The 57,671-nt window shown below is 60.5% G+C and carries 51 protein-coding genes and 1 pseudogene (1 of these 52 running past the window's edge); 13 read left to right on the forward strand and 39 right to left on the reverse strand.

The window, feature by feature from the left end:
* Positions 1-324 precede the first annotated feature (324 nt).
* On the forward strand, positions 325-717 hold the full coding sequence (locus B7E11_RS28635) for a hypothetical protein (RefSeq protein ID WP_139787018.1): 393 nt from the start codon (positions 325-327) through the stop codon (positions 715-717).
* 483 nt (positions 718-1,200) lie between these two features.
* A complete protein-coding gene (locus B7E11_RS00440) occupies positions 1,201-1,458 on the forward strand; it encodes a zinc-binding dehydrogenase (RefSeq protein WP_080831688.1) in 258 nt (85 codons plus the stop codon).
* Between the two features lie 179 nt (positions 1,459-1,637).
* Here B7E11_RS00440 and B7E11_RS00445 read toward each other — a convergent pair whose 3' ends face one another.
* Positions 1,638-2,414, reverse strand: a complete 777-nt coding sequence (locus B7E11_RS00445; protein ID WP_080831689.1) for a hypothetical protein — start codon at positions 2,412-2,414, stop codon at positions 1,638-1,640.
* Positions 2,401-2,931, reverse strand: coding sequence for an RNA polymerase sigma factor (locus tag B7E11_RS00450; RefSeq protein ID WP_245809586.1), 531 nt, complete (start codon positions 2,929-2,931; stop codon positions 2,401-2,403). Before B7E11_RS00450 ends, B7E11_RS00445 begins: the two co-directional genes overlap by 14 nt.
* A 205-nt stretch (positions 2,932-3,136) precedes the next feature.
* On the opposite strand from B7E11_RS00450, the gene B7E11_RS00455 reads away from it, so the two are divergent.
* From B7E11_RS00455 to B7E11_RS00470, 4 genes are all read left to right on the forward strand, one after another.
* On the forward strand, positions 3,137-3,829 hold the full coding sequence (locus tag B7E11_RS00455; RefSeq protein WP_080831691.1) for a response regulator transcription factor: 693 nt from the start codon (positions 3,137-3,139) through the stop codon (positions 3,827-3,829).
* Positions 3,826-4,830 carry a sensor histidine kinase gene (locus B7E11_RS00460; protein ID WP_080831692.1) on the forward strand — a complete coding sequence of 335 codons (1,005 nt, stop codon included), beginning with the start codon at positions 3,826-3,828 and terminating at the stop codon, positions 4,828-4,830. Before B7E11_RS00455 ends, B7E11_RS00460 begins: the two co-directional genes overlap by 4 nt.
* A 99-nt stretch (positions 4,831-4,929) precedes the next feature.
* Positions 4,930-5,688, forward strand: a complete 759-nt coding sequence (locus tag B7E11_RS00465) for an ABC transporter ATP-binding protein (protein WP_080831693.1) — start codon at positions 4,930-4,932, stop codon at positions 5,686-5,688.
* Positions 5,685-7,625 carry an ABC transporter permease gene (locus tag B7E11_RS00470; RefSeq protein WP_080831694.1) on the forward strand — a complete coding sequence of 647 codons (1,941 nt, stop codon included), beginning with the start codon at positions 5,685-5,687 and terminating at the stop codon, positions 7,623-7,625. The genes B7E11_RS00465 and B7E11_RS00470 overlap by 4 nt, the downstream gene beginning before the upstream one ends.
* Positions 7,626-7,869: 244 nt before the next feature.
* On the opposite strand, the gene B7E11_RS00475 is transcribed toward B7E11_RS00470, so the two are convergent.
* Positions 7,870-9,438, reverse strand: a complete 1,569-nt coding sequence (locus tag B7E11_RS00475; RefSeq protein ID WP_080831695.1) for an IS1182 family transposase — start codon at positions 9,436-9,438, stop codon at positions 7,870-7,872.
* Between the two features lie 149 nt (positions 9,439-9,587).
* Between B7E11_RS00475 and B7E11_RS00480 the strand changes: the two genes are divergently transcribed.
* The 3 genes from B7E11_RS00480 to B7E11_RS00490 all read left to right on the forward strand — a co-directional run bounded on the left by B7E11_RS00480 (position 9,588) and on the right by B7E11_RS00490 (position 12,610).
* A complete protein-coding gene (locus tag B7E11_RS00480; protein WP_080831696.1) occupies positions 9,588-9,878 on the forward strand; it encodes a transposase in 291 nt (96 codons plus the stop codon).
* 23 nt (positions 9,879-9,901) lie between these two features.
* A complete protein-coding gene (locus B7E11_RS00485; protein ID WP_139787019.1) occupies positions 9,902-10,762 on the forward strand; it encodes an IS3 family transposase in 861 nt (286 codons plus the stop codon).
* A gap of 684 nt (positions 10,763-11,446) precedes the next feature.
* Positions 11,447-12,610 (forward strand): glycerate kinase, encoded by a 1,164-nt coding sequence (locus B7E11_RS00490; RefSeq protein WP_080831698.1) that lies wholly within the window; start codon positions 11,447-11,449, stop codon positions 12,608-12,610.
* A gap of 80 nt (positions 12,611-12,690) precedes the next feature.
* Here B7E11_RS00490 and B7E11_RS00495 read toward each other — a convergent pair whose 3' ends face one another.
* The 15 genes from B7E11_RS00495 to hutH all read right to left on the reverse strand — a co-directional run bounded on the left by B7E11_RS00495 (position 12,691) and on the right by hutH (position 31,206).
* Complete coding sequence (locus B7E11_RS00495) at positions 12,691-12,966, reverse strand: hypothetical protein (protein ID WP_139787020.1); 276 nt, start codon at positions 12,964-12,966, stop codon at positions 12,691-12,693.
* A 174-nt stretch (positions 12,967-13,140) separates the two neighbouring features.
* Positions 13,141-14,118 (reverse strand): C-terminal binding protein, encoded by a 978-nt coding sequence (locus tag B7E11_RS00500; protein WP_080831700.1) that lies wholly within the window; start codon positions 14,116-14,118, stop codon positions 13,141-13,143.
* A 28-nt stretch (positions 14,119-14,146) separates the two neighbouring features.
* Positions 14,147-14,746 carry an imidazoleglycerol-phosphate dehydratase HisB gene (gene hisB / locus B7E11_RS00505; protein ID WP_080831701.1) on the reverse strand — a complete coding sequence of 200 codons (600 nt, stop codon included), beginning with the start codon at positions 14,744-14,746 and terminating at the stop codon, positions 14,147-14,149.
* Between the two features lie 153 nt (positions 14,747-14,899).
* Positions 14,900-16,096: a M20 family metallopeptidase gene (locus B7E11_RS00510; RefSeq protein ID WP_080831702.1), complete on the reverse strand. Its 1,197-nt coding sequence runs from the start codon at positions 16,094-16,096 to the stop codon at positions 14,900-14,902.
* Complete coding sequence (gene hisJ / locus B7E11_RS00515; RefSeq protein WP_080831703.1) at positions 16,083-16,925, reverse strand: histidinol-phosphatase HisJ; 843 nt, start codon at positions 16,923-16,925, stop codon at positions 16,083-16,085. The genes B7E11_RS00510 and hisJ overlap by 14 nt, the downstream gene beginning before the upstream one ends.
* Before the next feature lies 1 nt (position 16,926).
* Positions 16,927-18,492, reverse strand: a complete 1,566-nt coding sequence (locus B7E11_RS00520) for a hypothetical protein (RefSeq protein WP_080831704.1) — start codon at positions 18,490-18,492, stop codon at positions 16,927-16,929.
* A gap of 96 nt (positions 18,493-18,588) precedes the next feature.
* Positions 18,589-19,701, reverse strand: coding sequence for a 2-hydroxyacid dehydrogenase (locus B7E11_RS00525; protein WP_080831705.1), 1,113 nt, complete (start codon positions 19,699-19,701; stop codon positions 18,589-18,591).
* 40 nt (positions 19,702-19,741) lie between these two features.
* The gene (locus B7E11_RS00530; protein WP_176220553.1) at positions 19,742-21,283 is read right to left on the reverse strand and encodes a xylulokinase; all 1,542 of its coding nucleotides are present in this window, start codon (positions 21,281-21,283) and stop codon (positions 19,742-19,744) included.
* Positions 21,284-21,321: 38 nt separating this feature from the next.
* Positions 21,322-22,470, reverse strand: a complete 1,149-nt coding sequence (locus tag B7E11_RS00535; RefSeq protein ID WP_080831707.1) for a glycerol dehydrogenase — start codon at positions 22,468-22,470, stop codon at positions 21,322-21,324.
* A 35-nt stretch (positions 22,471-22,505) separates the two neighbouring features.
* Positions 22,506-23,603 (reverse strand): histidinol-phosphate transaminase, encoded by a 1,098-nt coding sequence (hisC, locus tag B7E11_RS00540; protein ID WP_080831708.1) that lies wholly within the window; start codon positions 23,601-23,603, stop codon positions 22,506-22,508.
* A 104-nt stretch (positions 23,604-23,707) separates the two neighbouring features.
* Complete coding sequence (locus tag B7E11_RS00545; protein ID WP_080831709.1) at positions 23,708-25,036, reverse strand: amidohydrolase family protein; 1,329 nt, start codon at positions 25,034-25,036, stop codon at positions 23,708-23,710.
* Between the two features lie 13 nt (positions 25,037-25,049).
* Positions 25,050-26,306, reverse strand: a complete 1,257-nt coding sequence (locus B7E11_RS00550; protein ID WP_080831710.1) for a Zn-dependent hydrolase — start codon at positions 26,304-26,306, stop codon at positions 25,050-25,052.
* A gap of 76 nt (positions 26,307-26,382) precedes the next feature.
* Positions 26,383-27,654: an imidazolonepropionase gene (gene hutI, locus B7E11_RS00555; protein WP_080831711.1), complete on the reverse strand. Its 1,272-nt coding sequence runs from the start codon at positions 27,652-27,654 to the stop codon at positions 26,383-26,385.
* Positions 27,655-27,674: 20 nt separating this feature from the next.
* Positions 27,675-29,339: a urocanate hydratase gene (gene hutU, locus B7E11_RS00560; protein ID WP_080831712.1), complete on the reverse strand. Its 1,665-nt coding sequence runs from the start codon at positions 29,337-29,339 to the stop codon at positions 27,675-27,677.
* Positions 29,340-29,646: 307 nt separating this feature from the next.
* Positions 29,647-31,206 (reverse strand): histidine ammonia-lyase, encoded by a 1,560-nt coding sequence (gene hutH, locus B7E11_RS00565; RefSeq protein WP_080831713.1) that lies wholly within the window; start codon positions 31,204-31,206, stop codon positions 29,647-29,649.
* A gap of 190 nt (positions 31,207-31,396) precedes the next feature.
* On the opposite strand from hutH, the gene B7E11_RS00570 reads away from it, so the two are divergent.
* Positions 31,397-32,917 carry a transposase gene (locus B7E11_RS00570; protein WP_080831714.1) on the forward strand — a complete coding sequence of 507 codons (1,521 nt, stop codon included), beginning with the start codon at positions 31,397-31,399 and terminating at the stop codon, positions 32,915-32,917.
* A gap of 482 nt (positions 32,918-33,399) precedes the next feature.
* On the opposite strand, the gene hisD is transcribed toward B7E11_RS00570, so the two are convergent.
* The 6 genes from hisD to B7E11_RS00600 form a co-directional block, all read right to left on the reverse strand.
* On the reverse strand, positions 33,400-34,680 hold the full coding sequence (gene hisD / locus B7E11_RS00575) for a histidinol dehydrogenase (RefSeq protein ID WP_080831715.1): 1,281 nt from the start codon (positions 34,678-34,680) through the stop codon (positions 33,400-33,402).
* A gap of 8 nt (positions 34,681-34,688) precedes the next feature.
* A complete protein-coding gene (locus tag B7E11_RS00580; RefSeq protein WP_080831716.1) occupies positions 34,689-35,528 on the reverse strand; it encodes an ABC transporter ATP-binding protein in 840 nt (279 codons plus the stop codon).
* Positions 35,529-35,534: 6 nt separating this feature from the next.
* On the reverse strand, positions 35,535-36,299 hold the full coding sequence (locus B7E11_RS00585) for an ABC transporter permease (RefSeq protein WP_245809587.1): 765 nt from the start codon (positions 36,297-36,299) through the stop codon (positions 35,535-35,537).
* Positions 36,300-36,317: 18 nt separating this feature from the next.
* Positions 36,318-36,776 (reverse strand): histidine utilization transcription antiterminator HutP, encoded by a 459-nt coding sequence (gene hutP / locus B7E11_RS00590; RefSeq protein ID WP_080831718.1) that lies wholly within the window; start codon positions 36,774-36,776, stop codon positions 36,318-36,320.
* A gap of 64 nt (positions 36,777-36,840) precedes the next feature.
* Entirely contained in the window at positions 36,841-37,857 is a 1,017-nt protein-coding gene (locus B7E11_RS00595) for an ABC transporter substrate-binding protein (RefSeq protein ID WP_080831719.1), read from the reverse strand.
* Positions 37,858-38,333: 476 nt separating this feature from the next.
* Positions 38,334-39,158, reverse strand: a complete 825-nt coding sequence (locus tag B7E11_RS00600) for a hypothetical protein (protein WP_080831720.1) — start codon at positions 39,156-39,158, stop codon at positions 38,334-38,336.
* Between the two features lie 175 nt (positions 39,159-39,333).
* Between B7E11_RS00600 and B7E11_RS00605 the strand changes: the two genes are divergently transcribed.
* On the forward strand, positions 39,334-40,149 hold the full coding sequence (locus tag B7E11_RS00605; RefSeq protein WP_176220554.1) for a TetR/AcrR family transcriptional regulator: 816 nt from the start codon (positions 39,334-39,336) through the stop codon (positions 40,147-40,149).
* Between the two features lie 150 nt (positions 40,150-40,299).
* On the forward strand, positions 40,300-41,235 hold the full coding sequence (locus B7E11_RS00610) for an alpha/beta fold hydrolase (RefSeq protein ID WP_080831722.1): 936 nt from the start codon (positions 40,300-40,302) through the stop codon (positions 41,233-41,235).
* Positions 41,236-42,039: 804 nt separating this feature from the next.
* On the opposite strand, the gene B7E11_RS00615 is transcribed toward B7E11_RS00610, so the two are convergent.
* The 9 genes and pseudogenes from B7E11_RS00615 to B7E11_RS00655 all read right to left on the reverse strand — a co-directional run bounded on the left by B7E11_RS00615 (position 42,040) and on the right by B7E11_RS00655 (position 49,943).
* Positions 42,040-43,305 (reverse strand): ammonium transporter, encoded by a 1,266-nt coding sequence (locus B7E11_RS00615; RefSeq protein WP_080831723.1) that lies wholly within the window; start codon positions 43,303-43,305, stop codon positions 42,040-42,042.
* A 45-nt stretch (positions 43,306-43,350) separates the two neighbouring features.
* A complete protein-coding gene (locus B7E11_RS00620) occupies positions 43,351-44,040 on the reverse strand; it encodes a type 1 glutamine amidotransferase (RefSeq protein ID WP_080831724.1) in 690 nt (229 codons plus the stop codon).
* Positions 44,041-44,203: 163 nt separating this feature from the next.
* Positions 44,204-45,502, reverse strand: coding sequence for a hypothetical protein (locus B7E11_RS00625; protein ID WP_080831725.1), 1,299 nt, complete (start codon positions 45,500-45,502; stop codon positions 44,204-44,206).
* Between the two features lie 72 nt (positions 45,503-45,574).
* Positions 45,575-46,081 carry an MgtC/SapB family protein gene (locus B7E11_RS00630; protein ID WP_080831726.1) on the reverse strand — a complete coding sequence of 169 codons (507 nt, stop codon included), beginning with the start codon at positions 46,079-46,081 and terminating at the stop codon, positions 45,575-45,577.
* A 233-nt stretch (positions 46,082-46,314) separates the two neighbouring features.
* Positions 46,315-46,527 carry a cold-shock protein gene (locus tag B7E11_RS00635; protein WP_080831727.1) on the reverse strand — a complete coding sequence of 71 codons (213 nt, stop codon included), beginning with the start codon at positions 46,525-46,527 and terminating at the stop codon, positions 46,315-46,317.
* A gap of 91 nt (positions 46,528-46,618) precedes the next feature.
* Positions 46,619-46,819 carry a cold-shock protein gene (locus tag B7E11_RS00640; protein ID WP_080831728.1) on the reverse strand — a complete coding sequence of 67 codons (201 nt, stop codon included), beginning with the start codon at positions 46,817-46,819 and terminating at the stop codon, positions 46,619-46,621.
* 322 nt (positions 46,820-47,141) lie between these two features.
* Positions 47,142-48,488 carry an ISLre2-like element ISTco1 family transposase gene (locus B7E11_RS00645; RefSeq protein WP_080831729.1) on the reverse strand — a complete coding sequence of 449 codons (1,347 nt, stop codon included), beginning with the start codon at positions 48,486-48,488 and terminating at the stop codon, positions 47,142-47,144.
* 184 nt (positions 48,489-48,672) lie between these two features.
* Positions 48,673-48,890, reverse strand: a pseudogene (locus B7E11_RS28645) (helix-turn-helix transcriptional regulator); the annotation flags it as partial.
* A 9-nt stretch (positions 48,891-48,899) separates the two neighbouring features.
* Positions 48,900-49,943: a LacI family DNA-binding transcriptional regulator gene (locus B7E11_RS00655; protein WP_080831730.1), complete on the reverse strand. Its 1,044-nt coding sequence runs from the start codon at positions 49,941-49,943 to the stop codon at positions 48,900-48,902.
* A gap of 132 nt (positions 49,944-50,075) precedes the next feature.
* Between B7E11_RS00655 and B7E11_RS00660 the strand changes: the two genes are divergently transcribed.
* On the forward strand, positions 50,076-51,326 hold the full coding sequence (locus B7E11_RS00660; protein WP_080831731.1) for an FAD-dependent oxidoreductase: 1,251 nt from the start codon (positions 50,076-50,078) through the stop codon (positions 51,324-51,326).
* Positions 51,327-51,410: 84 nt separating this feature from the next.
* On the opposite strand, the gene B7E11_RS00665 is transcribed toward B7E11_RS00660, so the two are convergent.
* The 6 genes in view from B7E11_RS00665 to purB are tightly spaced (at most 49 nt apart) and all read right to left on the reverse strand, a layout consistent with a single transcriptional unit that may run on beyond the window.
* The gene (locus B7E11_RS00665; RefSeq protein ID WP_080831732.1) at positions 51,411-52,838 is read right to left on the reverse strand and encodes an NAD-dependent succinate-semialdehyde dehydrogenase; all 1,428 of its coding nucleotides are present in this window, start codon (positions 52,836-52,838) and stop codon (positions 51,411-51,413) included.
* 16 nt (positions 52,839-52,854) lie between these two features.
* Positions 52,855-54,522 (reverse strand): thiamine pyrophosphate-binding protein, encoded by a 1,668-nt coding sequence (locus B7E11_RS00670; protein WP_080831733.1) that lies wholly within the window; start codon positions 54,520-54,522, stop codon positions 52,855-52,857.
* A gap of 49 nt (positions 54,523-54,571) precedes the next feature.
* The gene (locus B7E11_RS00675; protein WP_080831734.1) at positions 54,572-55,402 is read right to left on the reverse strand and encodes an NADPH-dependent oxidoreductase; all 831 of its coding nucleotides are present in this window, start codon (positions 55,400-55,402) and stop codon (positions 54,572-54,574) included.
* A 1-nt stretch (position 55,403) separates the two neighbouring features.
* Entirely contained in the window at positions 55,404-55,916 is a 513-nt protein-coding gene (locus B7E11_RS00680) for a GNAT family N-acetyltransferase (RefSeq protein ID WP_080831735.1), read from the reverse strand.
* A complete protein-coding gene (locus tag B7E11_RS00685; protein WP_080831736.1) occupies positions 55,909-56,952 on the reverse strand; it encodes a M14 family metallopeptidase in 1,044 nt (347 codons plus the stop codon). Before B7E11_RS00685 ends, B7E11_RS00680 begins: the two co-directional genes overlap by 8 nt.
* Positions 56,949-57,671 carry the 3' portion of an adenylosuccinate lyase gene (gene purB, locus B7E11_RS00690; RefSeq protein ID WP_080831737.1) on the reverse strand. Its footprint extends 657 nt past the window's final position, so 723 of the gene's 1,380 nt are visible here — the last part of the coding sequence; its start codon lies off the right edge, out of view; its stop codon occupies positions 56,949-56,951. Before purB ends, B7E11_RS00685 begins: the two co-directional genes overlap by 4 nt.

Raw genomic sequence — 57,671 nt, forward strand, 5'->3', positions numbered from 1 at the left:
CAAGCGTGTCATCCAGGGAGAATTATCGTGATTCTCCCTTTTCCTTAAACATCAGGGGACAGATTGACCATCACCAGCAGGACAACTTACACCGTCAACTGGCGGGCATTATGCGTTGGCAGTAACAATAACACCATCGAAAGATCATTGAATTTTAATAGTGTTACGATAAAAACCAAAATTAGACATATCACAACAATGTCAGACATAAAAAACGAAAAATAAGTAAAATTTACTTATGGAAATTAGATACTTTTTATTATTTTTTTGGAAAAAATTTAACTAAAATTGTTTGTATTACACATGGGAGGAGTTGTGAGACTTATGAGAAAAATGGTTTTAGGAGTCTTTGCATTACTTCTGTTTGCCTCCGCTACGTTTGCTATTGTATCTCCAAAGAAGGTTACTGCATCAATTATTCCAGTTATCATGCTGTACGAAAAAGCCAAAAATGATGGGGATCCTTCACCTCTCGGGCATAGCGAAGAAACAGAAGAAAGCAGCCTTCCGATTCAAGGAGAAGGTAATTTTACTTCGAAGGACTTAGTGAAAGACGGGAAAGTTATTCAACGAAGATATTATGGTGCAGGAGGCAAAGCCGAAGTGGATATTGATTATACCGATCATGGCAATCCTAAAGAACATCCCAAAGTTCCCCATCGTCATAATTGGAACTGGCCAGAAGGTGGCTCTCCGTATCGGGGACCGGCTTATTAGGAGCCATAAGCACCTTTCCTTTTATGGAAAGGTGCTTATAATTGGTAATTAAAAGTAAAGGTAGGGATCAGACTATGAGCTATACAATCCAGGATCTTGAAAGAGATCTTGTACAAGGGAGAGAAATTGAGTTTATATATAATAATTGTCAATACTCTATTACCCGAATAAAAAAAGGGTGGTCACTATCAAAATTCTATGATGAATCGAGCATCCAAAATTTTAGTACACATGTCGATCTGCTTAGTCATGCCCGCATTGAAGAACAATTGTTGGTGACTATCCTCAATAAAATCGAGATATCGGCCATCTTTTGATAGGTGGCTACAGCCTTCGTATCTAGGCAATATCGACTCCAACTCGAAGCAACGTTCGCTTTCGTCAATGTTCGGCCCGGCATATGTTTAGTCCGGCATCCACAGGTCGACTTATGCTTGTAACCGTTTAGACATTAGTAGAGTTCCTCTGGGCAGCGCCGGGCTTATGGCCGCGGCGGAGCTGGTCAAGGACAAGAACCGCATCGGCACGATTTACGCTTTCGAATCCTATCGGGAGCTTGGCATCCGCTGGATGACCAGCCAGCGCTCCGCCGCCCGGCTCGCCGAGCTCGTCGATCTCTATGCAAAGGGCAAGCTTCGCCTTCACGTCCGGAAGACGCTTCCGCTCGCGCAGGCGGCCAGCGCCCATCGCGAGGTCGAATCCCGCCGCGGCCCCGGCAAGGTCGTGCTGCTCGTGCCCTAGCGTCGGAGCCGGCCGGCGCCTGAGGCTCGCGGCGCTAAAATCCAGCATAGGCTTCCCAACGCGCCGGTTCCCGGGCATGCCCGGGAACTTCCCCCAAAAAAAGAACCTTCAGGAATGAATTTCCGACCTGACGGCTCTTTTGCGTTTCGCGAACTTTGCACGCAAGCCTGCTCATCGCTTCACTCGAACTCCGCCGCGTCGGCGACGACCTCGCTCCGGTCGTTCAGCCCCTCGAGCCTGTACCCCTGGCGCGAATACGGAACGAACACGGACCAGTATCGGTTGCCGTCCGCTCCTGCCGCAATCTCCGCGTCATGTACGGCGCCCGTTTCCCATTCGACCGCACGCACCCTCGAGATTTGGGGATCGAACAGCATGCCGACGGATACGAGCTGGCCCCCCTTGCCAAAGTTCCCCGAAAAAATCCGTTCTTCGGGCGCCTCTCCGTTCTCGAACAAGACGGAGAAGGCAACGCTCCCTTGGGGCTTGTCGGCATCCGTTTCTTTTTCTCCACCCTCGTAGAAGTCCGCGACCAGCCGGACCGATCGATGCTCCTTGTAAGCGTACGTTTCCCTTTTGAAAACGATGGCTTTTTCCTCCGTGCGAACGGTGCGAAGAACCTCGACGACAGGGGGGCCGAGCTCGTCCGGCATCCCCGTTTGAACGCTCGGATGATCGACCGAAGACTCCGCCGGGGACAGCAGCGTTTCGCGATCCGCCCGATCGCTTATCCAACGGTCATTCGCCAGCAAGGCGACCGCGATCAGCACGACTCCCGCCATCGCTGCAAGAACCGCTCCCCCCGACGCAAACTTACGTTTCGATTCGAGGCTCCCCTTCGCGCGGATCCGATGCGCATCTTCCCGAATCCGCCCGGCGATCCGCTCGGTGAACATGCCGGTTCTGAACGGCTCCTTCTTCAGATCTTCGTACCACTCCGGATCAGACCGGTTCATAAACCGATTCCTCCTTGAGCATCTTGGATAGTTTTTTTCTTGCCGAGAAAAGCCGGGATTTGACCGTCCCTTCCGGAATGCCGAGGACATGGGCGATTTCGTGCAGCGGCATCTGGTGCTTGACGTGCAGCAGAAGCGCTTCGCGATGCTTGTCGGGCAGTTTGAACAAACATGCCCAAACGGCATTCACGACTTCGCGCTCCATAAACGTCTGCTCCGCCGAACGCTCGCTCCCTTTCCGGGCGATCAAGTCCACCAGCAGCACTTTGCGGATAAAGGCGGCATTGCGGTGATTCAGGCTGATGTTTCGCGTAATTTTCAGCAACCAGGTTTTCACGGACGATTCTCCCCGGAACTCGTGCACTTGACGGTATGCGCGAAGAAACGTTTCCTGCGCGACATCGTCCGCCATCGCCCTGTTTTTCGTAATCAGGAATGCGAAATTCCATACGTCTTGTCCGTAGGCGGCCATCGTTTCCTCCAGCCACTCCGCGTTAGCTTGCTTCAGGTATTTCACGTAATCGTCGCCTATGTCGCCCACCCCCCTTACCATTATAGACAATCGTAAAGCGCCCCGGGTTCACGCCGTCCCGGAATTTCCGCGCCTCGTCCGATCCCCCGGGCAATGTTCCTCAGCCTTCTTGCTTTTTCGGCTTCTGGCGCGGGCCGGACTTTTCCGATACACTGAACATGCCAAAAACCATCATGCGGGGTGACCCCCTTTGTTCAAAATCATGCTGATCGAAGACGACCTGACGCTGTTCCGGGAAGTGAAGGAGCGGCTTACGCAATGGTCCTACGACGTTTTCGGCGTCGAGGATTTCGGCAAGGTGCTGCAGGAGTTTACCGCAATCCAGCCCCATCTGGTCATTATCGATATCCAGCTGCCGAAATTCGACGGCTTCCATTGGTGCCGGATGATCCGCTCCCATTCCAACGTGCCGATCATCTTCCTGTCCTCGCGGGATCACCCGACCGACATGGTGATGTCCATGCAGCTCGGCGCGGACGACTTCGTGCAGAAGCCGTTCCATTTCGACGTGCTGATCGCCAAAATCCAGGCCACGCTGCGGCGCGTTTACGATTACGGCACCGATCGGGTCGAGCTTCGAACCTGGCGGGGCGCCGCGGTCGAGTACGTCCGCAATACCGTAACGAACGGCGAGGGCGCGGTCGAGCTGACGAAAAACGAAATGCTCATTTTAAAAACGCTCGTCGAACGCAAAAACAAGATCGTCGACCGGGAAGAACTGATGAGGAGCTTGTGGGACAACGAGCAATTCGTCAGCGACAATACGCTGACCGTCAACGTCAACCGGCTGCGCAAAAAGCTCGAGGCGATCGGCCTGGCCGCTCACATCGAAACGAAAGTCGGCCAGGGCTACATGGCCACGGAAGAGGCGGACGCCCCATGATCGGGATATTTATCCGGGAGCGCCGCAGTTGGATCGCCATGTTCGTTGCGCTCCAGCTGCTTGTTCTGTTCGTCGCGGTTCTCGACCCCTCGGTCCCGATCGCGTCGCTGCTCTACGTCATCCTGCTGTCATCCCTTCTGTTCGCGGGATTTCTGTTCGCGCGTTATCACAGGGAGACGCGGTTTTACAAAAGTCTGGACGCCTGGGACGACACGTGCGATCCGGGCGACCTGGCGGAACCCGCCGGCCCGTTCGAGCGCATGACGCTGGACAAGCTGATGGAACAGAGCGAGCGATACAAGCGCGACTCGTCGATGCGTCAAATCGAGCATGAAGAGGAAAAGGACGACCTGCTGTCCTGGATCCACGAAGTGAAAACGCCGCTAACCGCGATGCAGCTGATCGTCGACCGTCTCGACGACGAAAAGGCGAAGTCCCGGCTCATGTACGAATGGCTCCGCATCCATTTGCTGCTGGACCAGCAGCTTCACCGGGAGCGGATTCCGTTCATGGAAAACGATTTGTTTATCGAACGGACCGAACTTGCCCCGGTCGTCCATCAGGAAATCCGGATGCTGAAATCCTGGTGCATGCAAAAAGGAATCGGCTTCGACGTGTCCCTGCCGGCTGCCGAAGCGCTCACGGATGCCAAATGGCTGGGCTTCATCCTCCGGCAGCTTCTGACGAACGCCGTCAAGTACAGCGAAGCGTCCGACATTATCGTCGAAAGCGAACGGGAGGACGGCCGCGTCCGCCTTCGCGTCCGCGATTTCGGGCGCGGCATCGACGCGAAGGATATGCCCCGCATTTTCGACAAAGGGTTTACGTCGACGTCTCTGCACCAGGACGCCGCCTCGACCGGGATGGGGCTCTATCTGGCCCGCAAGGCCGCCGACGCCCTGCAGATCCGCATCGAGGCGGAGTCGGCGCCCGGCGCGGGAACGACGTTCACGCTGACGTTCCCGCGCCAGAACGATTTCGCAAGGGTAACGGGCATGTGACGATAATGTCACATGCTTTCGTTATTTGTTCGGCGATTCGAAGGAAACGGGGAGGAGATCCGGTTATGATAAAGGCATAACAGACAGGAGTGATCTTTTGTGAACGCCATATTGGAAGCAAGCAAAATTTATAAAAGCTACGGCAACAAATTCAACCGCCAGGAGGTGCTGAAGGGCATCGACCTGCAGGTGGACAAAGGCGAATTCGTCGGCATCATGGGCCCGTCCGGCTCGGGCAAGACGACGCTGCTGAACGTGCTGTCCTCCATCGACAAGGTCAGTCTCGGCAGCATCAAGATCGAAGGCAAAACGTTTACGGAAATGAAAGAGAAGGAGCTTGCCGAGTTCCGGAAACGGCACTTGGGCTTTATTTTTCAGGATTACAATCTGCTCGACACGCTCACGGTCAAAGAAAACGTGCTGCTGCCGCTGTCGATCCAGAACGTTCCGAAAAAAGAAGCCGACGCCAAATTCCAGCGGATCGCGACGGATCTCGGCATCTTCGAGCTGAAGGACAAATATCCGAACGAAATATCCGGCGGCCAGAAGCAGCGCACGTCGGCCGCCCGCGCCTTCATTCACGACCCCGGCATCATTTTCGCGGACGAGCCGACGGGGGCGCTCGATTCGAAATCGGCTTCCGACCTGTTGAACAAATTGAGCGAGCTGAACCGGAAAATTCAGTCGACCATCGTCATGGTCACGCACGATCCCGTAGCCGCCAGCTTTTGCAGCAGGGTCGTTTTCATAAAAGACGGACAAATCTACACGCAGCTGATCAAAGGAGAGGAAACCCGGCAGGACTTCTTTAACGGCATTATGAGGACGCAAGGCGTGTTGGGCGGTGTGCAGGAATGAGCCTCTACGGATTGATCTGGCGCAATTTGAAAAAAAATCTGAAAAATTATTATTTGTACGTCTTCGCCCTGATCTTCAGCGTCATGCTGTATTTCTCGTTCGTTACCCTTCTGTTCGATCCGGCGCTGGACCCGTACGAGGGATCGGTCAAAGGAGGCGCGGCCCTTCGGGCGGCCTCGGTGCTGCTCGTGGCGATCGTCACCGTCTTCGTGCTTTACGCCAACAATATTTTCATCAAGCGGCGCAGCAAGGAAATCGGCTTGTTCCAATTGATCGGGCTGACGAAAGGGAAAATTTTCCGGATTTTAAGCAGCGAAAACGGGATCATCTATTACGGCTCCCTGCTGCTCGGCATTTTGTTCGGCTTTTCCATTTCGCGTCTCATCCTGATGATCCTGTTCAAAATCGTCGGCGCGGAGGCCGAGGCCAAGCTGAACTTCTCGACCGACGCGCTCATTCAGACCGTCGCCGTGTTTACGGCCATCTATGTTTTGATCATGGTCATGAATTTCATGTTTATCGCGCGGCAAAGCATTCTGTCGCTCTTCCGCGTCGTTTCGACCGCCCAGACCCGGGTGAAAAAGCTGTCCTTCTTCGAGATTCTGATCGGCCTGCTCGGCATCGGGGCGATCGGGGCGGGATACTACGTATCGACCAAGCTGTTCGGCGGCGATTTCGTCACGTTGACCGAGCTGTATTTGGCCATGGTCTCCATTCTGGGGTCGGTCATCGTCGGCACGTATTTGCTGTATAAAGGCTCGGTCAGCTTCGTTTTCAACCTGATCCGCAAAAGCAAAGGCGGGTACCTATCCGTCAAAGGCGTGCTGTCGCTGTCGTCGATCATGTTCCGGATGAAATCCAACGCGCTGCTGCTTACCGTCATTACGACGGTATCGGCGCTCGCGATCGGGCTGCTCTCGCTCAGCTATATCTCGTATTATTCGGCGGAAAAATCGGCCCGGCAAAGCGTTCCGAACCACTTCGCCATCCTGGATGAAGCCGGGTTCGCCGAATTTGCCGCGGCTCTGGCGGAAGCCGGCATCGAATATGAGGAAGTTCGCCGGGACGCGGTCATCGCCGAAACGAACGCGGCCGACCTGATCGGCTCGAGCTTCCTGACGGGGCAGCAGGACGAAACGGCCGTGTTCCCGGTCGTCAGCGAACGTTCCTTGCCGGGACTCGACGTCGAGCCGGACAAGGTGCTGCTCGCGGGCTACAACGACGCCATGATGCAGTTCTTGTCGTTAAAAAGCTCCGGAACGATTGGCATACAAGGGAATTCGGAGACGTTCGAGCTGGACATCGACGGATTGCGAAAAGACCCCGTCCTGTCGATATATTTTACGGCCAGCATGCCGACGGCGGTCGTCGATCATGCGGTTTACGAGCGTCTGGCGGCCGATCCGAAACCGGAGCTGCAATTGCAATACTCGACGTATCTCGGTATCGACATCGTCGACTCTGCCGAGCTGGGCAGGGCCAACGAGGCGTTCCACCGTCTGGACGGTTCCGGCGATTCTTACCGGGAATCGCAGCCGGATCTGGCCGCGAACCAGAAAAGCAGCATGGGCCTCATGATGTTTATCGTCGGCTTCCTCGGATTGACGTTCCTGATAACGTCCGGCTGCATCCTGTACTTCAAGCAAATGGACGAAAGCGAAGAGGAGCGTCCGAGCTATACGATCTTGCGCAAGCTCGGCTTTACCCGGCAAGATCTGCTGGGCGGCATCCGGATCAAGCAGCTGTTCAACTTCGGCATTCCGCTCGCGGTCGGCTTGGCCCACAGCTATTTCGCCGTCAAATCCGGCTGGTTCTTCTTCGGTACCGAGCTGTGGGCGCCGATGGTTCTGGTCATGCTCTTGTATACGGCGCTCTACTCCGTGTTCGGGCTGTTGTCCGTTCTCTATTCGAAACGGGTGATCAAGGAGTCGCTGTGATTGAAAGACGGGAGAAACCGATGCGTTCGCGCGAAGGGCGAGACAGCCGAATATCTCCGGGTGCGGGGGATGCGGGCTTGGCGAACGATACCGACGGCGGACGGCGGACGGCGAACCCCTTCCATTAGCGCCGTCTTGCCCGGCTTCGTTCGATTTAGCGGCGCGCAATAGAGGCTGTCCCAAAAGTAAACTCTGGGACACCTTTAGTAGCAAAATAGGATGGCATTCGGAATAAACGAAGGAGCTAAGCGGCCTGTTGTCGCTTAGCTCCTTCGTTTTTGGCGTCCACCGCTGCTTTCTTGAGCAGATTGTGGGCAAGCGAAAGCCACCCGACCTCCAGACTTACTTTGGGTAAGCCTCGAAGCAGGAACCTTTTAAAGCCTCGGTTGTTTTTCATATCGCCAAACACAGGTTCCGGCTCGATCATGCGCCTTACGGCCAGGGCATACCCTTCTTCACTGCGGAGCTTTTCCCTGGCCTGTTTCTTTAGCCGCCAATACTTCATGCTCACTCTGATCTCGCGATCACCTTGGGCTTTTGTACACTGCGGCTTTAGCGGACAGTCCTCACAGCCAGCGCTTCGGTAATGTCGATATTCGATTTCATACCCACTTTCCGTTTTCTCCTGGCTCACTCGGCGGAAATGGAGCGTTTGTCCGGCCGCACATGTCCATGTATCTTGTTCGCTGTTATAAGTCCAGTTGTCGATCTTGCTGATGTCCTTTTGCCATGCCTTGCTCTTTTCGCGGTGATATGTGCTGTACTTCACAATGGCTTCGACTTCATTTTGCTCCAAGTAGTCGTAATTTTCTTCACCGCCATAGCCCGCATCGGCGATAACGGTGCTTGGCAGCTTGCCGAGCTGCGATTTTATCTTCTCCAGATGCGGGATGAGACAGCGCGTATCGGTCGGCCGCTGGTGCAGACTGTAACCGACAATGAATTGATTTTCAGTGCCGATCTGAACATTGTAGCCTGGCTTCAGTTGGCCGTTTCGCATGTGGTCTTCTTTCATCCGCATAAACGTGGCGTCAGGGTCTGTTTTGCTGTAGCTGTTTCTCGTGCCTAAAATCGCTTCCTGCGTCTCATACTTTTGAAGGCGAGGAAGCAAGTCCTTGCGGAGCGTGCGCACTGCCTTCTTCAGCGGCTTGTCCTTTGGTTTCTCCTGCAGACGCTCCTCCAATTGTTTGACAGCTTGCTCCAGCTTTTCGCCGGTGATGGAAGAGGACTCGCCCAGCTCGAGAAGATCCTTGCCGTCGTGCGTTCCTTCATCTTGCTTCTCGGCTTCCTCTATAGCGGCAAATAAGGTCTGCACTTTCTCTTGGAGCTTGGCTTTATGCTTCACGACCGCTTTTCCCCAAACAAAGGTGTACCGGTTGGCATTCGCTTCGATCTTCGTGCCGTCCACAAAGTAATGCTCGAGCTGCACGTAGTTCTCCTCAGCCAGAAACTGAAGAACGGCGGTAAACACCGTCTCCAGAACCGTTTTCATCCGCTCCGAACGAAACCGGTTGATGGTGCGAAAGTCCGGCCGTTGTCTGCCTGCGATCCACATGAACATGATGTTTTCGCGGACAGCTTTGGCGATTTGACGAGAGGAGTAGATGCGCTGCGTGTAGGCGTAAATGATGACTTTAGTGAGCATTTTAGGATGGTAGCTGTCTCGTCCGCCTCCGGGGTAAGCCGCGTCGAAGATGGCGTCGTCGAGACGATTGACGGCGGCGTTGACCACGCGAACGAGGTGATTGGCGGGAATGTCCTCTTCTAAATCCATTGGTAAACAGAGTTGATCCATGGTATATTGAATGTACAAAGAAACCGTCTCCTTTTGGTTTATGGTTGGGTGGTACCTCCATTTTACCAGAGAGTGGTTTCTTTTTGTTTGGAGTGCTACGATAAAAATGCAGTCGAAAAACACCCTCGTATGAAATAAAATGAAAGCTGACGAGGGGACGAGGGACAATGAATCGGTACGACAAAGCATTCAAAGAAGAAGCAGTAAGGCTGAGCGATGAGATCGGAACAAAGAACGCCGCCGAGCAATTAGGGGTTGCCTACTATACCTTGCAGGGGTGGAGAAAGCAAAGAACCTTGCACGGCGACGGAGCGCATATCGGGAGCGGACGGGCTTATGCATCTGCCGATAAAACTGCGCGTGAAATCGAATTAGAAAGAGAAATAGGCGAGTTGCGCCGCGCGAATGAAATTCTCAAGGACGCACTCGGTTTTTTCGCAAAAGACCGGAAGCGGTAAAGGCATGCCAGCTCTATGCTTACATCCGCGAACGACGGGATCGATGGACCGTCAAGAAGATGTGCGATGTACTTGCTATCAGCGAATCGGGCTTTTATCGTAGCCTGAAGCCCACTCCCAAACAGGAGCGGCAGCAACGCCTTCTGGTCAATATCAAAGAAATCATCGGAGAACATGAAGACAACAGCAATTACGGTGTCCAGCGTATTCTACTGGCGCTGTCACAAATAGATATCAAGACCAGCTACAGCACCGTCTATCGAATCATGAAGAAACACGGCCTGCTGAAGAAAGCCAAGCGTCATCCAAATGGCATTACACGCGAGGATGCCGCAGCTCAAAAGAGCGAGAACCTGATCCAGGGAGACTTCAGAGCCTCAGCCCCCAACCAAAAGTGGTTATCGGATATCACCGAAGTCCCTTGTTCAGACGGCAAGCTCTATCTGTCCGCTGTACTGGATTGTTTCAACGGAGAGATTGTGGGTCTCGCCATGGACGACAACATGCGCAAAGAGCTCTGCATCCAAGCCTTTGAGAACGCCTGTAAAACAAGAAATGCTCGCGGAATGATTTATCACAGCGATCGTGGCAGCCAATTCACAAGCCATGCTTTCCGGGAGAGTTTGGCTAGACGTGGCGCCATTCAAAGCATGAGCGGCACGGGGCGTTGCTATGATAACGCAAGGATGGAAAGCTTTTTTGCTACGCTAAAGAAAGAGAAGCTATACAAGATCAACACGGAGCGCTATCCGATGGCCTATATTAAATCAATCATCTTCAGATATATCATGGTTTACTACAACAGACGGCGGATCTACACCTCTAATCCAGGGGGCTGGCCTCCATCTATTTATCGCGAAAGAATGCTGTCACAAGCAGCTTAGTAACGGGAGTTCTGTATGAGGGTGTTTTCAAACTGCACTTTTTTTGACAACTCCAGTTTGACGATTATAAAAAAGAGGGTCGCCCCTCAGTCATTTAGGATGACTTCTGGGACACCCTCATTCTCCGGCTATCGTCAGGTTCTCTCTCAAGTAGTGCACGGGGTGCACTACTTTTGCGTCTTTGCCGCCGGATTTCCTCCATGTAGTGCACAGGGTACACCACTTTGGCGTCTCTGCCGCCGGATTTCCTCCATGTAGTGCACGGGGTACACCACTTTGGCGTCTTTGCCGCCGGATTTCCTCCATGTAGTGCACGGGGTACACCACTTTGGCGTCTTTGCCGCCGGATTTCCTCCATGTAGCGCACGGGGTGCACCACTTTGGCGTCTTTGCCGCCGGATTTCCTCCATGTAGCGCACGGGGTACACCACTTTGGCGTCTTTGCCGCCGGATTTCCTCCATGTGGTACACGGGGTACACCACTTTGGCGTCTTTGCCGCCGGATTTCCTCCATGTGGTGCACGGGGTACATCACTTGCGCGTCTCTGCCGCGAGCATCCACCTTAAGCGCCTTTAAAATTACGCCCGCTATATGAAGACGCGCCAAAGAGGATATCTTACTACAGGGCGAAGAATGGTAATATAACGGTAACGATACATCCGAACACGAGGTGGAAAATCGCCATGAAAATTGTCGTCGCTCCGGATTCTTACAAAGGCAGCCTGTCGTCGGAGGAGATTTGCCGGATCGTCGCCAGGGCGGTCGCGGACGAATTTCCCGGGGCGGAGGTCGTAAGCGTTCCCATGGCCGATGGCGGCGAGGGCACGGTCGCCGCCATCGCTTCCGCCACCGGCGGGCGCCTGGTTCCCGCAACCGTGACGGGACCTTTGGGCGAACGGGCGGAAGCGTTGTGGGCGATCGCCGGAGACGGCCGGACGGCCGTCTTGGAGACGGCGAATACCGCCGGGCTCACGATGGTGCCGGAGCGGCGGCGGGATCCGCTTCGCGCCACGTCCGCCGGGCTCGGCGAAGCGCTGCTCGCCGCGCTGGATGCCGGCATGCGGCGGATCGTGATCGGGCTCGGCGGGAGCGCGGTCAACGACGGCGGGATGGGCTTTTTGGGGGCGCTTGGCGCAACCTTTCGCGACGCAGAAGGAAAGGCGCTTCGGGGGTGCGGCGGCGAGCTTAAGAACGTCCGAAGCGCGGATTTCGCCGGGCTGGATCCGCGGCTTGCCGAGTGCGAGCTGATAGCCGCATCCGACGTGCGGAATCCGCTGACCGGCGCAAACGGTGCGACCGCTGTGTTCGGCCCGCAGAAAGGGGTTCGCCCCGAGGACGTGCCGAAGCTGGACGCGGCCATGGCGAACTACGCGGATGCGGTCGAACTTGCGCTGGATGTTCGGGTCAGGAACGAGCCCGGGAGCGGCGCGGCCGGCGGCCTCGGCTTCGCGCTGCGCGCGATCGGAGCCGCCGTCCGGTCCGGGGCCGAAATCGTGGCGGAGGCGGTCGGGCTGGAAGAGAAGCTGCGCGGCGCCGACTGGGCCGTCACCGGCGAAGGGCGGAGCGACGGGCAGACGCTGCAGGGCAAGCTGCCGAGCTTTGTTTCCGAAGCGGCCCACCGTGCCGGCGTGCCGTGCCTCCTCCTGTCTGGAAGCATCGGCGAGCCGTCTGGCGAGCTGCGCAAGCGGTTTGACGGCTGCTTCTCGATCGTGAACGGGCCTGCCGATCTGAAAACCTGCCTGCGGGAAGCGGAGCCAAATCTGTACCGGACGGCCGGAGAGATCATGAAAATCATCCGAGCGTGCGCGAGAACCGGCAAGTCGTCGGGGGCCGGTTCGGCTTTCTGACCCGCTCCCGCCGCGAAGTTTCATGCGCTTCGGCTTCGGGAACGGGTAAGGGAGCCTTTATCGCAGCAAAAAGGCCCCGCTCAGGGGCCGACCTTTTGAATCCTCGAAGGATTGTTGATTTTGTATGGTACCGGGTACATGGTCAATTTTGGGGTGATCATCTTCGCTTCGAACGTCAGTTGGCCTTCTTCGGCCAGCACGATTTCCGGAGCGACGATCGCCACCGCTTCGTACGCGATCACTTCTCCGTCATTACCGGGAAAATAGTCCGGCACCGACATAGCATGCCGAATTCCGCCCCGGAAGGGTAGAGCATCCCCGTTCAGCAGCGTGAATTCGGTCGTCTCTACCTCCACCGTGCCGTGCTCGCGCGCCAGGCGCAGTTCCGCGCCGCATACTGCGGAAGCTGCGGGTTGGAAGGCGGTCTCCGCCGCCGTTCCGCCTGAACAACCTCTACGCTAAGCCATCCTTGCCGGAAACCTCCCGTTCGATCCGGCTCGTTGGATCCGCCTCCTCTCCTCCGCAAACTCTCATGCCGGACGATTGAGCGAATTGGCCGGCTCCTTGCCCGCGGCCGCTTCGATGACGATTTGGCACGTCCGCCGCTTCAACTCTAGCACCGATTCGACGGACACGTAGGACGAATGCGGCGTTACCAGCGTCTGCTCCAGCCCGATCAGCGGGTGGTTCGGTCGCGGGGGTTCCTCCGTCAGCACGTCCAGACCGGCTCCAGCCAGATGGCCCTCCACCAGCAGCCTGCGCAAATCCGCCTCCCGCACGACGCCTCCGCGGCACGTGTTCACCAGAATCGCTCCCCGCGGCATCGTCTTCATCCGCTTGTACGTCAGCAGTTCCTTCGTCTCCGGCGTCAGCGGCACGTGCAGGCTCAGAATGTCCGAACGTTGCAGCAGTTCCTCGAACGAGAGCGGTTCGACGCCGTAAGCGGCGAAAACGCCGCTTTCCACATAGGCGTCATGCGCGACGATCCTGACGCCGAAGCCCTTCAGCTTCTCGGCCACCCTGCGGGAGATGCGTCCGAAGCCGAGCAGGCCGACCGTCCGATCCCTGAACCGATAGATCGGCAGCGTGTCGAGCGGATCCCAGTCCCCGGCGCGAACCTGGTTGTGGTAGGCAACAAGCCGCTTGGACAGGGCGAGCATCAGCGCCACCGCATGATCCGACACCTCCTCAAGGCAATAATCCGGAACGTTCGCGACGATGATGCCTTGCCGGGTCGCCGCCTCCAGATCGACGTGGTTAAAGCCGACCCCCGAGACGGCGATCGATTTGCAGCAGCTCAGCCGCCCGATCAGCTCCGCCCCGCACGGGAAGCCGACCTGCGCGACGACGCCGTCCGCATGAGGCGCGTACAGCGCCGTATCCTCGGCCAGCGTCCCGGAGGTCGTCACCTTGACCTCGAACCCGTTAGCCTCGTATATGGCTTTTTCCACCGAATGATCGGTCCATTCGTCATCCAAAATCCAGACCAGCTTTTTGCCGTTCAGCATTGCAGGTTCCCCCTTGTTGTCCCGTTGGTCAGAGCAAGCCTTTGGTGGAAGGAACGTCCGTCCGCCCCGGCTCGCGGCTTGCCGCTTCGTTCAGCGCCCGTCCGAGCGCCTTGAACACCGCCTCGATCATATGATGCGTATTGCGCCCGTAATGGACGATGACATGCAGCGCGATGCGCCCTTCGGCCGCCAGCTTCGCCAGAAATTCGTGCACGAGCTCCGTCTGGAAGCGGCCCGTTTCCCGGGACGGATAGGCGGCGCGGTATTCGAGATGCGGGCGGTTGCTGACGTCGACGACGACCTGGGCAAGCGTCTCGTCCATCGGAACGAACGCGTTGCCATAGCGCCGAATGCCCCGTTTGTCGCCGAGCGCCTCCAGCAGGCAGCCGCCCAGCACGATCGCAATGTCCTCCACCGTATGATGGTCGTCGATCTCCGTGTCCCCGTTCGCCCGAACCGACAGATCGAACCTTCCGTGAACCGCGAACAGGTGCAGCATATGGTCCAGAAACGGAACGCCGGATTCGATGTCGCAGGCGCCCTCCCCGTCCAGGTTGAACGCGACCGATACGTCGGTCTCTCCCGTCTGCCTGCGGCGGGAGGCTTCCCTTGCTCTCGCATCGCTCAATTCGAATCTCTCCCTTATGGTTGATTGCCGGATGAAAACGCAAAAAAAGAAAGCCTAAAGGGACCCGCGCGCCGGCGGGCTTGCCCTTTGAAAAGCTTTCTTCTAATCGCTTATGGCTAACAAGCTTTTCCGGTATGACGAAAATGAAAACGGTCAGACGGCCGCCGTCATAAAACGGTACGCCCACAGGGCGTAAGCCTTGGCGGCCGCCAGCGCTTCGTCCAGCGGGACGAACTCGTTCGGAGCGTGAGCCGTGTCGAGCGTGCCCGGACCGTACAGCACCGACGGGATGCCCGCCGCGGCCAGCAGCTCGACTTCCGCGTACCCGTTGAAGCCGGCGTATTCCGGCTCTGCTCCGTGCAGGTCGCGAAGCGCGCCGGCCAGTCCGCGCACGACCGCCTCGGAATCCGCGACCGACCAGTTGTCGAACTTCTGGCGCAGGATCAGCTCGACGTCTACCCCTTCCCGCCGCGAGAACGCTTCGGTCAGCTCGCGGATTTCCCGCTCGGCCGCCTCCATCGTCTCGCCCGGCAATACCTGCCGGTCGAACTCCAGCTCGCAGCGGTCGGGCACGAGCGTAACGCCGACGCCTCCGGACACCTTGCCGACGTTGACGGTCGGGTAGCGCAGGTCGGCGTCGTCCGCCCGCTCCTTCAGCGCGTCGTTATACCTGCGAAGCTCCTCCAGATACCTGCCCATCTTGTAAATCGCGTTGTCGCCCGCGAAGGCGATGCCCGTATGCGCGCTGCGCCCGGATGTTCGGGCGGAAAACTCCAGAGCGCCCTTCAGCCGGTTGCCGATCCGCAGGCCGGTCGGCTCCGAGACGCACGCCATCTCGCAATTCGCCAGCTTGCCCTCCGCCAGCAGCGCCTTCGTCCCCTTGAAGCCGACCTCCTCGTCGACGACGGCCGTAAACAGCAGCCCCCGCTCGAACGAAGCGCCGCTAAGGCTCAGCGCCCGGATGGCCTCGATCATCGCCGCCACGCCTGCTTTCATGTCCGCCGATCCGAGGCCGAACAGCTTGCCGTCCCGGACGGCAGCCGCCCACGGATCGTCCGTCCACAGGCCGAGATCGCCGGCCGGCACCGTATCCATATGGCCGTTGAACAGCAGCCGTTCCGGCCGGCTGCCCTCGAGCCCGGCGATCACGTTGAAGCGATCCCGCTCCACCGGCTGCCGCTCGACCCGCAGCCCCGCCGCTTCCAATTCCGCCGCGACGATCTCCGCGACGGCCCGCTCGGTGCCCGTCGGATTTTCGCTGTTTGCCTGCACCAGCCGTTTCAGCAGATCGGTCAGCCGCTCCCCCTCGATGCCGTCCAGCAGCCGTCGTTCGGCTTCAGTCAGCCTCATCCGAAGCGCCCCCCTCTATGACCTGGCGGAAGTAGTCGTACCCGAAGCCGACCTGCTCCGGCTTGTGCGAATCCGAGCCGTAGACGACCTCGACGCCGCGGGCAAGGCACTCGCGGACGAACCAGGCGGGAGCGTAAGGCTTCCCGCAGGTTGCGACGCGCAGCCCCGCCGTATTGACGTCGACGCCGACGCCGGACTCGGCGAGCCGGCGGGCGATCCGCTCCAGCCGACGGCGGATCAGCGCCGGGTCGATCGGGGGCAGCTCGCGCGAAAACTTCTCGATGAGCAGCGGGTGGCCGATTCGTTTGCGCATCGGCAGCCCGGCGGCCCAGGCGATCGATTTCTCGATGTGATCGAAGTATTCCTCCGCCGCCTTGTCCATCGTGCCGTAGTAGCTGAGCAGATTGGCGCGGAAGTCCTCCGCCGTGAAATCGACGCAGTGCATGCCATCCCGCCCGGGAAGAAAGTGCACGGAAACGACGGCGTCCTCGAGAACGTCGAGATACGGCTCCAGCAGCCGGTCGGAGAACGCTTCGCTGCCGTCCAGATAGTCCATCTCCAGTCCGACCGCGAGCTCGATTTTCCCCGCGTAGCGGTCTTTCGTCCGCAGCGCGTATTCGATATACGCCGGAAGCTCTTCCGGCGGCATGGCCAGCTCCGCCATCAGCTTCTCGTCGCGAACCCAGCGGTCGGGCAGCGGCGGATGCTCCGTCACCGAGTAGCGTTCGAAGCCGAGCGCGACGGCCCGGTCCACGTATTCGGTCAGCTCGGCCGGATTGCCGTGATAGCAGAATCGCGTATGCGTATGGCCGTCCCATTTAAGCGTCATCTTACATGTCCCCTTTGCGGTTGCTCGGCCCGGATTCCGGAGCGGTTCTTCTGCTTGCCCAATTGACGCATATCCCTACGATGAAAGCCGCCAGCAGCCCGGTCAACATGGCGACGAGAAATCCTGCGGCATCGTTGCTGAAGAGTACCGCCAGATACGACGGAACGTAGGCGGTCGACCGCAAATGCAGCCCGCCGACGACGGCCCCGGCCAGTCCCGATGCGACGACCGCCCCGGCGTAGACCGCCCTGCTCTTGCGCATGTAAACGTAGGAAGCCTCGATGAAGGTGCCGAAGCCGACGTTCAGCCACAGCGGCTTGAGCACGACGCGGCGCTCGCCGGGATTCGGCGGAACCGCCAGCTGCGCCAGCAGGATGCCGGCGGACACCATCACCAGCCCGGCCATATCGAGCGCTCCGATCAAGCTGTTGCCGTAACGCTCCATCTCGATCAGAATAAGCGGCAAAACCGCGACATGGTACCAGCCTTTCAGGATGAGAGGCCACATGGCGAGGCCGAAAACGGCGCCGACGGCAACGGGGCTCAGCCCGACGGTCCATTCGAGCGCATGCCGGACGGCGTCGCCTGCGGCGGACGTATACGTCCCCGCGGCGAAGAAGAGCAGCAGCCCCGGTGCCAGTCCGGACAGCGCGCCCGCGGCGATGTTGACCGTCGTCGCCGGAAAGCCGCTCCGCACGAAGAGCTGAAACAGCCGCGGCACGAGCCAGCCCGCCGCCAAGCCTCCGAGTGCGGCGCCGATAATGCCGGCGCTGACGCAAAGCAAGCCGCAGACGGCGCCCGCGATCAGCGTCGCTTCCCCCAGATCCGAGAGCCGGCGGGCCGCGAAAATGGCAAGCACGACGCCGGGAAGCGCGGACAGCGCCGCGGCCGCCTCCTCCAAGCCCGACAGCGCCGGCAGCCTGGCGGCGGACATCAGCAGCAGAACGGCGATGAAGGCGGGCATCGCCGAGGACAGCACGCCGCTGATCCGGGCTTGCCCAAGCGTCTTCGTTCCCGCCATCCGATAAGGCAGCTTCCAATGGCGGCTCAAGGCGATGACGAACGAGACCGCCCGGGTCAGGTTGGTCGTGCCGGTCGTGCCGGACAATGAAACGACGTTCGCGCCCATCGCTTTGATCCGGCCCATCGAGGTGCCCCCGGTCCCGACGATCGGGAGCTTGCGCCGGACCGCCGCCTCGACGGACGCGCGATTGACGCCGAGGGGATCGCAGCTCATCAGGATCAGGCCGTCGATTCGGCCCTCCTCGATGCGCCCGGCGATCTCCGCGTCCGCGATCGCGGCCTGCCGGTTCGCCTCGCCCAGGCTGCCCTCCATGGCCCGCCGGAAAGCCCGGGAGCCCCCGTCCCATTCGTACAGCTCGGCCCTGGCCGACGCCGCTCCCCGGTAGTCCATGGAGCCCGATGCGGCGATAAACAGGGCGGCTTCGACGGCGATGTCCGCCGATCGGCATTGTTCGGCGATCTCGCCGAGCAAGCGGGCCGGATCGCCTCCTCCCGAATGGAAGAGGTTGCCGCCGCTGCTGCCTATGATCGCCACCTTTTTCATCGCGGCCGTCGCCCTCCTTCTTAGCCGGGAGCCCAAAGGGCGCCCCGGCCTAACCCTTTCTTCCTCCGCGAGCCGGCTTACCGGATTGCGGAGGCCTTACTTCGCGGCCGCCGACGGCATCCAGAGCCGCTCCAGCATCGCAAGCCGCTCGCCGGCAAGCGCCGTCTGATTGATCCAGACGCGCCGGTCGGAGCCGGCCAGCAGCCGGTTCATGCCTTCCCGCCACAGGATGGGGGAACGCTTGTAGAACGCCTCGGTGTCGAAGGCGATATGGCTCGTCAACGTGACGTTTTCCAGGGCGAGCAGCGGATGCCCGGGCGGAAGAGGCTCCGCGTCGAAAACGTCGAGCGCGGCGCCCGCGAGACGTCCGTCCCGCAGCGCGGCGGCCAGCGCCTCCATGTCGACCAGCCCCGCCCGCGCCGTATTGACCAAATACGCGCCCGGCTTCATCCGGGCCAGTTCGTCCGCGCCGAGCAGCGGCGGGCTGCCCGCGGAATGGCGCGTATGCAAGGTCAGCGCGTCGCTCTCGGCGAGCAGCGCCTCCCAGCTCGCCGGCTCGGCGCCGGCTCCGCGGATCGCGGCTTCCGGCACGTATGGATCATGCGCGAGAACGCGGCAGCCGAAGCCGCCCAGCTTCTTCGCGACGAGCCGGCCGATCTCGCCGAAGCCGGCGATGCCGACCGCAAGCTCCCTCATCTCCGGAATGCGTCCGGAATTCGGGAACTCCTTCGGCCAGCCGCCGGCGCGAATCTGCGCGTGGCACCGGGCGATGTTGCGCATCTCCGCCAGCATCAGCCCGACGGCAAAGTCGGAGACGGCCTCCGACGTGCGGCCGAGCGTATGGACAACCGGAATGCCGAGCGCTTCGGCAGCCGCCGCATCGACGTTCTCGTAGCCGCCGCGCAGCACGCCGACCGCGAGCAGCTGCGGGTTGCGCTCGAGCAGAGAAGCGCCGACCGGGCACATATGAACGACGAGCAGCTCGGCGTCGGCAAGCAGCGGCTCCAGCCCCTCGGGCGCCTGAACGGCGTCGGGGCCGTCCCGCTCCAGCACGAGCAGCAGCTCGTCCAGCTCGTGAAGCGTGGGCGGGCCGAACCGGAACGGGACGACCTCCCACCCGGCGCTTGCGAAAGACGAAAAGCTTTCGGCCAGAAATTCGGGGGACAACAACTCGTCCCCGACGACGACGATTTTCGGTTTTTTCTCCATGGCGGCTTCCTTCCCTTTCATTATGCGAATCAACCGTTCGTCATTGCGGACGAACCAGGCGACGCACGGCCGCCTCCGCGTCGGACCAGGCCTCGTACGCGGCGTACAGGCGGTCGTACGTCTCCCGGTACTCCGCCCTCGGCAGGACGGCCGTCTGTTCGCCCGCCCAGCGGCGCACCGCCTCCGCCGGCTCCGCGAACCGGCCGCAGGCGACCGCGGCCAGCATGGCGGCTCCGAGCGGAGTCGCCTCGCGCGCGGTCGACAGCGTCAGCGGACGCTGCAAAACGTCGGCCAGCGCCTGCCGCCAGACATCCGACGAAGTCGGCCCGCCCGAGATGATCAGCTTGTCGAAGGAGATGCCAATCTCCGCGAAGGCGTTCAGGATGCTGCGGACGCCGTAGCCCGTGCTTTCCATGACCGCCCGCGCCAGATGGCCGGCGGTATGGCCGAGTCCGAGGCCCGCGAACAGGCCGCGGGCCTCGGGATCCCAGCGCGGCGTTCCGGTGCCGCTGAGGCCCGGCAGGAACACAAGCCCGTTCGCGCCCGGCTCCGTGTCCGCGGCCAGCCGGCTCAGCTCGTCGAACGAGACCGCGGGCGCCCGCTCGAACCCGGAGGCTCCTCCGGCGCCCGGGGGCCCGAGCAGGCCGCGCAGCCAGCTCATCGCCCCTCCGGTCAGATAATGGGTGCCCATCATCAGCCACGAATTCGGGGCGGCCGAGATGTTCGTCATCATCCGGGCGTCGACGATGGGCGACGCGAGCGGCGTCATAAAGAACGTCCCGGTCCCCAGGTTGACGACTGCTTCGCCGGGGACGACGGCTCCCATGCCCAGCAGCGCGCACGGCTGATCCGAAGCGGCGGCGATGACCGGCAGCCCTTCCGGCAGACCGGTTCGCGCCGCCGCCTCCCGCGTTACGGCGCCGACGACGGTTCCGGGCGCCACGATATCCGGGAACAGGCCGGGGTCTGTCTCCAGAAAGCGAAGCAGCTCGCAAGCGGGCTGCCGGCTTCGAATATCCATATGGAAGAAGCAGGCGTTCGTCTCGTCGGTGACGAACCGGCCGCTCAGCCGGCCTAGCAGGAAGGCGTCCACCGAAGCGACGCGCCGGATGCGCCCGTACGCTTCCGGAAAGCGGGACCGGAACCAGAGCAGCTTCGCCAGTCCCCAGCTGTCGGAAGGGGGGATGCCCGTCGTCTCGAAAATCCAGTCCGTGCCCAGGCCCTCCAGCTCGCACCGCATCCGCAGTCGGTCGATCTCTTCCGTGCAGCGGGTATCCATCCACAAATAAGCCGGAGCGACCGGCTTTCCCTCCCCGTCAAGGAAGACGCAGGAGATTTGCTGGTTCGTCACGGCGACGGCCGCCAGACCGGAAGCCGCGTCCGGATTCCGCGCCGTCAGCTCCGACACCGTCCGGCACAGGCCGTCCCACCACAGCTCCGCATCGACCTCGGCGGCTCCGGGTTCCGGCACGCTCATCGGAACGTCCGTCTGGGCGTGCGCGAGCGCCATGCCCGCGTCCAGGTCGTACAAATAGCTTTTGATCGCGCTTGTGCTTGCGTCGACTATGATCGCGCGGCTCACGGTTCTCCCTGCCCCCTTCCCCAAAACGCGGACGGCGCTCATGCCTCCGTCCGTTCGGCGGGCGATATCACCAGCCGCGCCAGGCGATCCGTCTCCTCGAAGGCGTCCGCGATTTCGGCCGCCGTGAACGGCCGCCCGACGCTGTGGATCGTCTCTTCCGGAGCGATCGCCCGCTCCCCGGCGAGCAGCAGCCGGGAGCGAATCCCGCCGCCGTTCGGCCCTGCGGCGAGACCGATGTCCGCCAGCGAGGCCGGCAGCCGGATCTCGCGGCAGAAGCGCAGAAACCGGACGGCTTCGTCCGGCTCGCCGAGCAGGACGGCTTGAACCGCCGTGCAGAAGCCGACCTTCTCGCCGTGAAGCAGTCCGTGGCATTCAGGGAGCTCCGTCAGCCCGTCATGCAGCGAGTGAGCGGCCGCCAGGCCTCCGCTTTCGAAGCCGATGCCGCTGAGCAGCGTGTTGGCTTCGACGACGCGTTCGAACGCGTCCGTCAGCTCCCCCCGCTCCGCGTCCCGGTAGGCGCGCACGCCGTCCTCGGCCAGGATGCGCCCGCACAGCTCGGCTGCCGCCGTCCCGAGGCGGGACGGATACGCGCCGAGAATCGTCCGTCCGCCTCCCCGCAAGCAGGCGAGCGCTTCGGGGGCGGTCGCCAGCGCGTCGCCCATGCCCGCGGCCAGGTAACGGATCGGCGCCCGAACGATGATCTCGGTGTCGACGAGCACGACGTCCGGATTTCTCGGATGCGTCTCCAGCTTGACGACCCGGCCATTCTCGTCGTAGATGACGGACAACGCCGAGCATGGCGCGTCGCTGGCGGCGATCGTCGGAACGATGACGACGGGCAGGCTCAGGCGGTACGCGGCCGACTTGGCGGCGTCCAGCAGCTTGCCGCCGCCGATGCCGACGACGACGTCCGCGCCGGCGCGTTCCGCTTCCCGCTTCAGCCGCTCGATTTCCGCTTCCGAGCATTCGCCGCCGAATTCGACGAGCTCCGCCCGCAGCCGCCGATCGTCCAGACGGAGCCCGTGCTCTTCGATTCGCCTCAAGCCTCCGGCCGTCGCCGCGAGCAGCGCCCGCGGGCTCTTCCCGAAGCCGGCGACGATGTCCGGCAGCTCCCGAATGACCCCCGGTCCTTGCCGGTAGCGCAGCGGCATCGCGATCGTCGCCGTTCGGCGTTCCGTTTCGGCCATTTTCTTCCGTCCCCTCTCTTCTTGGTCCAGACGGCTCAGCGACCCGTCAACGGCCGCAGCGCCTCGATAAACCGGCGATTCTGTTCCGGACTGCCGACCGTGATTCGAATATGCTCCGGATAGCCCCACGACCGGCAGGGCCGTACGATAAAGCCCGCGCGCAGAAGCGCCTCGACGACCGGAACGGCGTCCCGGCGCAAATGCGCGAACAGAAAATTGGAATAGGAATCCGTCACGCCGATGCCCATCCGATTCAGCTCGGCGCTCAAATATCGGATGCCCTCCCGGTTCGCGGCAAGCACGAAATCCCGGTATTCGACGTCCTCCAAGCTGGCGAGCGCGGCCGCGTTCGCCATGCGGCTGACCGGGAACGGCTCCCGCACGGAGAGCACCGGTTCCAGTACGTTCTCGGCCGCGATCGCGTAACCGATCCGCATGGCGGCAAGCCCGTACAGCTTCGAGAACGTATGCACCGAGATGACGGGATAGCCCTCGCGCACGTAGTCCGCCCCCGTCTTGTAGCCTTCGATGTCGATGAACTCGCCGTACGCCTCGTCGAGCACGACGACGACGTGCGGCGGCACGCGGGCAAGGAAAGCTTCGAGCGCGTCCGAATCGACGACGGTGCCCGTCGGGTTGTTCGGATTGCACACATAGATCAGCTTTGTCTTCTCGTTCACGCTGGCCAAGATCCGGTCCAGATCGAATTTGTAATCGTCGGTCAGGGGAATTTCCACCGGCACCCCGCCCATCACGACCGTCGAAGTGCGGTACACCGAGAACGTCGGCACGCAATAGACGACTTCGTCGCCGGGATTGACGTAGGCTTGGCCGATCAGCATAAGCACGTTGTCCGCGCCGTTGGACACGAGAATTCGGGACGGATCGACTTCGTACAGCTCCCCGAGCTTGCCCCGCAACTCCGCGCTCGTCGGCTCGGGGTACAGATGGCTTTCGGCCGCCGCCGCGCTCATCGCCGCAATCGCTTTGGGCGAAGGGCCGAACGGGTTCTCGTTCGACGCGAGACGCGTAATTTCGGTCAAGCCGTATTGTTGTTTGACTTCCTCGATCGATTTGCCGGGCACGTATTTTTCCAGCTTCGATACCTCTTGGCGCCATAAGGATGCGGTCATCGCTGCTCCCCCTTGTGTTCCGACTTGTTGTCAGCATGGCTGCTGCGGTCATGGATCATGACGATCTCTAGGATGATCCCTATGGCGGTCTCCGGCATCGGGCCTCACGGCACGAGCCGGGCCAGCTTCTCGAACAGAGCGTCGACGCGGCCGCCGATTTCCCGCTCCGGCACGGTCAGAACGCCCGACGCCGCCTCGTACACGGTGCGCCCGGCGACGACCACCCGCTTCACGGCCGAGGGCTGCATCGCGTACACCATGTTCGCGAACAGCTCGTGCCGCGGCGCAAGCGACAGGTCGAATACGTCGATCGCCGCGAAATCGGCATGATGGCCGGGCTCCAGCGTCCCGACCGGAAGGCGGAGCGCCTTGCCTCCGTTCGCGGTGCCCATCCGATATGCCTGGCTCGCCGTGATGCAGGTGCCATCCAGCCGGGCGACCTTCTGCAGCATCGCCGCCATGCGCATCTCCTCGTAAACGCTGATTCTGTTGTTGCTGCAGGCGCCGTCCGTGCCGAGCGAGACGGTGACGCCGGCCTTGACGAGATCCGGGATGCGCGTCACGCCGTCCGCAAGGAACATGTTGCTGGACGGGCAATAAGCGAGCGAGCCGCGCCGCTTCCCGACAAGCTCGATTTCCGTATCGTCCAGCCAGACGAGATGAATCGCGATCATTCGCTCGTCCAGCACCCCGAGCGAATCCAGATAATGAATCGGCCGCTTGCCGTAATCGCGGAGAATCTCCTCCACCTCGAACATTTCTTCCGCTACATGGATATGGTACGGCGTATCGAGCTCGACCGCAAGTCGGTGGCCGGCCCGAATCATCTCGGGGGAGGCGGCGTGAGGGCTGTGCGGGGCCGGGTGAACGGTCACCATCGGGTCGCCCTGGTATTTGACTGCGAGCGCCCGCGTGCGTTCCACGGCTTCCGGGATCGATTCGCGGTACGAAAGCGGCGCCCCGTCCCAGTCGTACAGGGTCCGGGCAAACACGAGGCGGATGCCGAGATCCCTCGCCGCCCGGATGACCGCTTCGTCGTACGCCGTGCCGCCGTTATGCACGTAGAAAAAGTCGCACACGGTCGTCACGCCGTACCTCAGCATCTCCCCGAACGCCAGCAGCGCGCCGGCGTAAATCGCCTCTTCGTCCAGATGCGGCGTGTACTTGTACAGCGCCTGGTCGCGCCATTCGAGGAACGGCTTGTCGATGGCGATCCCCCGCAGCAGGCTTTGAAACGAATGGTTGTGCGCGTTGACGGTGCCGGGCACGATCGCCTGGCCGTCCCACCGGATCCGTTCCGCGCCCGGATATTGGCGCGCAAGTTCCTCCGAATCTCCGCACGCCCGGATGACGCCGCCCTCGACCAGCAGCGCCCCCCGCTCGCGGAACTCTCCGTTCAAGTAAACGTAATCCGCCGTATACAGCTTCTGCATCGGCATGCTCCCCCTATCGGTTCAATTGTTCGTCCAGCGCCAGCAGCGACCGCAGCAGCACGTTGCCCGCCTTCTCGATGTCGCCGATCCGGCTTTCTTCTTCCGGGCAATGGCTCTTGCCCCCGACGCTCGGCACGAAAAGCATGCAGGACCGGGTCAGCGACGCCATATGCGCCGCGTCGTGGCCGGCCATGCTTCCGAGCGGCATCCACGGATAGCCCAGCTTCTCCGCCTCCCGCGCGCAGACGTCCGCGACGATCCGATCCATCGCCACCGGATGCTGGTCCAACAGCAGCTTGCGCTCCAGCCGAACCCCGCGCCTGGACGCGATCTCGTCGGCCCGCCTCGCCCATTCGCCAAGCGCTTCGCCGATCTCCTCCCGCGACTTGCCCCGCAGCTCCAGGTGGAACTGCACCTTGCCCGGAATGATGTTGGCGGCGTTAGGGAAGTTGGCGATGCGGCCGATCGTGCCGACCGTCTCGTCTGCGGGATGCTCCCGGCAGACGGCCTCGAAGGCGAGCATCAGCTCCGACGCCGCCATGAGCGCGTCCGTCCGGTTCGCCATCAGCGTCGTGCCGGCGTGGTTCGCTTCTCCCCGTACGGTCGCTTCCTCGCGGTAAATGCCCGTGATGGCCGTAACGATGCCGATCGGGACGCCGCGATCGAGCAGCCGCAGCCCCTGCTCGATGTGCACCTCCAGAAACGCCGCCAGCTCCTCCGGCCCGCGCCGAGCCGACTCGAACCGGTCGGGATCGCCGCCGGCCGAGCGAAGCGCGTCGACGAGCGGCGTTCCGTTGTCGTCGCGCACGCCGTCCAGGTGCTCGCGGCGCAGCTTGCCGGCGACCGTCCGGCTGCCGAACGTCGAAAGGCCGAACGGGTTCGGTTCCTCCGCGCTGAAGGAGACGAGCTCGAACGGATGGCGCGTCGGCGTCCCGTTTTCCTTCAGCACCTCCATCGCCTCCAGCGCCAGCAGCACGCCGAGCGCTCCGTCGTAGATGCCGCCGTTCGGCACCGAATCGACGTGCGAGCCGAAGGCGATGGCCGGCAGCTCCGCATCGCCGCCTTCCCGGCGCGCCCAGACGTTGGCCGCCGCGTCGACGCGCACCGCGAGACCCAGCTCCCGCAGGCGCGCCTTCAGCCACTCGCGGGCTTCCAGCTCCGCCGGCGTAAACGTCGTGCGGTCCATGCCGCCTTCGGCGTTGCGGCCGATCCGGCCCAGCTCCTCGATGCGCCGCGCGATGCGGCGGGGATCGACCTGAAGCTCCATCATCGCGGCGCCTCCCTTCGCGGCCCCGTTCGCGCTTTGCCGGCCGGCGGCGAATTCCGCTTCTTCTCCCGCCGGGCGCTCATCGGTCCGTCCTCCGGCGATCCGAGATCACGACGCGCCCCTTCTTGACGACGGTGTCGACCAGGTTGACGGCGTAGTGATACTGCAAGTACAAGTAATTCGGAGCGTCGAAGACGACAACGTCCGCCTGCTTGCCCGCCTCCAGGCTGCCGATCCGGCCGGCCCGCCCGATGGCATGCGCGGCGTTGATCGTGCAGGCCGTCAGCACCTCGGCGGGCGTCATCTTCATCGTCAGGCAGGCGAGGTTCATGACGAAGGGCAGCGATTCCGTAGGGCAGGAGCCCGGGTTGCGGTCGGTCGACAGCGCGACGGGCACGCCCGCCTCGATCATTCGCCTTGCTTCCGCCGGCTTCGTCATCAGGAAGAACGCCGTGCCCGGCAACAGGACGGCGATGACGCCCTTCTCCGCCATAGCTCGGATGCCTGCGTCCGATACCCGCAGCAGGTGCTCCGCGGACACGGCTCCGATCTCGGCCGCCAGCTCCCCGCCGCCGTAGGGCTCGATTTCGTCCGCATGGATTTTCGGCTTCAGCCCCCGCTTCATGCCGGCCTCCAAAATCGCGCGCGACTGCTCGGGCGTAAAGACGCCCTTCTCGCAGAACACGTCGCAATATTCCGCCAACCCCTGCGAAGCGACGGCGGGAATCATCGCGTCCGTCACGAGCCGGACGTATCCCTCGGGATCCGCCTTGTACTCCTTGGGCACCGCGTGGGCGCCCATGAAAGTCGACACCAGGTCGACGGGATGCTCGTCGTTCAGGCGCCTTGCGACGCGAAGCTGCTTCAGCTCGTCCTCGAGACGGAGGCCGTAGCCGCTCTTCGCCTCGATCGTCGTGACGCCGTGCTCGAGGAAGCGGTCGAGCCGCTTCGCCGTCTCCCGCAGCAGCCGCTCTTCGCTCGCCTCGCGGGTCCTCTCCGTCGAGGAGTGGATCCCGCCGCCGGCGTTCATAATTTCCATGTAGGTCGCTCCCGAAAGCCGCATGTTCAGTTCCTGCTCGCGAGAGCCGGCGAAGACGACGTGCGTGTGCGGATCGACAAGCCCCGGAGCGACGAGCTTGCCCGAAGCGTCGATCACTTCGGGAACCGCGCCGCGCCGCTCGACGAAGCGGCGCGCTTCGTCGTCCGGTCCGACGAACGCGACGTTCTCGCCTTCGAGGACGACGCCCCCGTTTTCGACGAGGCCCAGCTCGCTCATCGCCGCGCCCGTTCGCGGCTTGCCGTTCGGACCCGCCATCGTCACGACCTGTGCCGCGTTCCGAATATAGATCATTCCGAGTTCTCTCCTTTCCGTCAGATCAGCATCGGCATGCGGATGCCCTTCTTTTTCGCCGTCTCGACGGCGAGCTCGTAGCCGGCGTCCGCGTGGCGGACGACGCCCATGCCCGGGTCGGTCGTCAGCACGCGTTCGAGCCGTTCCTCCGCATCCTTGGACCCGTCCGCCACGACGACCATGCCCGCATGCAGCGAGTAGCCCATGCCGACGCCGCCGCCGTGATGGACGGACACCCAGCTCGCGCCGGATGCCGTATTGACGAGCGCGTTCAGAATCGGCCAGTCGGCGACGGCGTCGCTGCCGTCGCGCATCGCTTCCGTCTCGCGGTTCGGCGAGGCGACCGAGCCGGCGTCCAGATGGTCGCGGCCGATGACGATCGGCGCGGACAGTTCGCCGGAGGCGACCATGTCGTTGATGATCTTGCCGAACTTCGCCCGCTCGCCGTAGCCGAGCCAGCAGATGCGCGACGGCAGCCCCTGGAAGGCGATTTTCTCCTGGGCCATCCGAATCCAGCGATGCAGGTTTTCGTTATCCGGAAACGCCTTGAGGACGGCTTCGTCCGTCTTTCGGATATCTTCGGGATCCCCGGACAGGGCGGCCCAGCGGAACGGTCCTTTTCCTTCGCAAAATTGCGGGCGGATATAGGCCGGCACGAAGCCCGGGAACGAGAAAGCGTCGGCGACGCCTTCGTCGAACGCGACCTGGCGGATGTTGTTGCCGTAGTCGAACGCGACCGCGCCCCTGTCCCGCATGGCAAGCATCGCCTTCACGTGGCGGGCCATGCTCGCCTTCGCCAGCTTGACGTACCGGTCGGGATCCGCTTCCCGCAGCTTCTCGCCCTGCTCCATCGTCAAGCCCGCCGGCAAATAGCCGTTCAGCGGATCGTGGGCAGACGTCTGGTCCGTCACGATGTCCGGGATGAATCCGCGCTCGATCATGAGCGGCAGCGCCTCGGCGGCATTGCCGACCAGGCCGATCGACAGCGGACGCCCTGCCTTCTTCGCTTCTTCGGCAAGGGAGATCGCGTCGTCCAGGCTGTGGACGAGCATGTCGCAATAGCGCGTATGAATCCGTTTTTCGATGCGGCTTTGATCGACCTCGACGCCGATGACGACGCCCTCGTTCATCGTGACGGCGAGCGGCTGCGCGCCGCCCATGCCGCCGAGTCCGGCCGTCACCGTGATCGTTCCCTTCAGGCTGCCGCCGAAATGCTGCCGCGCGAGCTCCGCGAACGTCTCGTACGTGCCCTGGACGATGCCCTGGCTGCCGATGTAAATCCAGCTTCCGGCCGTCATCTGGCCGTACATGATCAGCCCTTTCTTGTCGAGCTCGTGAAAATGGTCCCAATTGGCCCAAGCCGGAACGAGGTTCGAGTTCGCGAGCAGCACTCTCGGCGCATCCTTGTGCGTGCGGAAGATCGCGACCGGCTTGCCGGACTGGATCAGCAGCGTCTCGTTCTCCTCCAGGCTCTGCAGCGACCGGACGATCGCGTCGAAGCTCTCCCAGTTGCGGGCCGCGCGGCCGATGCCCCCGTAGACAACCAGCTTCTCCGGATGTTCCGCGACCGCCGGATCCAGGTTGTTCATGAGCATCCGCAGCGCGGCCTCCTGAACCCAGCCCTTCGTATTCAGCTTCGTGCCGCGCGGCGCGCGAACGATCCGGCCTTCGTTGATTGCAGTCATCTTGATCTTCCTCCCTAGATTATAAAATGATTGCCGAATGGGTTGGGCTCCGCCCTTAGGCGGCAGCCTTGGCCGGCCCGACGTCTCGGCGTCCCGGCTGCCCCGTTCGACCCGGCAAGTGTTGGCCGTCCCGGCAACCTGGTCAACCCGGCAGCCCTTGGCCACCCGGCTGTCACGCCGGCAACCTTTGCCGACCCGGGGATCCGGCAGCCTCGGCCGGCCCGGAGTCCGGCCACCCGATTGCCCGGAGCTCCGGAGCCTCGGCCGTCCCCGGAGCTCCGGCCGATCCGCGGGATCGGCCAAACGGTCATTCCGGCGGCTGTGCGCCTTGCGGCCCGAGCCGTTCGAACAGCCCGTCGAGCGAGCTCTCGCTTCTCATCCAATCGGAGATCGTTTTGAAGTCGCCCGACAGGACGCGGTCGCGATCCACGAACGAAACCCGGTCGCGCACCTGCCGGTACAGCCAGGCCGTTCCCGCGCCCAGCGACGCCGGATCGCGGAAATCGGCCGCCTGGGACCCGCACAGCAGCTCGATGGCCAGCACGTTGTACGCGTTGTCGACGATCTGCCTCGCCTTCCTCGCCCCGATCGTGCCCATGCTGACGTGGTCCTCCTGGTTGCCCGAGGACGGAATGGAGTCGACGCTGGCCGGGTGAGCGAGCGACTTGTTCTCCGAGACGACCGAAGCGGCCGCGTACTGGGCGATCATAAAGCCGGATTCGACGCCTCCGTTGTTCGTCAGAAAAGGAGGCAGGTTCTCGTTCAGATGCGGATTCACCATCCGCTCGATCCGGCGTTCGGAGATGTTCGCCAGCTCGGAAACGCCGATGGCCAGATGGTCCATCGCCAGAGCGATCGGCTGTCCGTGGAAGTTGCCGCCGGAGATGACGCGATCCTCGTCCGCGAAAATGAGCGGGTTGTCGGTCGCCGAATTGATCTCGATCTCCAGCTTCTCCTCCACGTAGGCGATCGCGTCGCGGCTCGCCCCGTGCACTTGCGGGGCGCAGCGCAGCGAGTACGCGTCCTGGACGCGTCGCTCTCCCTGGTGCGTCATCAGCTTGCTTCCCGCCGTGATGCTGCGTATTCGCGCGGCCGACTGCCGCTGCCCGCGATGCGGACGAATGGCGTGGGTCGCGTCGTCGAACGCGTCCCTCACGCCGTGCAGCACTTCGCTCGTTAGCGACACCGCGCAATCGGCCCATTCGGCAAGACGCTTCGCGTCCCAGCAGGCAAGCGCCCCCACGGCCGTCATCACCTGCGTGCCGTTGATCAGCGCGAGTCCCTCCTTCGCCTCCAGCGAGATCGGGACCAGCCCGGCCTTGGCCAGCGCTTCCGCCCCGGAGCGCCGCGCGCCTTCGAAATAGGCTTCGCCCTCGCCGACGAGCACGAGCGCCAGATGGGACAGCGGCGCCAGATCGCCGCTCGCGCCCAGCGAGCCCTGCTCGGGAATGACGGGCGTGACGCCGCGATTGAGCATCTCCGCCATCAGCGCCGCGACCTCGGGGCGAATGCCGGAGTAGCCGAGCGCGAGCGCGTTGATGCGCAGCAGCATAATGGCGCGGACGATCTCGACCGCAAACGGACGGCCGATGCCGCACGCATGGCTGCGGATCAGGTTCAGCTGAAGCGCTTTGGCATCCTCCGCCGATATATAGGTGTCGCTGAATTTGCCGAAGCCGGTCGTCAGACCGTACACCACTCTTTTCTCCCGCAGGAGCTTCTCTACGTAATCCCGCGTGTGCCGCATCGCTTGCATGCTGCCTTCGTCGAGAATCACCTTCCACCCGTGTCGGGCGACGCGGACGACGTCCTCGACCGTCAAGGACCGTCCGTCGATGCGTATGGCAAGTTCGGCCGTTGTGAGCATTGGATCACCTGCTTTACGATAATATAGCCTCTCGGAATTAAAAACTCCGCACCGGCTTTGGCCCTTTGGCCAAGGTCTTTTATTGTTTCACCCCCAAAACAGGAGTGCGAACAAACATTCCTCTTGACATTTTCGAAACACCCCAATAATCGCCGAGAAGGCATTTTCTGCCTATCTCTTGAGAAATTGGGTGATCGTTTTGAAAGTTGTTTCTCGTTCTCACCAGGACTACTTGACTTTCGTAAGCAACCAACTTCGAAAGGAGTACGGCACACCGGAAGCGCTACTGTTTTTGCAGCACTTTTACAACGACCTGATCTTCTGGATCACGGCCATCGATCTGTCCGCCACCGCTTCCTTGATGCGTTCGGCTTACTCCTCCAATCCGAAAGGACGCAAGCCTCACGATCCCGCCGACATGCTCCGCTGCTTGCTCCTTATGACCAAGCTCGGGCTGAGCGTCGATGACGGAGTCGTCGCGCTGCGAACGACGCCGGTCTATGCCATTCTCTGCGGCTTTAAACCTGGTGAGACGCCGGGTGTCGGAACGTTCTACGACTTTTTCCCCCGGCTTTGGCGGGCATCCACTCCGCATAAGACCGGGCGCGTCAAACGCCGCTTGAAGAAGCCGCGGAAGAAGGGCAAAAAGAACGAAAAGCAAGAGCCCAAAAACCCCAAGATTACGGAGAAACTCGTCTCCCGCATCCTGCGCGAGGGCAAAATCCACTACGCCCCCAAGGAGCACGACCTGCTGCAACAGTTGTTCCAATCCCTGTTTGTCCTGCCTTCTGCGGCAAAAGGATTGCTTGGCGATACGAGCGCTTTCCGCGTCATCGGCGACGGATCTCCGGTTGAAACCGGCGCGCGTTCGTACGGCAAGTTCCTTTGCGATTGCCGCAAGTCGGGCAACTGGAAATGCTCCTGCAAACGGCAATTTTCCGATCCGGATGCCGATTGGGGCTGGGACAGCTATCGCGAGAAATATTACTACGGGCGTACGCTCTACATGTTCACCGCAGCCGACAGTCCTTACAATTTGCCCGTGTACCCGCGATTGTTTCGCGCCAGCCAACATGACTCGGTGTCATGGATCTGCGGCTACCGCGAGCTGCGTCACTGGTACTCGGACTGGAAGGTGGGAGAGGCGCTCCTGGATTCCGCCCACGACGCCCTCCCGATCTATACCATGCTGGAACATGATGATGTTTCCGCCATCATCGACCTGAATCACAGGCGTTCCGGGCATACGGTATACAATGAAATGAAAATTGGCTCCGATGGCGTTCCTGTCTGCCCCATTGGACGCAAGATGGTCTGCTGGGGCAAGTGTTCGGGGCGACAGCGCATCAAATGGCGCTGTCCCGCCAAAGTCGGCAAATGGGAATGCCCGACTCCCTGCTCGCCTTCCGATTATGGAAGAACCTTCTACACATCCACCGCGGATAACCCGCGCCTTTTTCCGCGCATCCGCCGCGACAGCAAGGAATGGAGAAAGCGTTATGCGCTGCGAACCGGCGTCGAACGCTGCATCAAGCGCCAGAAAGTCGATTACAGGCTGGAAGCTTCGCGCGGGCGCAGTTCCCGCCACTGGAACATTCGCGTGTACTTGATCGCCATGTGCCAGCATGCCGACGCGTGGCTGGAAGAAGCGAAGAAGCAGAAGCAGATCGCGTCTGTTGAACAATGGCTCAAAGAATTAACAGCCGCTTGATGCAAATTGGTTTGCATAGCATTTTTTAAAAAATGCCCTTTTGAGGGTTCTTTGGCATGCACATTCTTGAAATCAGCTTTCATACCTGCCATTTCATCGACATATCCGCCTCATTCACCCCTCATTCGGACTCAGAACCCTGCTTTATTTCCGAGCCTCTATATAATGAAAAAAAGCCCATACCTAACCGAGGTACCGGCTTTCTAAATCACTAATCGCTAAATGGCCGATGCTGTTGTCCGTCTGTCAGTCGTTGGGGAATCGCCTGTCGGGCCGCTGCCCGACCAAGCGGCAAAGAATCAAGTTGGGCCAAGGAAGGCCGAAAGCAACTAGAAGCTAAAGGGAAGGGCCTGTCAAACGATAAAAAACGGAAGAGACTTTCGGTGTCTTGCGTTCCGCTCGGCCGCCCGGCGGAAGACTGCTCGGTTGCGCGCCGCTAACGAAGCGAGAGAACGGAACAGAGAAACGCAAGCTTCGCGGCCTCAGGAGCGCTCCAGCCGGAGCTCGACCGACCGGGCGTGCGCCTGCAAGCCCTCGAATCGGGCCAGGGCCGCTATTTGGCGCCCGTTCTCGAGCATGTCCCGGCGGCTGTAGCGGACGAAGCTCGTTTTCTTCAGGAAGTCGTCGACGGACAGCCCCGAAGAGAACCGCGCCGTCCGGCCCGTCGGCAGCACGTGATTCGTGCCTGCGAAGTAATCTCCGATCGCGACGGGACTGTCGTCGCCGATGAAGATCGCTCCCGCATGCTTGATGGCGCCGAGATGCGCGAACGGATCCCGAATCTGGATCTGAAGATGTTCCGTCGCCAGCTCGTTGACGATCTCGATCGCCTCCTCGAGGCTCGCCGCGACGCAGATCGCGCCGTAGCTCTCCAGCGCCTTCGCGGCGATCTCCCGCCGGTCCAGCCCCTCGAGCTGGGTCGCGGCCTCCCGCCGCACTTCTTCGGCCAGAGACCGGGACGTCGTCACGAGCGTCACGGAAGCGAGCGGATCGTGCTCCGCCTGGGCGAGCAGATCGGCGGCGACGTAGGCGGCGTCGGCCGTTTCGTCGGCCAGCACGACGACTTCGCTCGGCCCCGCGATCATGTCGATCGCCACTTGCCCGAACACTTCCCGCTTGGCCGCCGCGACGAACGCGTTCCCCGGGCCCGTGATTTTGTCGACTCTGCGGATCGTTTCCGTGCCGTACGCGAGAGCGGCGATCGCCTGCGCTCCCCCGACCTTGAACACCTCGCGGATGCCGAGCTCCGCGGCGGCGGCCAGCACGGCCGGGTTCACCTTGCCGTCCTTGCCGGGCGGCGTCGTCATGACAATCTCCTTCACGCCGGCCGCGAGCGCGGGAACGGCGTTCATCATGACGGAGGTCGGATAAGCCGCCGTTCCTCCCGGCACGTACAGCCCGACCCGCTCCAGCGGAAGAATAAGCTGCCCCATGATCGTGCCGCTCTCCTTCGTCGTCATCCACGACTCCCGCATCTGGCGCTCATGGTAGTCGCGAACGTTGGCGATCGCTTGCCGAAGCGCGTCCAGCACGTCCGGATCGAGCGCCCGGTACGCCTCCGCGAATTCTTCCTCCGTCACCGCCAGCCGCGGCAACGCCACCCGGTCGTACTTCTCGGTCAGCCGGAGCAGGGCCGCATCGCCGTCGCGCCTGACTTCTTCTATTATGTGCAGGACGGCCTCCCGGCGTTCCTGCCCGGCCGCTCCGGCCTCGGCCTGGGCGGCGTTCAGTTCGTGTCTTCCCACGATCTTCAACATCTTCATTCACCTCGTCACGTTGAAGTCTTAGCCTGAAGGGCTTGGTGCTTGAGCGATTTCTGCCGTTCCAGTTCAGATACGATTTCCCGCTTGTAATGGACGAACCGGTCGGAGAGCATGTCGTTCCAGTCGCGCGGCTTGCGGATGTCGATCGTCAATTCCTTCGCGATCCGGCCCGGATGCGCGCTCATCATATAAACGCGGTCCGACAGGTAAATGGCCTCATCCACGTCGTGAGTGACGAACAGCACGCTGCACTTCTCCTCCTGCCGGATGCGCATGAGCAAATCCTGCATATCGCGGCGGGTCTGAGCGTCCAGCGCGCCGAACGGCTCATCCATCAGCAGCAGCTTCGGCCGATAGACAAGCGCCCGGGCGATCGCGACGCGCTGCTGCATGCCGCCCGACATCTGGGCCGGATAATGGTTCTCGAAGCCCTTCAGGCCGACCAGCTCCAGAAAGTGATGCGCCATTTCCTTCTTCTGGGCGGCGCTCAGCCCCTTCGACTTCTTCAAGGCGAACGCGACATTCTCCCAGGCATGCATCCACGGAAGCAAGCTGTATTGCTGAAACACGACGCCGCGATCCCGTCCCGAGCCGACGATCGGCGTTCCGTTCAGCGTCAAAACGCCGTCGGTCTTTTCGTCCAGCCCGGCGACCAGCCGAAGGAAGGTCGATTTGCCGCAGCCGGACGGGCCGAGCAAGGAGACGAATTCTTCCCGTTTGATCGTGATATGAACGCTCTCGAGGGCGACGATCTCCTTCTTGTTGCTCGCGAACGTCTTGGATACGTTTTCAGCGTACAGCATCGTTTCCTTGTCCGCGGTGTGCTCTTGAACCAATTGCAAGGCCATCTTCGGTCACCCCTTTGCTTTCTCCAACATTTTCCACGGGAACATTTTGCGGTACAGCCAAGCAAACAGCTGATCCGTAATCAAGCCGAACAGACCGATGACGAGAATGCCGAGGACGATCCGGTCGGTGCTCAGGTAGCGTTGCGCCTGAATGATCCGGAAGCCGAGGCCTTCGGAGGCGGCGACCAGCTCGGCCACGACCAGGTAAGTCCAGGCCCATCCCCATGTCGTCCGGAACGTGTCGACCATGCCGGGCAGGGCGGCGCGGAAAACGATGCTGCGGGTAACCTCGCTCTTGCTGAACCCGAGCGTATGGCCGACTTCGACGAGAGACTTGTTGACGGTTTTGCAGTTGTCGGCGATCATGATGACTTCCTGGAAGAAGACGCCGAGGAACAAGATGAAAAACTTTTGCAAATCGCTCGTGCCGAACCACAGGATCGACAGCGGAATGAAGGCGACAGCCGGCATGTAGCGGATGAGGCCGATCAGCGGCTCCCAAATCGCTTGCCACGTTTTCGAAGTCGCCATCATCATGCCGATCGGGACCGCGAAAATCGTCGAGATGACGAAGCCCATCAGAATGCGATAGAAGCTGACGCCGACGTCCGTGAAGAAGATGCCTTCGTCGATCTCTTCGCGCAGGGCGTTCAGGGTCGCGCCCGGCGTAGGAAGGAACAGCGGATCGATCATTTTGGAATAGGTTACGATGGACCATACCGCGAGCACGACGAGGATGCTTGCGATGGAGAGCAGCGTATATTTGCGCACGGGCATCCCCCAATTAAATTAAATATGATTAAAACCAAAACCGATGGTTTCGTGTTCGAAGCCTTTGATGGGCGCTCCGATCGTACCGTAAACCGCGACCGCCACCCATTCTCCCTCATGCTGAACGGTGCTTGCGAACTTGCCCCGGACGATCGAGAAGGTGAGGCCGACCGTACGGAGAATATTGCCGAACTGCACCTCTCCCCTTCCCACGCCCTGCAGAGCTTCGATAATGGCGTGGTAGACCGCATGCACTTCGCGGTACGATTCGCTGTCGATAATTCGGTTGTTCTTGGCCGCCGTCTCGATGGCGGCAATGACCTTCATCATATCCATCGCGCCGACCCGACCGATCGTGAATTTATAGCCGCCCGCGATTAATTCCTGCTCGACGCTCTTCCGCCATTCGTGATCCTGGAGAACCGCGAGCAATATCGCCAGCTTGCCGACGGGGAAGGTACTCGATCCGCTGTGCATGGGCCTGATCCCCTCTCGATAGCCGTCTTCCTTCCGAGGGCCCGGCCGGAAGACGGCGTTTTTCTTATTTTAACTGGAACATCTGGTTCAAATCTACTTGCTGATCCAGCACTTTCTGATTCGTGAGGATGGTTTGAATGTTGGCGGCCGTCTCCAGGAACTCGCCGGAATCGGCCATCTGCAGTTGATCCTCCGACGTAAAGTAGCGCAGGCCTTCGAGGATGACCGGAAGCTCGGCGACGTCGACGCCCGTCTTTTCGCCAATGATCCGGTTGCCTTCGTCGGGGTTGCTCTCCCAGTAAGCCATCGTCTCGTCCCATACTTGCCGCAGCTTGTCTTTGACCTCGGGGTGCTCGGACATGTACTCGGATTTAATGACGGTCAAGTCGCTGATCAGCCCCGGGGCGTTCTCGCCAGAGTACAGCATTTGCACGTCGCCTTTGGCTTTGACCGTGGAGATGTAAGGCTCGTACGTGACGGCGGCGTCGACATTGCCGGACAGAAGCGCAAGTCCCGCGTCGGAGGCCGGCATGTAGACGACCTCCACATCGTCGATCGTCATATTGTTGTCGGACAACGCCTGGCGAAGCAGCAGATCGGAAGTCGTCCCTTCCTCGAAGGCGACCTTCTTCCCTTTCAAGTCGGCGATGCTCTGGGCGTTGCCGGCGGCGAGAATCGCGTCCGCCTCATTCGATTCATCCAGCAGAATGATGCCGTTCAGCGCGAGGTTGTTGTTGCCCACCATCTTGATTGCCGTATGGGTGGCGATGTTCGCGACTTTGATTTTGTCGGACGCGAAGGCGGCGTTGATGTCGGAGTCCTGGTTGAAGTTGACGACCGTTACGTCCAGGCCGTATTTTTCAAAAATGCCTTGCTCCTGCGCGATCCACCAGGGAGCGTAGCCGACCCATGGCTCGACGCCCATCTGGAACGTCAATGTCTCTTCGGATGCCGCTGCGCTCGCGCTCGGGCTCTCGCCCGTTCCCGACGAGGAGGCATTCTCCTGATTTCCTCCGCCGCATGCGGACAGCATGGCGAGAGCGATTCCCGTTACGGCAAGCAGCGACCACTTTTTCTTCATCAGCGTACTCCACTCCAATCGTTTTTTAGTTGAGTTCGGGTCTCGTTTCCGGTTTGTTCGTTGCGTTCAACTTCCTTCAGGCCAAGCCGACAGCTTCCGACAAATCCCCCCCTAACAAAAAATAAAAATGTGCCAGAAAACAGAGACAAATTCCCTGTAATTCTAAAGCACATCCTATAAACTAACAACTATATTGTACTTATTTCTTACTGTAACCCTCCGTCTTCCCGTTGTCAATAAATCGCGTTACCTTTCATAACATTTTCAGGGGAAATCGCGCGTTCAATCGTCTTAAACGCGAAAATCCGGACAAATCCGGTTCTCTCGACCGATTTTGTGTAAATTATTATAACATGATAAGGAAAGGCGCTATGGCGCCGGCTTCGAACCCGGGAGAAGCGCCGCGAAGTTTCATCCGCTTCAGCTCCGAAGTACGGGGGCCTTTATCGCAGCAAAAAGGCCCCGCTCAGGGGCGCTTAGGGGCCGACCTTTTGAATCTTTGAAGGATTGTTGATTTTGTAAGGCACCGGGTGCTTGGTCAATTTTTTGGCGATCACTTTCGCTTCGAACGTCAGTCGGTCTCCTTCGGCAAGCTCCAGCTTTTTCAGCGTGGCGCTGTAGCTGGACCAGGCCTCGCCCAGCTCGATTTCCGGATCGACGATCGCCACCGCTTCGTACACGATCACTTCGTCGTCATTATCGGCAAAATAGTTCGGCACCGACGCAAACTCCTTGACAGTCGCGACCAACTTCACCTTTTCCTCCGGCAGCTCGACCTTCTTTCGTTTGGCGGGAGCCTTCCCTTTGACCGGCTTCTCCGCCGCGGATTCTTCCTCCTTCGGCCGCCCGGCTTGAGAAGGCTCCCCGGAAGGGCGCTCCGCCGCGACCGGGGACGTCTCGACCATGGCCGCCGCTGCCTCGGTCGGGCTCTCCGGAGCCTGCGTCAGCGACTCCCCGGACACCGCCTCCGCTCCGCCGTCTTCGATGTCCTGCGATTCGCCGGATTCCGTTTCCGCTTTGCCCGCATAGCGCTGGCCGAAATTCGCCGCCTGCATCTCCTTCAAGTATGCCGCGTGAATGCAATGCCGCTGCATGTTGTCGAATTCGATGACGGCGACCGTCCTGTCGGCGTATCCGACGATCCGGCAGCTCTCATTCAAGCCGTTGCCCCGATAATAGAACGATTTTGTTTTCGTCGCTTTTTCCGAAATCAGGCCCCAGTCCTTGCATTTGTCCAGCTGTTCCTCTTCGTTTTCAAACTCGACAAACAGCAGAGGCTCGATGACAAACGAGTATAGCATTTCGTTTCCGCCTTTCCGTTAACGTCGTTAGCGCATAGTTACAGTTTATCATTTTTTCGGCGTTGTTAACGGGGTTGTTCCAATTCTATTGCGGCTTGCTCCGTTGACCGCTCCCTCCCCGCTTGAACCTGGAGGAAAGATGCATTATATTATTTACATACCGAGTGGTATTTATATGTTACAAAAATACGGACATTGCGAGGTGAATCTATTGACGGTTCGGGACAAAATTTACGAAGCGGCCGGGCGGCTGGCAGGCACGAAGCCGTTCGACCGGATCACCTTCGCCGAAATCGCGCAAGCCGCCGGCGTGCATTGGACGGCCGTTCGCCGGCATCTAGGGAATAAGGAAGAGATGCGGCAGTGGTTTAAATCAAGGCAGGCCTCCGATAGCGGACCGGCGGATACGAAATCCCGCGTGCTGGAGGCGGCGGCCCGCGTTTTCGCTGCCAGCGGCTATGCGAACTCCTCCCTGGACAAGGTGGCCGAACACGCCGGGCTGAGCAAAGGCGCGGTATACTGGCATTTCTCGAGCAAGCAGGATCTGTTCCTAGCGCTGCTGGAGCGCAATTTCGAGCAGCAAGCCCGATGGCTTCCGGGACAGGTCGAACGCATCCTGTCGTCGGCCGATCCGATGGCGGAACTCGAGGGCTGGCTGGAATCGCAGTTCGTCTGTTTGGTGCCGGGGGAAGAGAATTCCGGGCTGTTTTTGGAATTCGTCGCGTCCAGCCGCGAACCGGAAGTGCGCGAACGGCTGCAGAAGCTGCATCGCCGCCTGATCGGTCAAGTCGGGGTCCTCCTTGGCGAGATGCAGCGGAGAGGATACGTGGCGGACGATGTCGATCCCGAATCGGTCGCCCTGATGTTCGATGCGCTGTTAAAAGGCGTTCTCGTCGAATGGATGATCGATCCGAGTCCGGACCGCTTGCGTGCGCTTATTCGTACGATTTCCAGAACGCTTTGGCCGGGGGTGGCGGCCGCAAAGCCCTGAAGCCGTTCTCGCAGGGAGACTGCGGGAATTTTTACAGCCACAACATACTATTTGGTATGTTAATAGTGTATTCATGTTATGCCATTCCAACATATGAGGTGCATGATGAAAAAACACGCCGCGACAGCCAAACGAAGGAGGAAAAGAGCGATGATCGTTCTGTCGGCCGTTATCGTTTTATTTGCAGCCCTTTATTTGTACGGCCAATACAAGTTTCGGAAAGCCGAGGCGGGTTATCCTCCGACCGGACAGTTCGTAACCGCAGAAGGAATAAAGCTTCATTATATTAGCAAGGGAGAGGGGAAACCGGTCGTATTCCTCCACGGCGGGGTGCTGACGGGGAATGATTTTCGGGAAACGATCGATTTGGCGGCGTCCGCCGGTTATCGCGGCATCGCCTTCGATCGCCCCGGCTACGGCTATAGCGAAAGGCCGCGCGACGAAAACGTCACCCCGCGAACGCAAGCAAGGCTGCTGCATGAAGCGCTGAAAGCTCTCGGCGTGGAAAAGCCGATTTTGGTCGGGCATTCCTGGAGCGGCGTCCTCGTGCTCGCGTATGCGCTCGATTACCCGGACGACCTGTCGGGAATCGTCACCTTGGGCGCCGGCTTGTATCCGGAAGGCTATCCGGCGGAGAAAGGCGATCCGATCTCAACGCTGGTCACGACGCCGGTGCTGGGGGATGTCGCGATGAACATGCTGCTCGCCGTGCTGGGCCCCCCGCTGGCGGACAACATTTTAAAAGAAACCTTCAAGCCCGAGCCCGTTCCCGAAGGGTATCGCCAGGCGACGCATGCGTACTGGCTTCGTCCTTCGCAGTTCAAAGCCAATCGCGAAGACGTCCTCGCCTTCGTTCCCGCCGCAAAAGAAATCATGGGCCGCTATTCCGAAATCCGCGCGCCACTCGTGATCGCGGTTGGAGACGACGACCCCTTCGAAACCAAGGAGCACAGCTTCCGACTGCACCGGCAACTGCCGGATTCGAAGCTGCTCGTTCTGCCGGACGTCGCGCACATGATCCCGCAAAACCATCCGGAAGCCGTCATCCGGGCGGTCAAAATGCTGACGGAGCCGGAGTCGGAGTGAGTCCGGTTTCGGGTCGGTCGTGCCCGTTCGGGGGAACTAGAGGAAGGCCGCCCCTATTCTCCCCCGAACGCGCCCAACGCGGCGAACACCAAAGTCATGAATCCGACCAGCAGAATGGCAACGCCGAGATCACGTCTTCCTCCCGACATGTTCCTTTCTTCTTCTCTATGCACGCTGCAACCTTCTTCCTTCGCGTTTTTCGCCGGCTTTCGCCTGTAAAGAAACAAAACGGCTGGCGACTTCATCGTATCAAACGAAGGCCTGCGTTTCAGTAATTTGAATTACATTCTGCATAATCCAGGACTCGGAAAAAGGCGCCTTTCATCGGCGTATCGCTGGAGGTGAGATGAGTCGCCACGACTCAACCGGAGCGTTCGCGGGCGGGCAGAGGCGGCGAAACGAGTAATATTTACTCAACTGAGGCCTGCATGTTGCGCTTGGCGGGCCGAGATGAGTCGCCACGACTCAACCGAAGCGTTCGCGAGCAGGCGGCGGCGGTGAGATGGGTAATATTTACTCAACTGAGGCCTGCATGTTGCGCTTGGCGGGACGAGATGAGTCGCCACGACTCAACCGGAGCGTCAGCGGGCGGGCGGAGGCGGTGAGATGGGTAATATTTACTCAACTGAGGGCTGCATGTTGCGGTTGGCGGGACGAGATGAGTCGCCACGACTCAACCGAGTCGCGGAGAGCCGAGCCGACATCCGGAGCGGATAGGGAGATGCCCCCGCAGAAAAAAAACCTCCGCCCGGCAAACCGCGGGAGCGGAGGTTTTGGACAAAAATGAAGCGCTCGGGCCAGAAGTCAGTTTCTCGCCATCTCTTTCATCTGCTCCGGGTAACCGTAGGAGCCATGCTCGCTCAAATCCAGACCGACGATTTCCTGCTCCTCCGTCACGCGAAGGCCGATCGTCTTCTTCAGCGCGAACAGGATGACGTACGATACGGCGAACGCGAACGCACCGCAAGCGACGATGCCGAGCGCCTGAACGCCCAGCTGCTCAAGGCCCCCGCCGTAAAACAGCCCCGGCCGGCCGACGCCGACTCGTTCCGCCAGCTCCGGCGTGGCGAACAGCCCGTTGGACAGCGTGCCCCATACGCCGGCCGTGCCGTGCGCGGACAGGGCGGCGATCGGATCGTCGACGCGCCGCTTTTCGAAAAACCGGATGCTCAGCACGACGAGGACGCCCGCTGCGAGGCCGATCGCGATCGCCGCCCACGACTCGACGAACGCGCAAGACGCCGTGATCGCGACCAGGCCGGCCAGCGCGCCGTTCAGCATCGCGCCGATATCGGACTTGCCGAGCAGAACCCAGCTCGCGATCAGCGCCGCGACCGCTCCGCCGGCCGCGCCGAGCTGCGTGTTGATCGCGATGAAGCCGAAGAAGCTTCCGTCGCCCACCGAAAGCGTGCTGCCCGCATTGAAGCCGAACCAGCCGATCCACAAAATCATGACGCCAAGCGTGGTGAACACTTGATTGTGGCCCGGCATGCCGTTGGCCGTACCGTTTTTGTTATACTTGCCGATGCGGGGCTTCAACAGCAGCGTGGCCGCGAGCGCCGCCATCGCTCCCGTCAGGTGCACGACGGTCGAGCCGGCGTAATCCTGCTTGCCGTGCTCCGCCAGCCAGCCGCCGCCCCAAATCCAGTGCGCGACGACGGGATAGACGAGAGCGGAAAACAAAATCGCGAAAATCAAATAGACCGACAGCTTCGCCCGCTCGGCAAAGCCGCCCCACGCGATGGACATCGAGATGGCGGCGAACGACAGCTGGAAAATAAACAGCACCGTCGGCGCCACCGTCGACCCATCGGGCACGCTCGTCGCGTCGAACCCGAAATAATCGCCCCACCCCAAAAAGCCGTTGCCTTGGGAGCCGAAGATGAACGCGTAGCCGACCGCCCAAAACACGATCGAAACGATGCCGACCGTAAAAATCGTCTTGCCCGCGATGTGGCCCGCGTTTTTCATGCGGGTCGAGCCCGCTTCCAGCAAAATAAATCCGCACTGCATGAACAACACCAAAATCGCGCCGAGCATCGTCCAAATACCGTTCAAACCGAGTTCCATTTAACCTCTCCTCATGATGACTGTACCCGTTCGCTATATCGAAGGTTAAACCGCCGTCAGCCGATCCAAAATGCCGCTCAGCATCGCATGCGAAGCCCGGCTCCGCCCCGTCTGCGCGGCGATGTCGCCGGGCGCCTGAACGTACGGCGCTTTAGCCGCCAGCTCGTCCGCCCAGACGTCGAGCATCGTTCCGATGCAGGCCGGCGTCGTCTCCAGGTGAAACTGCAGCCCGAGCACGCGATCGCCGTACGCGAAAGCCTGATTGCCGCAGGCTTCCGAGTATGCCAGCCGCCTCGCTCCTTCCGGCAGCGTGAACGTATCGCCGTGCCACTGGAAGCTGACGAACGTCTCCGGCATGCCGTCAAAGATCGGATGCTTCTCCGCCGTTCGCCGGACGGGATGCCAGCCGATTTCCTTTTGGTCGTTCCGGCGCACGGTTCCGCCCAGCGCCTCCGCCAGCATCTGCGCGCCGAGGCAAATGCCGAGAACGGGTTTGCCGTCCTCGACGCATTGCCGGACGAACCGCTTTTCGCGGATGAGCCAGGGATGCCGATCCTCCTCGTACACGCTCATCGGACCGCCCAAAACGATCAGCATGCCGAAATCCGTCCCGGGCGGGAACTCCGCCGCATCGGAAGGGTCGAGCACCTGCAGCCGGTGGCGGTTCCGGGCCGCCCAGCCGGCAATGGCGCTTTCGTCGTCAAACGAGAAATGCTTGAGCGCGAGAATATTCATAAGGGCTTCCCTTCTTTGCGGCGTAAAATAGAATGACACGCTGACGGCCAAACGGTTCGTTTGTCAGCTTTTATTTTCGGCTGATTAAAGGTCATGACCGTATATTAGGACAAAAACGGACCGATGTCAACTAACCTCCCAAAACGAACGAATATCCGGCATCCTATGTCAACGTCACCTTGTACAGCTTCAGCGGCCTCCCCCTCGCGCTCGGCGTCTCTTCCCCGACCACGACCGCACGGCCGCTCGCTTCCAGCTGAATGAGAATGCGTCTGGCGCTCCGCGGCATAATGCGCATTTGTTGCGCCAACTGGTTCGAATGGATGACATCGGTTTGCAGCTTCTTCAAAATCGCTTCGATTTTCCCCAGCGTCGCCGCGCTCAGTCCCGTTTGCCCGCTCAACTCCCGCAGCCCGTCGGCAGAATACGCATAGGAGAGCTGCTCCGCCCGGCCGAGCGGACCGGTTACCGTGTTGTCGTCGAACGCGACCGTCCACGAGCCTTTGCCGTAATGACGGGTCTGCATCAGCGCGTGTCCGGCCATCAATTCCGCTTCGTACGCGGTCCGGCCGATTCCGATGCCGCAGGTCAGCCCCGCCCCCAGGTTTTGAAGCTCCGGAAAATCCGGCACTTGCGTAAAATGCCGCGTGACCTCCTTCAGAATGCCCCTCGTCGTAAAAATCGCGTACCGCCCCGGCGAGATCGTCTTCAGCGATCCCTGCACCCGCCTGGAATAATCCAGCAGCGATTCGCTCACGGCAAGGTCCATGCGGAGCAGCTCGTCGGAGCCGTGCCTGTCCTTCGCGATTCCGGCGTAGGGGTCCGTTTCCGCGATTTGCACGGCGATTTGCGAATCCATGTAACGGAGCGCCTCCCACGTCCGGGAAGCCTCCGACAGCGCCGTCTGTACCGACGATTCCGTCGGAACGACCCTCAGCACGGGAACGCCGAGCTCTTTGAGCCGCTCCTGCACGTACCAGACGCACGTGATCGCGTAATCCGTCTTCCCTTGCCGCCACAGCTCATGATGAAAATCGATCAGCTCGCGATACGATCCGCCGTACGGCTTGACGCGCAGCCGGCCGACTTCGCCCAGCATCAGCTCGCCGACGACCTTCGCCAGCTCTTCCTCGGCATACATATCGAAGCTCAACCGGCCGATGTCGATCCGCTCCCGGTAGAAAAGCCGGCACAGCGTCCGGTATAGGGCCGTTCCGTTAAAGGAAACGTAAAACATCGGCTGCCGGACATGCGGAGCTTGCTCACGCGCGATTCGGTACGGAAGCGGGCCGGAGAAAAGCCACATGTCGACGTCGCGTTCGTGCTTCGACAGGATCGTTCCGATGTCCTCGAATCGTTCATGAAGAAAGGGAACGCACGCAAACTCGGCGTTTTGCCGGATGATGCCCGTGACGAATTCCATCGTATCCTCGACGCCGACGTACCCGAGCCTGATTTTCAATCCGTTTTCCCCCTTGCCGTCCCGGCCCGCGCCGCAATGGAAGTCCGATCGCTTTTCGAAATATGACGCCGCTCACTCCAGCGTCTCCGAATCCGAACCGTTCGCGTTCGGCTTCGTCTTGTTCCGCTTTTCGGTCATCTCTCCGAGTCTGACAAAGAACATCGTCACCAGCAGCGAGAATAACACGACCGTATAAAATCCCGCCCCGATCGCGATGCCGACGCCCCCGGCGAAAAAGATCATCGCGGCCGAGGTCAGGCCGATCACCCGCGCCCCGTCCTTCAAAATGATGCCGGCTCCGATAAAACCAAGCCCCGTCACGATCTGCGCCGCAAGCCGCATCGGATCCATCATCGCATGCTCTTCTATGTTCGAATATCTGACTACGCTCTGGATCGAAACGATCGTAATCAAAGTGGAAGCCGTCGTTACGTACATGTACGTTTTGACCCCGGCCGGCTTATGCTTGTGGGTGCGGTTCAACCCGAGCAAAAATCCGAGAAACGCGCTGACGAGGATCCGCAGCAGCCATTCGAACTCGCCCAGCCATTCCGCCAGCAATTGATCGATTACGTTCATGTTGCGCTTTCCTTCTTTCCATGAGAATGCCACCCCATTAGACGACACTCTGCCATTATATGCCCGATGCCGAAAAACGATGGCAAATGTTAAGCGATATCATAGGGGGTTCATGGTGTTTTGTCAACCGGAAAGCGGTTCGAAACCAAGATCGTCGGGAGGATGCCGAAAAAAAAAACGCCGCCTCGGCCGAAAGCGGATAATCTCCGTCTTTTGCCGCGCGACGCCATTTTTCAGCTTCTGAGATAAGGGAAACTCGTGTTTACGATCACGGGCAGCATTCTTTCGTCCTTGTGCATGTCAGACTGGCATTGGGGACATACCGGAACCGGGGAAAGGACGAAGTTTTCCCTCATCCATCCGTTGCAGTTTTCGTTCGAACAAGACCATATCGGGGTTAATTCGGTCGGTACTTCTTCCAACGGTTTTTTTCGCGAATTGTACATGCCGATCCCTCTTTCTAGGCGATTTTGTCCTGCGGAGGCGAAAAAAAAACAGCCCCAAACGATAGTTCGGGGCTTTTTTGGCGTTTCGCTCTTACAGTTTTACGACATTCTCGGCTTGCGGGCCGCGATTGCCTTGCACGATGTTGAACTCAACGCGTTGGCCCTCGTCCAACGTTTTGTAGCCTTCCCCAACGATCGCGCTAAAATGCACGAATACGTCATTGCCGCCTTCGACTTCGATGAAGCCGTAGCCTTTCTCGCCATTAAACCATTTTACTGTTCCTGTTTCCATTTCACATTACCACCTTAAATAATTTACGTGATCTTCGCATTCCTTTGGAAATAAAAAATCACATATTGTACAAGGTTATTAATTAAGCTTTAAAGAATAACCCTCTACGATATGTGAATTCGCTAGGTCGCTATCTTAATGGTTCTTATTGTACCACACTCGAGCGAAAAAGGAAATTACCCGCGAATCATTGTCAGTGTCAAGCTAGCGTGGGCAGTCATTTAAGATGCCTGGAACGCGAACCCCGAAGGAACCTCTTCCTTGTAAGCGCTTTGCTTCGTTCTTTCATCAAACACAAGTGATTTGTCAGAATTTTTTGCCGTTATCCGCGAAGTGCTTTGAGTGCCATACCCGTTGTGCTGCTTTGCTTCGGTCCTTGCAGCATGCGAATCATTCCAGCGATACAACCCTTGACCGGTTGCGTCACGTTCTTGAGCAATTGCCGCATGTTTATCGACTGCTGCGGCGTTGCCTGCTTACTCGCTTGTCCTTCAACCGTTCTTACCACCGTGCCCGCTTCTTGAATCCTCATCATCGTCCTCAGCATCGCCCTGACGCCTCGCTCACTCCAACTGTACCCGCCACGCTTCGTCCGCTTGGCGAATATACGCATCTGCGATTCCGCGCTTCCCATCGGGCGCATACCGCTTGTGTCGATCCCCTTCGCCTGGAGTGTTTTTCGGTAGTCGTCCAAATGCTTCTCATGCCGCTTTAGAAATCTTTTATACGGCTTCCAATCCTTCCGGTTCTCTTCCGCTATCTCTTGCTCCGACACGCCTTCCAGGACCGCCATAAGCGCGGCTGCATCCTGTTTGGCCAAAGACCGTCTCACGGTCTCCCACACCTGCGGCAAATGACCAACAAAGCGTTTCAAATCACGCGCCACATGAAAGCGGTCCAGCATGTACAGACATTGGTGAAAGTAGGATGTACATTCCCCGATCCACGCCGCGCCGTCTCCGTTCACCACAAGCCACGTGTTCTCGTCGATTTCGTAACGCTCCACCAGAAAGTCCCCGAACCCTTCCCAGAAGTCGCCGCCGCTCGTATGCAGGTAATGCTGTTTGTTCTTCAGCTGTACCCGCTTGCCGTTCTTCTCCCAGCCTTCGTGTACGACTGCAATTGCGTTCTCCATCCCGCCCTTTTTGCTCCGCTGCAGCTTCGTGTACAGCCCATCCACTTCCACGAACAGCACGCGGGCAGCGCGCCGTTTCACCGCTGGCATCGGCTGTTGCGCACGCTCCATCAGTTTTTCCCTGATCGCTTGGTGGCTCAGCACATTGTAGCCCAAAAGCTGCTCCAGCCTCTTTGCGCTGTCCCGGTACGACGGTCCTTGGCTTGCGAATGCGATTGCTGTCTCTTCCAAATGCGGACTGACTTTCCCGCGCCCTTCGAATTGCAACAGCTGATCCAGCAGATACACGTGTTTGCCGCTTCTACGGTCACAGTACAATCTCCGCTTAAAGCGCACATTCCCGAACACTGTGTTGACGCTTGTTTCACGCTCGTCCTTTACTCGATAACGCTCTCGGTCCCGTTGCTCCAGGATCTGCTGATCCAGCGCCTCCAGTACCTGCTTCATCGCACGAGCGAATTCCTCCTGCATTTTCCGGAAAATCCATTGCTCAATCTCTTTCATCGTCGGCATTGTTGTGGTAAAGTGGCTCACAGGAGCTTCCTCCTTCTTGGTGTGTTGTGCGCAAACATCACTTTACCAAGGGAGAAGCTCTTTTTCTATATCCGCTTTTTCCAATTCCTACACCCACAGAGATTTTACACTATCCGAATCATTTTGTTAAAGACCGAGAACAACCCTATGTCAGTATACCCGTTCCTTCGGATGTTTAGTCATTTCATTTCTTTAATTCGCTCGGAGCCGCGCCCCAGTATTTGCGAAACACACGGGCAAAATAACTGATATCCCGGTAGCCGACAGCGCAGGCCGCATCGAACACTTTGTTCCCTTCGAGCAGCAGCTCCTTCGCCTTTTCCATCCGCCGGGCGAGCACATAGCCGGAAAACGACTCGCCCGTTTCCCTTTGAACAGGCGGCTCAAATAGGAGGAATTCAGTGCCACACTTCAAGGCGCCGGGCGCCCGACCGTGTTGCCTCTAGAAAACGCGCCTCTGAGCCTTACATGCTCATACGGCAGCTGCGGATTGGCGATCCTTCGCAGCATCAGCTCCGCCGCCCGCTCCCCGGCTTCCCGGACGAGCAGCAGCGGTCTCGTCATGCCGGGAAAATGGGGGATCGCCTCGTGCTCCAGCCCTACGAGAGAGATATGGCGGGGAATCTCGAGCTTCAGGAAGTCGGCCGCGACGCATACCCATTCGGCCAAGCCCGGTATCGCGCTGATGACGGCGGTGTACCGCCCGGTACCGAGCTTGTCCCCCAGCTCCTGCATCCAGGCCGCCCGGTCGTCCGGCGAAGACGTCGCATGGTCGCGGGGGTCCGGGGTATCGCCCAGTCCGAGCCTCGCCGTCGCCGACTCGAAGGCTCTCCACCTCAGGCGGAACCCCCGCGTAGGCCCGATGGGGCCGACATACAAAATGCGGCGATGGCCGTGATCGAACAGCTCCTCCATCGACCGGTGAATCGCATGCTCCACATCCCAAATGACGCTGTCCACCTCCGCCAGATCGGGAGGGTAGTTCAGCAGCACCTTCGGAATCGGCAGCGCGAGCAGCTCGGCTTCCATCCGCTCCGGAATGGCCGCGGTAAGAAACAGGCCGTCCGCGAAAAACAGCCCGTTTTTCTCCAGCCATTCCTCCAGCCCCGCTCCTTCGGAAACGGCGGCGGGCACGAGCAGCGGGTACAGCGAATGGCCAAGCTCGTTCAGGCGCAGGCGCACCCCTTCCATCTGCATATGATGAAAGTCCGAGTCGCCGACGATCAGCATCGCAAAACGCCGGGGCTTCGCATGCGTCCAAGGAATGCGTTCGGCGGAAATTCCGGCCTCCTGTTCTTTCGTCCGGTAGCCGAGCTCGCGCGCCCGGTCGACGACCTCCTTGCGCGTCGTTTCCGACATGCCCGGCAGTCCCCGGAGCGCCTTGGAAACCGTATGAATCGACAAGCCCAGCTCGTCGGCGATCGTTTGCAAGGTCACGGGTTTCGGTCGAGGCATTCGGCGCTTCGCTCCTTCCTGAAAGTTAATCGCCTTAATTGTAACAAAAATGAAACTATAAATGAGGTTTCATTTTTCCTACAATGGAGGCGAATAAGAGAACGATGCAAAAACCGAAGGGAGACCTGAGACATGTCCAATCGGGAAGTCACGATGGAGCGAACCGTTCCGATCCACGATTCAGCCGACGTCGTCGTGATCGGGGGGGGACCGGCGGGCACGGCGGCGGCGATCAGCGCGGCGCGCTCCGGCCGGAAAACGATTTTGCTGGAGCATTCCGGCCAGCTCGGCGGGATGGGCACGCTCGGAAATGTAAGCATATTCATGGGAGTCGGCAACGTAACGGGGATTTACCGCGAGATCATTTCGGAATTTCTTCCCGACGCGCTGCCGGATTCGCATCACGAGTCGATCTGGCCGCAGTATTCGCCTTTCGAGCTGCGCCATTACTTGAATCAAAAACTCGAAAAAGAAGGCGTGTACGTCTATTACCACACGAGCTTCGTCGCCTCCGTCATGAACGAAAACCGGGTTGCGGGCGTAATCGCCAATACGCGGGAAGGGCTGCGGGCGTTCGAAGGCCGCGTCTTCATCGACTGTACCGGGGACGCGAGGGTGGCATCGGACGCCGGCGTGCCGATCCGCTCGGGGCGCGACGAAGACGGGTTGACCCAGCCGATGACGCTGATGTTCATGATGCAGGATACGGGCAAGCCGGTGCGCCAGTATTTGCCGGAGGATTGTTACCGCTATGAATCGGTATCCGATTTGCCGCAAGGCCGCCACCTGTACTGGAGCCGAATGGGCAACGGCACGCTGCTCGTCAATATGACGCGGGTCAAGGGGAACGGCGCGAAGATCGAAGACGTCAATTATGCGGAAAAAGAAGCGCTGCGGCAAGTGTTCTCCGTCGCCAACTACCTGCAGCGCCACGAGCATGGAAATTATATCCTCTCCCACGTGCCCGGTCAGGTCGGCGTGCGGGAGACGAACCAGATCGAAGGCCGTTATACGCTGACGGAGGACGATTTGACGAGCGGCAGGCGGTTCGAGGACGTCGTCGCCCAAACCAACTACGAGATCGACATCCACAACCCGACCGGCGGCGCGAATACGGACGAACGCAAGCTGGACGGCTACGACATTCCGTACCGCTGCATGCTGCCGGTCAGCGTCGAAGGCTTGATCGTCGCCGGGCGCAGCATTTCCGCCACCCATGTCGCCATGTCCTCGATGCGCGTGCAGGCGACCTGCTTCGCTCTCGGCCAGGCCGCCGGCATCGCCGCCTCGCTTGCGATCGAAGCGGACGTTCCCGTAGCGGACATCTCCATTCCGCGGCTGCATGAGCGGCTGGCCGAACAGGGCGTGGCGTTTAAAAAATAACGGACCCCAAAAAACCGCGAATGCCGCTCCCCTCGCAAAGCGAGCAAGGAAGCGGCATTCGCGGTTTCGCCATGCCTTTAGCCGTTAACCCAAACTTAACGAAACGTATTTCACTTCGATGAATTCCTCGATGCCCCAATGCCCGCCTTCCCGGCCGATTCCGCTCTCCTTCATGCCGCCGAACGGCGCCTGGGCCGTTGCGGGCAAGCCGTCGTTCAAGCCGACGATCCCGTATTCCAGCCCTTCCGAAATCGCGAAAGCCTCTTGAAGGTCCTGGGTGAAGACGTACGCCGCAAGGCCGTAGCGCGAAGCGTTCGCGCGCCGCACAACTTCCTCCGTCGTGCGGTAAGTCGCAACCGGAGCGACCGGCCCGAACGTTTCTTCTTGCATGCAGAGCATATCGTCGGTTACGTTCGTCAGGACCGTGGGCTGAACGAAGTAGCCTTTGCCGATTGCCGCAGGATCCGCTGCGGGCGTCTCCAGCTTGGCCCCTTTGACAAGAGCGTCCACTAGATGGGCGTCTACCTTTTCGACCGCGGCCTTGTTAATGAGCGGGCCGACGGCAACGCCCTCCTCAAGCCCGTTCCCGACCTTCAATTTCCGCACTTCGTCCGTCAGCCGCCGTACGAACTCATCCCGAATCGATTCATGCACGTATACGCGGTTCGGGCACATGCACGTTTGACCGGCGTTGCGGAACTTGGGGGCCATCAGCTCTCTGACGGCCAAATCGAGGTTCGCGCTTTGCGTCACGATAAACGGAGCATGGCCCCCGAGTTCGAGGGAAATATTTTTCACCGTATCCGCGGCCTGGCGCATGAGCAGCTTGCCGACGCGAGTCGAGCCGGTGAAGGACACCTTGCGCACGCGCTCGTCGGACATCCAGGCTTCCCCGATTTCCTTGTCGTTCCCCGTGACGACATTGATCACTCCCGCCGGAATCCCCGCTTCATGGGCGAGCTCGACGAGCTTGTAGGCGGTGAGCGGCGTAAACTCCGAAGGCTTCACGACGACGGTGCAGCCGGCCGCGATGGCCGGGCCCACCTTGCGCGTAATCATCGCGGCCGGAAAGTTCCACGGCGTGATGGCGGCTACGACCCCCACGGGCTGCTTCAACACGAGAAGGCGCTTGTTCGGCGCGGATGCCGGCACCGTCTGTCCGTAAACCCGCTTCGCCTCCTCCGCAAACCAGGACAGGAAGCTGTTCGCGTAATTCACCTCGCCGATCGCTTCCGGCAGCGGTTTGCCTTGCTCCAGCGTCATGATGCGGCCGATTTCTTCTTTATGCTCGTCGATCAGCCGATGCCAGCGCATGAGCAGCGCCGCCCGTTCGGCCGCCGTCCGGCTTCGCCAGGCGGGCAGCGCCGCCTCCGCGGCTTCGACCGCGCGCAGCGCTTCCGCTTTCCCCGCATAAGCGATCGATCCGACCGTTTCGAGCGTCGCCGGATTTTCCACGTCGATCCGTTTTTCCGTCTCGACCCATTCTCCGTTAATGTACAAGTTCGCGTCCATGGCCGCAGCCTCCTCCTCAGGTTGTTACCGCGATATCCAGGAAGTAGGGTCCCTGGGCGTTCAAGCCTCTTTGCAGGGCGTCCGGCAGCGCTTCGATCGCGGTTACGCGCTCGGCCGGCACTCCGAATCCTTCCGCCATCGGGAGCAAATCCGCGGGTCCGTCAAGATCCAGGCAGTCCAGGTAGTGATCGCCAAGCGGCGCTCCGATCGCTTTTCGACCCGTTTTCAAAACGTGGTAAGCGCGGTTGTTCACGACGAGAAACAAAACGCGGGCCTTCGATTTCACCGCGCTGTATAAAATTTGCGGATAATATAAAAACGTCCCGTCCCCGAGCAGGCTGACGACGGTTCGGTCGCGATCGGCAATCGCCGTGCCGACGGCTTGCGCGGAGCCGTGGCCCAGACCGCCCCCCTTGCCCGCCGTATACTGCTTCGGATCCCAGAGATGAACGTACTCGACGAACGGCATCGCGTTGGATACCGCTTCGTTGACCAGCGTGAACTTGCCGTCCCGCGGCAGAAGCTTCGCCAGCTCCGCGGCGACGATTTTGGCGGAGATCGCCCCTTTTTCGCGGTCCGCCAGCAGCGCCGCCTCTAACGACGTCCGCCGAGCCTGCGCTTTGGAAGCGACCTCTTCGCCTCTGCGCCGGATCTCCTCCCGAAGGGGAGCCGACAATTCGCTGGCGATGCCGATTAACGCGGCAAGACTCGCCTTGATCTCGCCCCAGGCACCCGTTCCTCCGGTCACGTTTTTGCCGATCTCCCACGGATCGTCGTGCAAGTAAACGACCTTCGTGCCGGGTTGTACCAGGCTTCCGCCGTTATCGTACAGCGCGACGGGCGCCTGGGCGCCTACGCCGACGTAGAAAAGAAGGTCGTACTCGCCCAACGTTTGCCGGATTTGCCTTGCGTTCATCGGCAGCGTTCCGACAAAGTGGGAATGCCGGTTATCCGCATTCTGCCTCGTCGGCATGCCTTCGGACATGATGCCGATGCCGAGTTGTTCGGCCAGCCGCTGCACTTCGAGATGGGCATCTGCGTCTCCGACGCCGTCTCCCGCCACGATCAGGGGACGCTTCGCGTCCAAAAGCTCCTTCGCGATCTCCTCCAGAGCCGATCGCTCCGCGCAGAATCCGGAGGCCACCTTCGTCGGAGGGCTCAGGCGCTCGACCGCGGCCGGCGCCAGCGAAATATCGTACGGGATCGAAAGAAAGACCGGGCCGTGCGGCGGCGTCATCGCCACCTTGAACGCGCGATGCAGCGCGGTCGGCAGCTCCTCCGCATGCCGCACCTCGTGCGCCCACTTGGTCATGCTGCGGACTTGCCCGACATGATCTCCCGCCAGAATCGGCTCCTCGATCAGCATGCGGGTATGGTGCTGCCCGACGATCACGACTAGGGGGATGCCGGCCCGATACGCATTGTAAATATTGCCCATGCCGTTCGCCAGGCCCGGCGCGACATGAAGAATGACGACCCCGGGCTTGCCCGATTGCCTGGCGTAGCCCATCGCCATTCCGACCGCGTTCGCCTCATGCAGCGCGGTGACATATTCGATATCCGCGTAATTCGGAAACCCGTCGATGAAGGGCAGTTCGCTCGTTCCGGGATTGCCGAATACGTGGGCCACTTCGTAATCTTGCAGAAGTTGAAACAACAGATCTCTTCCCAACGCAGGGGTCATTGAACTGGCTCCTTCCTTCGCTCGTCTCTAGTTGTGCCGATCATGCCGCTTATTCAAGCACAAAGCCGTGTTCTTTCAAAAAAGGAGCCAGGCCGCGGCGGAATTCGTTGCCGCGCGCCATCCGCCGGGCGGTGTGCTCAGCCCAACCGTAATGCCCGGTATCCTGTTCGGGCTCGGGCGTGACGCCGGGAATGCGAACCCGCCGCCCCTTGTAAATATCGGTTTTCGCCATTCGTTCGTCGTAAGCCGCGATGCCTTCCTCCATCGATTCGGCCGAATACTTTTCCCGGTGTACGACGACCGATTGCGGAAGGCGCGGCTTCACGCCGCTCGGACGGGAAGGATAGCCTACGGCCAGTCCGGCCGTCGCGAACACGCCGTGCGGAAGCTCCAGCAGTTCGGCCACCTCGCGCGCCCGATTGCGGATCGCGCCGACCATGCAGCAGCCGAGCCCCATGCTTTCCGCAGCCAGCGCGGCGTTCTGCGCGGCCAGGGCGCTGTCGATCACGGAGACGAGCAGCAGCTCCAAATAATCGGAGCCGAAGCGATAGCCTTGCTTGGCGGTTACCTGACGATGCCGGTACGTATCCGCGCAAAAGGCAAGGAACAGCGGCGCCTCGCCGATAAACCCCTGATTGTCGCACAGCTCCTGCATTTGCTTTTTCCGCTCCGGGTCGCGGATGACGACGACGCTCCACGATTGGAAGTTGGAGGACGTGGGCGCGCTTTGGGCCGAAGCCATCATCATTTCGACGACCCCTTCGGGAAGCTCGCGGCCTGAATCGAAGCTGCGAACCGACGAGTGGCGCGTCATCTGATCGATGACCGGGTTGCGCAGCGCTTCGAATACCGGAGCGCCGTCGAGCGAGAAGCGATCCATTTCAGTGTCCTCCTTGCGCCGGCATGTCCGGAATGAGTATTTTTTTCATGAAAATCGTAATGTGCCCTTTGCCCAAATCCTTGGTGCCCTGGATTTCGTAATTGCGCCGCTTGTACATTTCGATCAGCCACGGATGACGGTCGGCCGTGCCGAGCGAGACGGCCGGGGATTTCAGCGTATCCCGGACCATCGTCTCCTCGCACCACGTGATCATTTCCCGGCCGATTCCTTTCCGTCCCGCTTCCGGATCGCTGGCAAACCACCACAGATGCGGCACGCCGAACGGCCCCGGGTTCGGTCCCCACGGCATTCTCGCCGATATCGTGGAGACGATTTTCCCGTCCTCTTCCATCACGAAGCACATGTGCTCCCGGATGTTTTTCTCCACCAGAGCCAAATCCGCCGTAGCGGCGGCGAAGTTGATGCCAAGCTCGCGGATCGGCGCATAGGCGCGCAGCGTCAAATCCAGCAAAGCGGGTCCGTCTTCCAAAGTTGCCATGCGAAAGTTAGCCATGTTGTCCTCCGTCCTCCTGCCATTCGATGCCTACGAACGCCACCCGGTCGCCGGTGTCGACCGGCGGGTTTTTCCGGGAAGCGATAATGTACGTATCCTGTTCGGCGCGAACTGCCTGCACGGTGCCGAACATATCGACGATGCGGCAAATCAGTTCCCCTTGCTTCACGATCGACCCGCTCGGGGCGCTGTCGGTCACGATGCCGCCATGATCCGCATAAAGAAACCGCCGTCTCGTCAGCGTAAGCGGTTTTGCGGCAGAGGCCGTCTCAAGCGCGTCCGGCTTCTCCGGCCACATGCCCAAATCGTGCAGAACCGCCATAATGCCTCTTTCCCCGAAAGCGACCATGTCCGGTTGAATGTGGCCGCCGGAGCCGATCTCCGTCATAAAGGCGGGAATGCCGTGCTTCAGGCACTGAACGTCCAGGAATCCGGCCACGTTGCCCGGCAGCTCGTTCAGATTCCCCCCGAGATCGACCCGGCAGTGCGCGGTTCCGCCGAAAACCCTGGCCATTCGTTCCGCCTGGTCGCAAACGTCCGACTCGGCCGCCGGCAACCGCTTGAACACGGTGTAGGGAAGCGCGTCATAAGGTGTGCCGAGCGTATGAAAATCGATCAGATGCGTCGCGAGCCGCCGGATTTGTTCGAACAAAAGGTGGGCAAGCCGCTGGGAAAGCGTCCCTTTCGCGTCTCCGGGAAACTGCATGTCCATGTCCAGCCCGTCCTGGGGCGTATTTTTTTGGCGCGCGTGAAAAGCCAGCGGGTTGGAGATCGGAGTGGCGATGATCGCCCCCGCCAGCTTCTGCGGATCCAGGCGCGGGAGCAGGCCGCGAATCGCCATCGGGCCGTTCAGCTCGTCCCCGTGAATGGCCCCGTTGAGCCACAGGCGAGGCCCCGGCTTCGTCCCGTTCACGATCATGACGGGCATTTGCACCGAGCCGCCGTGAGACAGCTCCGCCACCTTCACCATGCCGGCCGCATACTCGCCCGGCGCCGCTTCAAGCTCTCCCCATGCAATGTTCCGGTTCTCGCTCATCCTTGGTCGTCCTCCTTCAGCCAGCCCGTCGCTTCGGCAGCCGCCAGCACCCGGTCCACCGTTTGCGGAGCTGAGCCCAAATAGGTGGACGGATCCATCAGCCGTTCCAGTTCCTCCCGGCTGACCGACTCCCGGACCCGGGCGTCTTCCATCAGCACCTCGCGGAACGGGATATTTTCTTCGACGCTCTTCATGCACAGCTCGTACACGACTTCGTGAGCCGTCTGTTTGCCCATCGGCTTCGCAAGGGCGAACATGACGCGCTCGGACAGCAGCAGCCCGCCGAGCATATTCAAGTTCCGCAGCATATTTTCCGGCTTCACGACGAGTCCCGCCAGAATCGCCTTCGCGGAGGCGAGCTGCGACGCGAGATAGATGCAGCTTTCCGGCAGCGCGATCCATTCTCCGCGCCACGACATCGCGTCGCGCTCGTGCTCCACGATCATCGACTCTTGCACGAGCGCCGCATTGTAGCGGACCGGCTTGGTCAGGCTCGCGAGCCCTTCCAGCGCCGCCGGATTCCGCTTGTGCGGCATTGTCGAGGAACCGATTTTCCCGGAAGTGAACGGCTCCTCCACCTCGTCGATCTCCGTGCGCATCAAATTGTAAAATTCGTTGCCCATTTTGCCGAGGGTGCCGCTGATCATGCCGAGCAGGCCGGCATATTCGGCCGAACGGTCTCGGGACGAGTGCCAGCTAATGTTCGGGGCTTTGAGGCC

Origin of the sequence: Cohnella massiliensis (genome assembly GCF_900169535.1) — a bacterium.
Lineage (GTDB): Bacteria > Bacillota > Bacilli > Paenibacillales > Paenibacillaceae > Cohnella > Cohnella algarum.

Coding starts and splice junctions, on each gene's coding strand:
- B7E11_RS28635 (WP_139787018.1), top strand. CDS start 325: ATGAGAAAAATGGTTTTAGGAGTCTTTGCATTACTTCTGTTTGCCTCC.
- B7E11_RS00440 (WP_080831688.1), top strand. CDS start 1,201: ATGGCCGCGGCGGAGCTGGTCAAGGACAAGAACCGCATCGGCACGATT.
- B7E11_RS00445 (WP_080831689.1), bottom strand. CDS start 2,414: ATGAACCGGTCTGATCCGGAGTGGTACGAAGATCTGAAGAAGGAGCCG.
- B7E11_RS00460 (WP_080831692.1), top strand. CDS start 3,826: ATGATCGGGATATTTATCCGGGAGCGCCGCAGTTGGATCGCCATGTTC.
- B7E11_RS00470 (WP_080831694.1), top strand. CDS start 5,685: ATGAGCCTCTACGGATTGATCTGGCGCAATTTGAAAAAAAATCTGAAA.
- B7E11_RS00480 (WP_080831696.1), top strand. CDS start 9,588: ATGAATCGGTACGACAAAGCATTCAAAGAAGAAGCAGTAAGGCTGAGC.
- B7E11_RS00490 (WP_080831698.1), top strand. CDS start 11,447: ATGAAAATTGTCGTCGCTCCGGATTCTTACAAAGGCAGCCTGTCGTCG.
- B7E11_RS00500 (WP_080831700.1), bottom strand. CDS start 14,118: ATGCTGAACGGCAAAAAGCTGGTCTGGATTTTGGATGACGAATGGACC.
- B7E11_RS00510 (WP_080831702.1), bottom strand. CDS start 16,096: ATGAGGCTGACTGAAGCCGAACGACGGCTGCTGGACGGCATCGAGGGG.
- hisJ (WP_080831703.1), bottom strand. CDS start 16,925: ATGACGCTTAAATGGGACGGCCATACGCATACGCGATTCTGCTATCAC.
- B7E11_RS00520 (WP_080831704.1), bottom strand. CDS start 18,492: ATGAAAAAGGTGGCGATCATAGGCAGCAGCGGCGGCAACCTCTTCCAT.
- B7E11_RS00525 (WP_080831705.1), bottom strand. CDS start 19,701: ATGGAGAAAAAACCGAAAATCGTCGTCGTCGGGGACGAGTTGTTGTCC.
- B7E11_RS00535 (WP_080831707.1), bottom strand. CDS start 22,470: ATGGCCGAAACGGAACGCCGAACGGCGACGATCGCGATGCCGCTGCGC.
- hisC (WP_080831708.1), bottom strand. CDS start 23,603: ATGACCGCATCCTTATGGCGCCAAGAGGTATCGAAGCTGGAAAAATAC.
- B7E11_RS00545 (WP_080831709.1), bottom strand. CDS start 25,036: ATGCAGAAGCTGTATACGGCGGATTACGTTTACTTGAACGGAGAGTTC.
- B7E11_RS00550 (WP_080831710.1), bottom strand. CDS start 26,306: ATGATGGAGCTTCAGGTCGATCCCCGCCGCATCGCGCGGCGCATCGAG.
- hutI (WP_080831711.1), bottom strand. CDS start 27,654: ATGATCTATATTCGGAACGCGGCACAGGTCGTGACGATGGCGGGTCCG.
- hutU (WP_080831712.1), bottom strand. CDS start 29,339: ATGACTGCAATCAACGAAGGCCGGATCGTTCGCGCGCCGCGCGGCACG.
- hutH (WP_080831713.1), bottom strand. CDS start 31,206: ATGCTCACAACGGCCGAACTTGCCATACGCATCGACGGACGGTCCTTG.
- hisD (WP_080831715.1), bottom strand. CDS start 34,680: ATGAAGATGTTGAAGATCGTGGGAAGACACGAACTGAACGCCGCCCAG.
- B7E11_RS00580 (WP_080831716.1), bottom strand. CDS start 35,528: ATGGCCTTGCAATTGGTTCAAGAGCACACCGCGGACAAGGAAACGATG.
- hutP (WP_080831718.1), bottom strand. CDS start 36,776: ATGCACAGCGGATCGAGTACCTTCCCCGTCGGCAAGCTGGCGATATTG.
- B7E11_RS00595 (WP_080831719.1), bottom strand. CDS start 37,857: ATGAAGAAAAAGTGGTCGCTGCTTGCCGTAACGGGAATCGCTCTCGCC.
- B7E11_RS00600 (WP_080831720.1), bottom strand. CDS start 39,158: ATGCTATACTCGTTTGTCATCGAGCCTCTGCTGTTTGTCGAGTTTGAA.
- B7E11_RS00605 (WP_176220554.1), top strand. CDS start 39,334: ATGTTACAAAAATACGGACATTGCGAGGTGAATCTATTGACGGTTCGG.
- B7E11_RS00610 (WP_080831722.1), top strand. CDS start 40,300: ATGATCGTTCTGTCGGCCGTTATCGTTTTATTTGCAGCCCTTTATTTG.
- B7E11_RS00615 (WP_080831723.1), bottom strand. CDS start 43,305: ATGGAACTCGGTTTGAACGGTATTTGGACGATGCTCGGCGCGATTTTG.
- B7E11_RS00620 (WP_080831724.1), bottom strand. CDS start 44,040: ATGAATATTCTCGCGCTCAAGCATTTCTCGTTTGACGACGAAAGCGCC.
- B7E11_RS00630 (WP_080831726.1), bottom strand. CDS start 46,081: ATGAACGTAATCGATCAATTGCTGGCGGAATGGCTGGGCGAGTTCGAA.
- B7E11_RS00635 (WP_080831727.1), bottom strand. CDS start 46,527: ATGTACAATTCGCGAAAAAAACCGTTGGAAGAAGTACCGACCGAATTA.
- B7E11_RS00640 (WP_080831728.1), bottom strand. CDS start 46,819: ATGGAAACAGGAACAGTAAAATGGTTTAATGGCGAGAAAGGCTACGGC.
- B7E11_RS00655 (WP_080831730.1), bottom strand. CDS start 49,943: ATGCCTCGACCGAAACCCGTGACCTTGCAAACGATCGCCGACGAGCTG.
- B7E11_RS00660 (WP_080831731.1), top strand. CDS start 50,076: ATGTCCAATCGGGAAGTCACGATGGAGCGAACCGTTCCGATCCACGAT.
- B7E11_RS00665 (WP_080831732.1), bottom strand. CDS start 52,838: ATGGACGCGAACTTGTACATTAACGGAGAATGGGTCGAGACGGAAAAA.
- B7E11_RS00670 (WP_080831733.1), bottom strand. CDS start 54,522: ATGACCCCTGCGTTGGGAAGAGATCTGTTGTTTCAACTTCTGCAAGAT.
- B7E11_RS00675 (WP_080831734.1), bottom strand. CDS start 55,402: ATGGATCGCTTCTCGCTCGACGGCGCTCCGGTATTCGAAGCGCTGCGC.
- B7E11_RS00680 (WP_080831735.1), bottom strand. CDS start 55,916: ATGGCTAACTTTCGCATGGCAACTTTGGAAGACGGACCCGCTTTGCTG.
- B7E11_RS00685 (WP_080831736.1), bottom strand. CDS start 56,952: ATGAGCGAGAACCGGAACATTGCATGGGGAGAGCTTGAAGCGGCGCCG.